Source organism: Cupriavidus sp. 96C5-1, assembly GCF_057798855.1.
This window is the reverse complement of the sequence record NZ_JBYOJU010000003.1, coordinates 223,277-279,264: the sequence shown is the minus strand read 5'-3', so window position 1 is coordinate 279,264 and position 55,988 is coordinate 223,277. Positions and strand designations below refer to the sequence as shown.

Here is a 55,988-nt window from a genome sequence, read left to right as displayed (position 1 = left end):
GCCATCGCCCGCGCCCTACCCGCAACCCGCTGCCGCGGGCGCACCGGAGCGCGAACGCTATGCCGCCATCGACGAAAACGGCGTGCAGCAGGTAGCGCAGGCTCCCGTTTCCACCTTCAGCATCGACGTGGACACCGGCAGCTACAGCAATGTGCGCCGCCTGCTCAACGCCGGCCGCTTGCCGCCCGCCGATGCGGTGCGGGTGGAGGAACTGGTCAACTATTTCCCCTACGACTATGCGCAGCCGCACGATGGCCGTCCCTTCGCCGTGCACGCCGACGCCGCGCCAGCGCCGTGGCATGCGCACAACGTGCTGCTGCGCATCGGCATCAAGGCGGCCGACGCAGCCCGCGACAGCCTGCCGCCGGCCAACCTGGTGTTCCTGGTCGATGTGTCGGGCTCGATGTATTCGGCCGACAAGCTGCCGCTGCTGAAGTCGTCGCTCAAGCTGCTGACCAATGCCCTGCGGCCGCAGGACCGCATCACCCTGGTGACCTACGCCAGCGGCACGCGGGTGGTCCTGCCGCCCACCCCCGGCAGCGACAAGGCCGCCGTCACCGCGGCCATCGATTCGCTGGTGGCGGGCGGCTCCACCGCCGGCGCAAGCGGCATCGCGCTGGCCTACCAGGCCGCGCAGCAAAGCTTTATCGCCGGCGGCATCAACCGCGTGCTGCTGGCGACCGATGGCGACTTCAACCTCGGCATCACCGACTTCCGCCAGCTCAAGGCGATGGTCGCGGAGAAGCGCAAATCGGGCGTTTCGCTCTCCACGCTGGGCTTCGGCACCGGCAACTACAACGACCATCTGATGGAACAGCTCGCCGACGCCGGCGACGGCGCCTACTCCTATATCGACAACCTGATGGAGGGCAACAAGGTGCTGGTGGAAGAGCTCAGCTCCACGCTGGCCACGGTTGCGCGCGACGTCAAGATCCAGGTGGAATTCAATCCCGCCACGGTCAAGGAATATCGCCTGATCGGCTACGAGAACCGGGCGCTGCGGCGCGAGGACTTCAACAACGACCAGGTCGATGCCGGCGACATCGGCGCCGGCCATACCGTGACCGCGCTCTATGAGCTGACGCTGGCGGACCAGCCCGGCCTGCTCGACCCCTTGCGCTACCAGCCGGCCAGCGCTGGCAGGCCGCAAGGCAAGCGCGGCGCCGGCGGCGAGCTGGCGCACATCAGGCTGCGCTACAAGCTGCCGCAGGCCCAGGCCAGCGAGTTGCTCGATCTGCCGGTGCGGGCTGCCGCGGTGCGGCCGCTGGCGCAGACCGACGACGCCTTCCGCTTTGCCACGGCGGTGGCCGGCTTCGGCCAGGTGCTGCGCGGCGGTACCCATGTCGGCACCTGGGGCTACGCCGACGCGCGGGCCCTGGCGCTGGATGCGCGCGGCACCGACCGCTACGGCTATCGCGGCGAATTCATCAAGCTGGTCGACCTGGCCCAGGCCCTGGCCACGCGCGCGCCGCTGGCGCAAGGCGACGGCGCCGCCAGGGAACCCGCGCACTGAAGAGAGCCGGATGCCGGGATGTCAGCACGCGCCAGCGCGCACCGGCATGCCGGTGCGCACGGCATCGGCCGGCGCTGTCATATACTGCCGCGCATGAATGCCTTCGTGCCCGGCGCCTCGTCCGCCGACCCAGCCGCAAGCCGTCCCGCCGGACTGGCCGCGCTGCCCGATACCGACCTGATGCTGCTGGTCGCCAATGGCCTGATCGAGCAGCCGGTGGCGGAGCTGTTTCGCCGCCACAATGCCGCGCTGTACAACTACGTCGCCTGGCTATGCCAGGGCGATGCCGGCGAGGCCGAGGATGTGGCCCAGAAGACCTGGGTCAAGCTGATGACCCGCTGCGGCGACTACCAGCCCAGCGCGGCCCTGCGCACCTTCCTGTTCCAGATCGCGCGCAACACCTGGCTGGACCAGTTGCGCGGCGCCTACCAGCGCCAGCGCGACACGCTTGAAGAGACCCATCTCGCCCTGCCGTCCGACGACCTCAGCCCCGAGGCCGAGGCGCAGCTGCGGCAGAATCTGCAAGGCGTGCGGCAAGCCCTGCTGGCGCTCCCGCCGGCGCAGCGCGAGGTGATCGTGCTGCGTTTCTTCAGCGAGATGAGCGTGGAGGACATCGCCCTCACGCTGGGCGAAAAGTTCGAGACCATCAAGAGCCGGCTACGCTATGCTTTCGCGCGGCTGCGCGACAGCCTGGCAACGGCGGCCTCGCAGGAGCGGCTGCCATGAGCGCGGACGAGCGCTTTATCGCTGGCGAGGACCGGCTCGCGGCACTGCTGCGAGCGCTGCCCGCCATGGTGCCGCCCCCCTCGCTGGAAGCCTTGGTGATGGCCGCGGCGCGTGCCGAGCAGGCCGCGCGGCAAGGGCGGCCCACGCTCGCGCCACCCCCCCCCGCCGCCATGCCCTCCAGGCTCCGGGCCTACGCCCGGCAAGCCGGGAGCCCTGCCGACGAAGACATCGGGGACGCCAGCCTGGACTTCACCGCGCCGCCCGGATTGCAGGCCTCGGTCATGGCAGAAGCGGCGCGGCTGCAGGCAGCGCAGGCAGCGCGCCGCACCGCCACGCTGGACGAAATCCGGCGCGGCGACCCCGCCCGGAGCGTGCTCGGGGCGCAGGTCGGCAAGGAAACCCAGGCCTGGCTGCGGGAGCACGCGCAAGCCGGGCCGCAGGCCGCAGGCAAGCCGGCCGCCGCCAGGGCGGCCCGGCGCTGGTGGCCCGCGCTGGGCGCGCTCGCGGGCGCCGCGGGCGTGGCCGTGCTATCGCTGCAGATCGTCATGCGCCAGCTCGACCTGCGCGACGGCGCCATCGTGCTGCCCGCCGAAGCGCCGGTGAAGGACAAGAAGAACGGCCCGCCCTCCACCCCGGCAATGCAGGCCGATGCTGCCAGCCCGGCCGCGCAGGCGCGGCAGCAGCCGCCTCAGGCAACCCCACCGCAGCCCGCGCAAGCCGGCTCCGCCACGCGGCAGCCATCGCAGGCAGCGCGCGCCGAGGCGCCGCCACCCGCGGCATCCGCACAGGCAAGGAGCACGCCGGCTGCCGAAACGAGGAGCGAAGCCGCGCCGCAGGCGCTGGCGGCGCGGGCGGGGCCGGCGCCAGGCAGCCCAACGCCGGCCCCGGCTGCCTCCGGCTATGCGGACGCACCGCCAGCAGCGGCGCCGGCGGCACCAGCCATGCCCGCGCCGCCAGCGATGGCACAGATGGCGCCGATGCCTCCCCGCGCGCCCATCGCTGCGCCAGTGCCGCCGGCACCGATCGCACCGCCAGCGGCGGCACCCGCCTTCCAGGCGCCGCCGCTGGCCCTGCGAGCCAGTCCGGCGCCTGTATCCGAAGCGGCGCGTGCAAGCGTGCCGGCGGCGCGCGGCCAGCCGGCAGTGTCGTGGACGATGAGTTTGCGGGAAGAGCCTCAGCTGGCGCTGGAACGCCTGTTGCCCGAGACGGCGGACACCGCGCAGGCCGCCGGCAAGCCGCTGGCGCTGCGCATCGCCGCGGCATCGCCGGCGAGCCCCGAGGTCAGGGCCTGGGTCGAACGGCTATGGCAGGCCGTGCCTGCGCCACGCCGGCCACCGCTGCCTTATGCCGTGCAGGCCGACAGCTCGCTGCCGCCCGCCACCCTGCGCATCGAACGCCAGGCCGACGGCGCGCCCTGAGGGCACTCGCAGTGCGCTGCCCTGCGGTTGGCGACCGGCGTGCGGCGCGCGACGCCGCGGCAAGCCGGCATGCTCAGCCCGGCGGCACTTCGCCCTGTCCGCCGCCCAGCGCGGCGATCACCGCCAGCAACTGGTCACGCAGCCAGCGATTGGCCCCATCGTTCTCGCCCCCCGCATGCCAGTAGAGATGCAGTTCGAGCGAGGGCACCCTGAACGGCAGCGCAAGCAGGCGGTTGGCATAGGGTTCGTTGGCGATGCGCGCGTAGCGTAGCGGCAGCGTGGCCAGCAGGTCGGTGCAGCTGACCACGCGGCAGGCTGCCGCGTAGTGCTGGCAGCGCAGCCGCACCCGGCGCGTCAGCCCCATGCGGTGCAAGGCCTGATCCTCCAGCCCGGCACCGCGCCGGCGCGACGACACGTGGACGTGCTCGGCGGCAAGGTAGCGATCCAGCGTCAGTTCCTTTTTCACCAGCGGATGATCGCGGCGGGCCAGCACCACCATTGGATCGGCCATGAACGGCGCATGGTGGATGGCCGGCGATACCGGCAGCAGGATATCGATGGCGGCGTCCAGCGTGCCCGCCAGCAACTCGGACTCCATCTCGCGCCGGTCGAAGCGGATCGCGGCGATCTCCACCTGCGGCGCCACCGAGGTCACGCGCGTCATCAGCGGTGGCAGCAGCGTCGACTCCAGCGCATCGCGCATGCCGATGGTAAACCGGCGCACCGTGGCCGCCGGATCGAAATGCGGCGTATCTTGCAGGGTCCGCGCGAAGGATTGCAGCGCGGTGCGCACCTCGGCAGCCAGCGAACGCGCCAGCGGCGTGGGCGCCATGCCCTGCCCGCGCCGCTCGAACAGCGCATCGTCGAACAAGGTGCGCAGGCGCCCGAGCGCATGGCTGACCGCCGGCTGGGTCAGGTTGAGCTGGCGTGCGGCGGCCGTGATGCTGCCTTCGCTGTAGATAGCGTCGAACACCACGAAGAGATTCAGGTCGATGCGGGAGAGCTGCATGGCTGGCATTCTGGCACGGAATGCATCGCATTGATACTGGCAAATCCAGAAAATTCATTTTTGTAATTACATGGATTGCGGTACAGTCCTTCTCAGTCGGCGCAAACCGCGTCCGCCGGTGCCGGAAACGGCCCACCGCAACCCGCGGCGGCCCAACCGGAAACCGGCCTCACTCAGAGGTGGAGGAGACCACATGCAATTCGAGTACACCCCCAAGGTCAAGGAAATGCAGGCGCGCCTGCTGGCCTTCTTCGACAAGCACATCTATCCGAACGAGAAACGCTTCTACGCCGAGATCCAGGCCAACCGCCAGGCCGGCAACGCCTGGGTGCCGACCAAGGTCATCGAGGAACTCAAGCCGCTGGCGCGCGAAGCCGGCCTGTGGAACCTGTTCCTGCCCCACTCCAAGCGTGCCCCGGAAGGCCTGTCCAACCTGGAATACGCGCCGCTGTGCGAGATCATGGGCCGGGTGCCCTGGTCGGCCGAAGTCTTCAACTGTGCCGCGCCCGACACCGGCAACATGGAAACGCTGGAGCGCTACGCCTCGGAAGAACTCAAGGACAAGTGGCTGGAGCCGCTGCTGCGCGGCGAGATCCGCTCGGCCTTCCTGATGACCGAGCCGGCCGTGGCGTCGTCGGACGCCACCAACATCTGCTGCAGCATCCAGCGCGATGGCGACGAATACGTGATCAACGGCACCAAGTGGTGGTCGTCGGGCGCGGGCGACCCCCGCTGCCAGGTCTATATCGTGATGGGCAAGACCAGCCCGGATGCCGGGCGCCATGAGCAGCAATCGATGATCGTGGTGCCGGCCGATACCCCGGGCATCACCATCAAGCGCTTCCTGCCGGTGTTCGGCTACGACGACGCGCCGCACGGCCACATGGAGATCGAGCTGAAGGACGTTCGCGTGCCGGCAGCCAACATCCTGCTGGGCGAAGGCCGCGGCTTCGAGATCGCCCAGGGCCGCCTCGGACCGGGCCGCATCCACCACTGCATGCGCAGCATCGGCGTGGCCGAGCGCGCGCTGGAACTGCTGTGCAAGCGCGCGCTGTCGCGCGTCGCCTTCGGCAAGCCGGTGGCCAGCCAGGGCGTGACGCGCGAGCGCATCGCCGAAGCGCGCTGCGAGATCGAAATGGCCCGCCTGCTGACGCTCAAGGCCGCCTATATGATGGACACCGCGGGCAACAAGGTGGCCAAGGCCGAGATCGCCATGATCAAGGTAGTGGCGCCGAACATGGCCCTGAAGGTGATCGACTGGGCCATCCAGGTACACGGCGCCGCCGGGGTCAGCGACGACTTCCCGCTGGCTTCGTGGTGGGCGCACCAGCGCACCCTGCGCCTGGCCGACGGTCCGGACGAGGTGCACCGCAACGCCATCGCCAAGCTGGAACTGGCCAAGCACATGAGCCTGAATCCCGACGACATCAGCATGCCGGTGACGCGCGGCTTCTAAGCCGCAAACCCCGCCTTGCCGCCGGCCCTGCCGGCAACATGGAAACGCGCAGCCTGTCTGCGCGTTTTTTTCTTCTGTGATTAAATCGCGCGGTTCGCCACCTCAGTGGTTGGTGTGGCGGTTACATGTTCGCAGCGTTCTCAGCCAGGAGCCCCATCCGATGATCGACGTCTACAGCTGGCCCACCCCCAACGGCCACAAGGTTCACATCATGCTCGAGGAGTGCGGCCTCGAGTACAAGGTCCACCCCATCAACATCGGCGCCGGCGACCAGTTCGAGCCCGACTTCCTCAAGATCAGCCCGAACAACAAGATCCCGGCCATCGTCGACGCCGACGGCCCGGACGGCCAGCCCATCTCGCTGTTCGAATCCGGGGCGATCCTGCTGTACCTTGCCGGCAAGACCGGCAGGTTCCTGCCCGAGGACGTGCGCGGCAAGTACGAGGCGCTGCAGTGGCTGATGTTCCAGATGGGCGGCGTGGGCCCGATGCTGGGCCAGGCGCACCATTTCCGCATGTATGCGCCGGAGAAGATCGAATACGCCATCAACCGCTATACCAACGAGGCCCACCGGCTCTACGGCGTGATCGACAAGCAGCTGTCGGCGCATGCCTGGCTGGCCGGCGACAGCTATTCCGTGGCCGACATCGCCACCTTCCCCTGGCTGCGCAGCTGGCAGAACCAGGGCGTGGAACTGGACGACTACCCGCACCTCAAGCGCTGGTTCAACGAGATCGCCGAGCGCCCCGCGGTCAAGCGCGGGGTCGAGGTCCTGGCCGCGGAACGCAAGCCCATCCGCGACGACAAGGAACGGGAAATCCTGTTCGGCGCCACGCAGTACCAGCGCCGTTGAGCCTGCCGCGCCAAGGCCGGAAAGCGGCGCAGGAAGCCGGCGGTGAAACCAGGGCGCGAGCGCTCAGTGCAGGGAGACCCCCCGCGCCTCGCCCGCTGCCTGCATGGGCACTGGCGCCTGCAGGCAGCACAGCAGGCTGGCCACGGGATGGAAAGCGTCGATCCGGTAGCCTTCGTCGGGGTCCGGCGCGAAGACCATGCCGGGCTGCAGATAGGCCACCTGGCGCTCGGCCTGCGGCCAGGGCGAATGCCACTGCAGGCACAGCGTCCCCTCGTGGCACGCCGCCCAGTGGAGCCCACCCGCGCGCAGGCGCGCCGCCCACTCCGGCTCCCCCTCTCCCAGCGCGACAAAGGCCGCGTTGAGGCGCGGCAAGGCAGGCGCCGCGCGCGCATGATCTTCCGGCAGCCCGGGTGCGAACCGCTCTCCCCGCAACAGGACATCGATCGCCCCGGCGCCGGCCGTGCCCAGCCAGCGTTGCGCCTGGCCACTGGCAAACGCGTCGAAGCAGCTCGTCACTCCCGCCCCGACCAGCCCGACGGTTTCCGGATCCAGGATCACACGGATCAGCACGCTGTCCTGCAACGCCGCCAGATGCAGGCGCTCGCCCTGGCGCAGCGCATGGATGCCGCCGGGGGACAGCAGCGCCGCGTCGCCGCCGCGCGGCGTCAGCTTGATGGTGCCGCGCAGGCACGCCCACCACTCGGCGCGGGCCGTGACGATGCCGGACTGCATCGCGCCCTGCGGCAGGAAGATGTAATCCCCGCTGCTGCCCAGCCCGGCGGCTTCGGGCACCACCCTCACCTGCAGGCCAAGGCGCAGATCCGAAGCATCACCGCCGGCCAGTATTTCTCCGCGCATCTGCGCATCGAACAAGGAAAAAATACGCATTCGCTCCCTCCTCCGCGTGGTGGAAAAATGCAAGCGCGCTTCCTGGGAGGTGGAATGCCCGTGATTGGATTTTTCCGTGACTGGATCCCTGCCACCTTCCGCGTGTTGCCCGCCCCGTCCTGTCCTGGCGTCGGAGCCCGGGCCTGCCCCGTATCGTTTTGACACGTTTTGGCGAGCAATCCGATGGCATGATTCGCAGGTTGTCGCAGAGAGACTTCCACCAATAAGTTACATTCTTCCGTCACGATGACTCGCGGTGACAATTGTGACAATTGCCGGAATCTCGGCGTAATCCCCCAAAAACCGCCATATTCCAAGGGTCTTTGGCACGTAACCTATAGTGCGACATACTATAAGGCGTCGCCACAAAGAGGTCAAATCCTTAGCCTCGCTCCAATCTCATTCAGGAATCGGGCCATGGTCGGTGATCCTCTCAAGTCATTCGGGCTGCACTTGGCGGAGTTGCGCAAACAGCGCGGCTGGTCGCAGGAAAAGCTTGCCCTGGAAAGCGGCATGGCGCGCTCCTACCTCAGCGGGATCGAACGTGGCGTGCGCAACGTGTCCCTGGTCAATATCTGCGCGCTGGCCGGCACACTCGGCGTGAACACCAGCGAGATGTTGAACTTCGACGACGGCAATGGCAGGGGCAACGGCGGAAGCGGCGCCCTGGTGCTGGAGCAGAAGTGCGCCGAGTTCAATATCACGCCAGCCCAGCGCCTGACCGTGCGGCATATGGCGCTGATGAACGACACCGAACAGGACGCCGTCGCCGGCATAGCGCGCGTGATTGCCGCCAGGGCCGCCAAGGATCTGTAGCGGCGCCAGGGCAACGCACTGCAAGCGTCAGGCGGCGCCGGCAACCGCATCCGGCGCCAGCAGTTCGCCAAAACGCGCCGCGTCGAGGTTGGCCCCGCACAGGATCAGCGCCACCTTCTTTCCGGCCAGTGTCTTGCGCAGCGGCCCCAGCAACGCCGCCGTCGAAACCGCGGTGGCCGGCTCGGTCGCCAGCTTCATGTCTCGATAGAGGATGCGCATGGCAGCGCGCGTCGCCGCATCGGACACCCGCACCATGCCGTCGACGAACTGCCGGCATACGCCGTAGCTGTAATCGAGCGCATAGGGCGCCCCCAGGCTGTCGGCGATGGTCTCCACACGCTCCAGCGCCTGCGGCCGTCCGGCCTCGAAACTCCGGTTCATGGCGTCGGCACCCTCCGGCTCCGCGCCGTAGACCTTGCAGGCCGGGTTGAGCTGCTTGACCGCCGCGGCAATGCCGGCGCACAAGCCGCCGCCGCCCACCGGCACCACCACCGCATCCAGCCCTGCCACCTGGCGCATCAGCTCCAGCCCCACGGTCGCCGTGCCCTGGGCGATCAGGGGTCCGTCGTAGGGGTGCACCATGGTCCGGCCCTCCTGCGCCTCCAGTTGCTGCGCATGGGCAAAGGCGGCATGCACGTCCGGCAGCAACAGCACCTCGGCGCCGGCCTCGCGGCAGGCTTGCACGCGTGCCGGACTGGCGCTGGCCGGCATCGCCAGCTTGGCGCCGACACCGGATACCCTGGCCGCGTAGGCGACCGCCATCGCATGGTTGCCGGCACTGGCCGCCACCACGCCACGCGCGCGCGCCGCGGCGCTCAGCTGGCCGATGCTATTGAGCGCGCCGCGCACCTTGAAGGTGCCGGTGAGCTGGAACAGTTCCAGCTTGAACCACACCTCCGTGCCAGCATCGAGTTCCAGCGCGGCGCCGGTCTGCCAGCGCCATACGGGTGTTTCCAGCACCTTGCCCTGCAGCCGCCGCGCGGTCTCCTGGATTTCGGGCAGGGTGGGATAGCGGGCTTGGGCACGCAGGTCGGAAAGGTCGGACATCGGGTGTTCTCCATTGCATCGGAATCGGTTGGTCGCGCGCAGGCCCGCATGGCCATGCGCGTCAAGGGCAGACCACGGGCCACCGAGCACCAGCCAAAGCCGCAGCTCAGCGACCCCGGATAATTCGAATAATGGAGAACGGGAAGGAGAAGGCGGACAGGGACGCGCGGGCGCATTCCTGCAGCAGCTCGGCGCCCACGCATGCAGCGGCGTCACCGGTATCGGTGCCGCGGCGGAGCGAAGAAGGGGCGAGCGAAGTCAACTTCATGGAGCGGCCAGTATGCCACAGCCGCCGCCGTTGGCAAATAGCACGCCGGGCGCAGCGCCAGCGTCCATGACTTCGACGTGACGCAGCAGACGGTGGCACCGGCGGAAAGACGCACCGCCTGCGCCAGCCTTACACGCCCAGCATGCCCTGGCGCTCGATAAAGGCAATCACCTGGTCCAGCCCCTGTCCCGACTTGACGCTGCCCATCACGAACGGGCGCGTGCCGCGCATCTTGCGCGCATCGCTTTCCATCACCTCCAGGCTGGCGCCCACATACGGTGCCAGGTCGGTCTTGTTGATCACCAGCAGGTCCGACTTGGTGATGCCCGGCCCACCCTTGCGCGGGATCTTCTCGCCGCCGGCCACGTCGATCACGTAGATGGTCAGGTCCGACAGCTCCGGGCTGAAGGTGGCGGCAAGGTTGTCGCCGCCGGACTCGATAAAGACGATATCGGCATCGGGAAACTTCGCCAGCATGCGGTCCACTGCCTCCAGGTTGATCGAGGCATCCTCGCGGATCGCGGTATGCGGGCAGCCGCCTGTTTCCACGCCCATGATGCGCTCGGCCGGCAAGGCGCCGGAAACCGTCAGCAGGCGCTGGTCTTCCTTGGTATAGATATCGTTGGTGATGGCCACCAGGTCATAGCGCTCGCGCATGGCCTTGCACAGCATCTCCAGCAGGGTGGTCTTGCCGGAACCGACGGGGCCGCCCACGCCGACGCGCAACGGGGGATTCTTCTTGGTACGGGCCTGGGTCATGATGGAAATATTGCCTTGGTGATCGTTGGATGATCGTTGGGGGATTCGCGCCATGTCGGCGCTGGCCGCCTGCCGCGCAGCCCGCGCTCAGGAACGGAACAGCCTGGAATACTGTGTCTCGTGCCGCGCCGACAGCAGGCCAAGCATCGGGGAGAAGGTCGACAGCATCGGCGGCTCTGCGTCAGCGCGGCGCACGGCTTCCTCCACGGTCTGCAGCACCGCCGGATGCAGCCGGCGCAGGATGTGCTGCCCCGCCACCTGGCCCAGCGGCACCGCCTTGAGCGCGGCGGCCACCTGGTTTTCCGCCCAGGTGAAGCAATAGGCCGCCAGCCCGTCGCGCTCGTCCACATCGAGCGCCACGCAAGCCGCGGCGAAGGCAGTCGGCAGGCACGCCGGCGACAATGCCGCCAGCTGCGCGCGCAGCGCCGCATCGCCCCACTCCATCTGCGCCACCAGGCGGGCCAGCGACCAGCCCATCTGTTCAGTCTCCAGCCGCAGCTCGGCGCTCTCGCGCGTCGCATGGAACCAGCCGTTCCATTCGGCTAGGCCCTGCGCATCAAGCACGCGCCAACGGCGATGCAGCAGCAGCCAGAGCGGCGCCTCGCACTGCGACTGCACCTCCAGCAGGTTGCTTCGCACCCACTGCTCCGCGCTGTCCGCGTCGTGCACCATGCCGCAATCGATGGCCGCCTCCAGGCCCTGCGAATAGCTGAAGCCGCCGATCGGCAACGCCGGGGAAGCCAGGTGCAGCAGGGAGACGAGTTGGGAGAGCTGGGTCATGGGTGCCTGCTTCCAGGCCGGCGCCCGCCGGCGCCCAGGCCACCGGAGGTCGCCGGCGCCGGTGCGCGCCCGCCTTCTCTCCCTCTCCCGCCTGCGGGAGAGGGGAATTCCGGCGTCGGGACTTGGGGGCGCGGTGGCTTGCTCATGCGTCGGAGGCGGTGAATTCAGTGCTTGTGCCCGCAATGCTCATCATGCACATGCGGCGAATGGTCGTGATCGTGACCGTGCGAGTGGCCATGATCGTGATCGTGATCGTGCCCATGGTGCTCATGGAACACGGCCTGCGCGGTGGCGTAGTCCTCGGCAAAGGTGGCATCGTGGCCATGCTTGTGGCCGCCGCCGTAGGCGCCGGCCTCGGGCTCGAACGGCAGTTCGGCGCGCTCGGCCCGCACCCCGAGGCGCGCCAGCATGTCCGCCAGCACCGGGTCGTATTCCAGGCGCAAGTAATCGCGCCCGACTTCCACCGGCGTGTGCCGGTTGCCGAGGTGGTAGGCGGCGCGCATCAGCGCCTGCGGATCGCTGGCACCCACCTGCAGCACCGACTCCGGCGCGGCCAGCACCTCGACGAAGATGCCGCCTTCGGTAACCAGCAGGTCGCCGCCGCGCAGCACGGTGCCGCGCGGCAGGAACAGCGCCACCTCCTCGCCATTGTCCAGCGTGGCGCGCAGGCGGCTCTTGCTGCGTTCGGCGAAGGGCAGCACCAGCTTGGGCGCGCGGCGCACCAGCACGGCGGCGATGCCGTGCGGGGCGCTCAGGTGTTTGTCGATTTTTTGCAAGGCGGACTCTTCAGTCTTCAGAACAGGAAATAACGTTGCGCCATCGGCAGCACGGTGGCCGGCTCGCAGATCAGCAACTGGCCGTCGGCCACCACCTGGTAGGTCTCGGGATCCACCGTGACGTGGGGCTGCCAGTCATTGTGCACCATATCGCGCTTGCTCACGGTGCGCGTGCCGCGTACCGCCGACAGCACCTTGTTCAGGCCATAGCGCCCACCCACATCGGCGGCCAGCGCGGCCTGCGAGACGAAGGTCAGCGACGACTTGCGCAAGGCCCTGCCGGCCGCGGCGAACATCGGCCGGTAGTGCACCGGTTGCGGCGTCGGGATCGAGGCATTGGGGTCGCCCATCGCCGCGGCGGCGATCATCCCGCCCTTGAGGATCAGGCTCGGCTTGACGCCGAAGAAGGCCGGCTTCCACAACACCAGGTCGGCCCACTTCCCGACCTCGATCGAGCCGACTTCATGCGCGATGCCGTGCGTGAGCGCGGGGTTGATGGTGTACTTGGCGATATAGCGCTTGACACGGAAATTGTCGTGGCCGCCACGCGCGTCGTTGGGGTCTCCCGGCAGCTTGCCGCGCTGCGCGGCCATCTTGTGCGCGGTCTGCCAGGTGCGGATGATGACCTCGCCAACCCGGCCCATGGCCTGGGAATCGCTTGAGATCATGGAGAAGGCGCCGAGGTCGTGCAGGATGTCCTCGGCGGCGATGGTCTCGCGGCGGATGCGGCTTTCGGCAAAGGCGATGTCCTCGGCGATCGACGGATCCAGGTGATGGCACACCATCAGCATGTCGAGGTGTTCGTCGAGCGTGTTGACGGTGTACGGCCGGGTCGGGTTGGTCGACGAGGGCAGCACATTGGGCTCGCCGCACACCTTGATGATGTCCGGCGCGTGGCCGCCGCCGGCGCCTTCGGTGTGATACGTATGGATGGTGCGGCCCTTGAACGCGGCCACGGTGGCTTCGACGAAGCCGGCCTCGTTCAGCGTATCGGTGTGGATCGCCACCTGGGTGTCGGTGGCATCCGCCACGCCCAGGCAGGTGTCGATGGCCGCGGGCGTGGTGCCCCAGTCTTCATGCAGCTTGAGCCCGATGGCGCCGGCCTCGACCTGCTCCGTGAGCGGTCCCGGCTGGCTGGCGTTGCCCTTGCCGAGCAGGCCGATATTCATCGGGTAGGCCTCGGCCGCCTGCAGCATGCGCTCCATGAACCAGGGGCCCGGCGTGACGGTGGTCGCGAAGGTGCCGGTGGCCGGCCCGGTGCCGCCGCCGATCATGGTGGTGACACCGCTCATCAACGCTTCTTCGATCTGCTGCGGGCAGATGAAATGGATGTGGCTGTCGATGCCGCCGGCGGTCACGATCATGCCCTCGCCCGCGATCACCTCGGTGCCCGGGCCGACCACGATGGTCACGCCGGGCTGGATGTCCGGATTGCCCGCCTTGCCGATGGACGCGATGCGGCCGTCCTTGAGGCCGATGTCGGCCTTGACGATGCCCCAGTGATCGACGATCAGCGCATTGGTGATGACGGTGTCGACGCAGTCCCTGGCCATGCGCTGGCTCTGCCCCATGCCATCGCGGATCACCTTGCCGCCGCCGAATTTCACTTCCTCGCCGTAGATGGTGAAGTCTTTCTCCACCTCGATGACGAGCCCGGTATCGGCCAGCCGCAGGCGGTCGCCGGTGGTCGGGCCAAACATCTCGGCATAGGCCTGCCTGGAGATTTTCACGCTCATCACAGCGCTCCCATGATCTTGCCGTTGAAGCCGTAGACGATGCGCGCGCCGGACAGCGCCACCAGCCCCACCGTGCGGCGCTGGCCCGGCTCGAAGCGCACGGCGGTGCCCGCGGCGATATTCAGCCGGAAGCCGCGCGCGGCCTCCCGGTCGAACTCCAGCGCGGCGTTGGTCTCGTAGAAATGGAAATGCGAGCCGACCTGGATCGGCCGGTCGCCGGTATTGGCCACCGTCACGCTCACCGTGGGGCGGCCGGCATTGAGTTCGATCTCGCCCTCTGCGGGCATCAGTTCACCGGGAATCATGCTGGGCTCCTCGTCGGGATCAGGCGACCATCAGGCCGACGCCATACAGTGCCACGCCGGCGCCCGCCACCCGCGCCAGCCAGCCCGCCTGCCGGCGCAGCGCGGCGCCCAGGCCGATGCCCGACAGGTGCAGCGCCATGGTGGCGACCGTGAAGCCGCCGACGTAGGCGAGCGCCGCCGGCAGCGCGCCGGCCGTGGCCGGCAGTTCGGCGCCGTGCGCGTAGCCATGGAAGACCGCGAAGCCGCCCGCGATGGCCATGCCCGCCCAGGCCGGCAACCTGGCGCGCAGCGCCACCAGCAGGCCGATCGCCACCAGCGAGGCGGCGATCATCGGCTCCACCAGCGGCAGCGCGAGGCCGCACAGGCCGAGCGCGGCGCCGGCCAGCATCAGGGCAACGAACGCAAAGGGCATGCGCAGCGTCTCGCGCGGCGAGTTTGCCCCGAGCGCGCTCCATACCCCCACGCCCGCCATGGCGAGCAGGTGATCCATGCCGGTGAATGGATGCAGCAAGCCTGCCCACAGGCTGGCGCCGACAGTCGCGGCGTCGTGCCCGGGATGGGCCATGACTGCGGTGCTGGCCAGCGCCAGCGAGACACCCGCCATGGCGGCGCGGGAGCGGTTGGAACGGTTCATGTCTTGACCTCGTATTCTGGTTCAGCGGATTGCGCAAGCCCTGGCGGACAGGCGGAGAAAAACCACAAAGGCACCATCGGCGGACGCACGCAGGACGCCCACCCGGTACCCGCCTCAGACGATCGGATGATGCACGGTGACCAGCTTGGTGCCGTCCGGGAAGGTGGCTTCCACCTGGATCTCGGGGATCAGTTCGGCCACCCCGTCCATCACGTCCTCGCGCGCCAGCACCGTGGTGCCTTCGTGCATCAGCTCGGCCACGGTGCGGCCGTCGCGCGCGCCTTCCATGATGGCGGCGGTGATCAGCGCCACCGCCTCGGGATAGTTGAGCTTGAGCCCGCGCGCGCGGCGGCGTTCGGCCAGCAGTGCGGCGGTGAAGATCAACAGCTTGTCTTTTTCTCGCGGAGTCAGTTCCATGCCGGTATTCCCGAAGTTGCTTGTTTTATGTCTGCGCTGGCTGGCTTGCCGCGCAATCCTGCGCGCCTACGCCAGCGCACTCACGTCGCCCACAATCTCAACGGCTTCGCCGCGACGCCGTGGATGGGCTCGCGCAACACGCTCCAAGCCATTGCCATCACGTGGCGGACGGCTTCCATCTCCGCGCCCAGCACGCGCAGCAGCAGCATCGGCTGGCCGGCCTGCTCGAGCCGCGTCACGCCCGCGCGCAGTGCCGGCCGATACGGCAGTTGGCCCGCCAGCATCTCGGCCAGCGCCTGCGTGGCGCCCTCTCCCACCGCCCACAGCGTGCCCATGACATTGAGTCCGTCAAGGCCGGCCACCGCATGGCGCAGCGCCGAACCGGCATCCAGCCGCGCACTCTCGATCCACAGCGCACGGTTGCCATCCTGCCCCTGCCCCTGTACCGGAACCTGCACCCGCGTTTCCAGCCACAGCGTACCGCGCGCCCAGGTTTCGCCGCTCGCCTGGCGCCCCAGCACCACGGCATCCCAGCCGATCGCGCTGGCGCCGGGCGCCACCGTCACCGTGGTGGCGAGGCGGGCATGCGCGTCGTCGAAGACGATGTTCTCCTGCGGCAGCCAGTCCACCCGCGCGCCGGCTTCCAGCGTCAGCGTGACGCGCTGCGCGGCCTCGCGGCCGAGCGACTTGTACCACTTGGTTGCGCCGGGCGTGGCCAGCACCGCATGGGCGCCGGCGCCCACCGCAATATCGATCTGCAGGCTGTCGCCGCCGGCAACCCCGGCGGGTGGATGCAGGATCACGGCGTGGCAGATGGCGCCCTCGGGATAGAGCGGCTTTTGCACCAGCAAAGGCCCACGGTGGCGGCGCTCGACCAGCGCGCTGCGCTCGCCCCGCTGGGCAAACCGCAGGCGCAGGCTGGCCTCCCATGCGGGTGGCACGGCGAGGGTCGAAGGAAAGTCCGGATGACGCATGAATGATGGAATGGCGACGCGGCGGTCGTGCATCGTGCGCTCGATGCGGGCATCATAGCGCGGGGCTCGGGAGGCTGGAAGTGGCATTGGCGAAGCGCTGCAGATGGCGGATTGCGTGTCTTCCGCCGCTGCCGGCACCGGCCTTCTCCCCCGGCGCCCCTGCTGGACCAACCCCCGACCACGCTCACACCGCGATCAGCTCCCGCACCCCCTCCTCTTCCATCTTCGCCCCCTCCCCTCTTGCCACCACTTCGCCGCGGCTCATCACGACATAGTGATCCGCCAGATGCCTGGCAAACTCGTAATACTGCTCCACCAGCAGCACCGTCATGCCGAACTCGTCCACCAGCAGCCGCAGCGCGCGGCCGATGTCCTGGATGATCGACGGCTGGATGCCTTCCGTCGGCTCGTCCAGGATCAGCAGTTCCGGCTCGCTCATCAGCGCGCGGCCGATCGCCAGCTGCTGCTGCTGGCCGCCGGACAGGTCTCCGCCGCGGCGCTGGCGCATGGTGCGCAACACCGGGAACAACTGGTAGATCCGGTCCGGCACGCCGGCCGGGCGCTTCAGGCTGGCGGCGCCGATCAGCAGGTTCTCCTCCACCGTCAGGCGCGGGAAGATCTCGCGGCCCTGCGGCACATACGCGAGACCGGATGCCACGCGTTCGTACGGCGGCTTCTTCTCCAGCGCCCGGCCCGCCCAGCTGATGCTGCCGCTCCTGGTCGGCACCACCCCCATCAGGCATTTGAGCAAGGTGCTCTTGCCCACGCCATTGCGGCCGAGCAAGGTCGTCAGCTTGCCCTGCGGCACCTCGAAGCTGACATTGCGCAGGATATGGCTACCGCCGTAGTACTGATTCAGTGCATTGACCTGCAACATGGCCTTGTCCCTTTTATCCTTTATCTGCCGAGGTAGGATTCGATCACGCGCTCTTCGCGCTTGACGGCGTCGAGCGTGCCTTCGGCCAGCACGCTGCCCTCGGCCAGCACGGTGACGGTGCCGGTGGCGCCGGCCAGCGCGGCGACGAACTCCATGTCGTGCTCCACCACCATCATCGAGCAGGTGCCGCGCAGGCTGTTCAGCAGCGTGGCCAGCTGCATGGTTTCCTCGTCGGTCATGCCCGCCACCGGCTCGTCGAGCAGCAGCAGCTGCGGCTGCTGCATCAGCAGCATGCCGATCTCCAGCCGCTGCTTCTGACCGTGCGACAGCAGCCCGGCCGGGCGATAGGCCTCATCCTCGAGGCCGGTCAACGCCAGCGTTTCCTCGATACGGCGGTGCCCTTGCGGCCCCAGCCGCGCCCGCAAGGAGGAGAACCAGCGCTTGTCCGCCTTCATCGCCAGTTCCAGGTTCTCCCACACCTCGTGCTGCTCGAACACGGTGGGCTTCTGGAACTTGCGGCCGATGCCCGTCTGCGCGATCTTCGGCTCGGTCAGGCGCATCAGATCGATGGTCTGGCCGAGGAACACGCGGCCGCTGACATTGGCGTTGCGCGGCCCGGTCTTGCCGGTGATGACATCCATCATGGTGGTCTTGCCGGCCCCGTTGGGCCCGATCACGCAGCGCAGCTCGCCGTGATCGATCGACAGCGTGAGCCGGTTGAGCGCGCGAAAGCCATCGAACTGCACGGTCACATCTTCGAGATAGAGGATGGGGCCATGCGAGACATCGATGACGCCCGGCTCCATCACGCGGCCGAGGCCGGTGGTGCCTCCGCTTTCCGCCAGTTGCGCTCCCGGTGCGGCATTCATGCTTCACCTCCGCTGCGGGTAGCGTTGGCCGGCGCGCCGGACGAGGCACCGCCCGCCAGGGCGCGGGCGCGCATGCCGCGCACGCGCTTGATCAGGCCGATCACGCCGTCCGGCAGGTAGAGCGTGACCAGCACGAACATCGCGCCCAGCAGGAATAGCCAGTACTCGGCGAAGTAGGCCGTGAACATGGTCTTGGCGCCGTTGACGAGGAAGGCGCCGATGATCGGGCCGATCAGCGTGCCGCGTCCGCCCACGGCCACCCATACCGCCATCTCGATGGAGTTGGCCGGCGACATCTCGCCCGGGTTGATGATGCCTACCTGCGGCACATACAGCGCGCCGGCAATGCCGCACAGCACGGCCGAGAAGGTCCACACGAACAGCTTGTAGCCGAGCGGGTTGTAGCCGGAGAACATCACGCGCATCTCGGCATCGCGCACCGCCGTGACCACGCGCCCGAGCTTGGAAGTGACGATGTAGCGGCAGGCGATGAAGCCGGCCAGCAAGGCAAGGAAGGTCAGCACGAACAGCGCGGTGCGGGTCTCGGGCGCCGCCACGGGGAAGCCGGCGATGCGCTTGAAATCGGTGAAGCCGTTGTTGCCGCCGAAACCTGTCTCGTTGCGGAAGAACAGCAGCATGGCGGCATAGGTCATGGCCTGCGTGATGATCGACAGGTACACACCCTTGATGCGCGAGCGGAAGGCAAAGAAGCCGAACAGCCACGCCAGCACGCCCGGCACCAGCACCACCAGCAGCATGGCATAGCCCAGATGCCCGGTGCCATGCCAGAACCATGGCAGCTCCTTCCAGTCGAGGAAGACCATGAAGTCCGGCAGGTCGCTCTTGTAGACGCCTTCGCGGCCAATCGCGCGCATCAGGTACATACCCATGGCATAGCCGCCCAGCGCGAAAAACAGGCCATGGCCGAGGCTGAGGATGCCGCAATAGCCCCATACCAGGTCCAGTGCGATGGCGGCCAGCGCGAAGCACATGATCTTGCCGATCAGCGTGAGCGCGTAGGCCGACAGGTGCATGGGATGGCCTTCGGGCAGCAGCAGCGCGCACACCGGCACGCCAACGCCGACGACCAGCGCCAACAGCGCCAGCGCAGTCCAGCTGCGTCCCGAGAACAGCGGCTGGCGCTCCGGCACGGCCAGCCGGAATCCCGCCGCGGGGGTTTTCGATCGATTCGATGTTGAAGTCTGCATCATGCCTCCGCGCTGCGCCCCTTGAGCGCGAACAGTCCCTGCGGGCGCTTCTGGATGAAGAGCACGATCAGCACCAGGACAAGGATCTTGGCCAGCACCGCGCCATAGAACGGCTCGATGAACTTGTTGATGAGGCCCAGCCCGAAGGCGCCGATGATGGTGCCCGCCAGTTGCCCCACGCCGCCCAGCACCACCACCATGAAGGAGTCGATGATGTAGGCTTGGCCGAGGTCGGGGCCGACATTGCCGATCTGCGACAGCGCGCAGCCGCCCAGGCCCGCGATGCCGGCGCCGAAGGCGAAGGCGTAGCTGTCCACCTTCCATGTCCGTACGCCCACGCAGGCCGCCATGGTGCGGTTCTGCGTGGTGGCGCGCACGAACAGGCCAAGGCGGGTGCGGTTGAGAACACCCCAGGCCACCGCCACCACCGCCAGCGCGAACACGATGATGACCATGCGGTTGTAAGGCAGCACCATGCCCGGCAGCCATTCGATGCCGCCGCTCATCCACGACGGATTGGCCACTTCCACGTTCTGCGCGCCGAACAGCGTGCGCACCGCCTGCATCAGCAGCAGGCTGACGCCAAAGGTGGCCAGCAGGGTTTCCAGCGGGCGGCCATAGAGATGGCGCAGCACCAGCCGCTCCAGCACGAAGCCGACCACAGCGGACGCCAGGAACGACGCCGGCAGCGCGAACAGCAGGTACCAGTCGAAGGCACCGGCGAAATGCGCGCGGAAGACGCCCTGGACCATATAGGTCGCATAGGCGCCGATCATCAGGAATTCGCCGTGCGCCATATTGATAACGCCGATCAGGCCGTAGGTGATGGCCAGTCCCAGCGCGGCCAGCAGCAGCACGCTGCCCAGGCTCAGCCCGGCGAACAGGTTGCCGATCAGTTGGGCGCGCTGTTGGTCGCCGCGCAGCGCGTCGAGCGCTTGCTGGGCGGCGCCGCGCAACTCGGCATCGGGCTCGCGGTATTTCCCGGCGGCATCGCGCTCCAGCAGCGGCTGCAGTTTCTGGCGGCTCTGCGGATTGCTGTCGCGGCCCAGGATCCTGATGGCTTCCAGCCGGTCGTCGCGGTTGCCGTCCGCCAGCACGATATTGGCCCAGATGACATCGAGCTTGGCGCGCAGGCCGGCATCGGCCTCCGCCTTGCGCGCGGACTCCACCACCTCGCGCGATGCGCTGCCTGGCTGGTCCAGCAAGGTATTCACCGCCTGCGTGCGCACCGCGGCATCGGCCGACTGCAGCAGCATGCTGCTGGCGGCGCTATCCACCAGCGCGCGCAGGCTGTTGTTCAGGGTGAGCGCTTCGAGCGCGTCGGCCTGCACGGTAACCGGCTGGCCGCTGATGGCATCCACCAGCTTGTCGCCGTCCTGGCGCACCATGCCCACGGCTGGCGCGTACTGCAGCGTATCGTCCTGCAGCGCCTTGAGGATGGGGCCGGCCTGCGCCGGCGGCGCCTTGGCGAGCGTGCTCAGCGCGGCGGTCTTGGCGTCGAAGTCGTCTTCGGCCAGCGGCTTCAGGTCGGCCTGCGTCAGCGGCGCGGCCCAGAGCGGGCACGCGGCGAGCAGCAGCCATGCCACCAGCATGGCGCGCAGCCCTGAAGCGAGAGAGAACGATAAGGATCGGTGCATAAGGTCCGCGATCGCACGCAAGAGGCGCGCGACCACTTTGGTCAACGTGACTGGGTTTTGCCGCCGCCGCGGCGCGCAAGCGCCGGACGGCGGACAAGGACGCGGTGGCCTGTACCCCGCCCCACGCGCGGAACAGGGAAAAACGCCTTACATCACCTTGTCCGGCTTGCCTTCGTTACCCGCGATATATGGGCTCCACGGCTGCGCGCGCACCGCCTTCGGGGTCTTCCACACCACCGTGAACTGGCCGTCGCCCTTTACTTCGCCGATCATCACCGGCTTGTACAGGTGGTGGTTCTCGCCCATGGTCAGGGTGAAGCCGTCCGGGGCCTTGAAGGTCTGGCCGTACATGGCGGCGCGCACCTTGTCGGGATCGGTGGTGCCGGCCTTCTTCACAGCCTGCGCCCACATGTGGATGCCCACGTAGGTGGCTTCCATCGGGTCGTTGGTGACGCGCTTGTCGCCGCCCGGCAGGTTGTTGGCCTTGACCCACGCCGCCCACTGCTTCCTGAAGGCTTCGTTTTCCGGGTTCTTGACCGACATGAAATAGTTCCATGCGGCCAGGTGGCCCACCAGCGGCTTGGTGTCGATGCCGCGCAGTTCTTCCTCGCCCACCGAGAACGCCACTACCGGCACGTCCTTCGCCTTCAGCCCGGCGTTACCCAGTTCCTTGTAGAAGGGCACGTTAGAGTCGCCGTTGATGGTGGAGATCACCGCGGTCTTGCCCCCCTGCGAGAAGGTCTTGATATTGGCGACGATGGTCTGGTAATCGCTATGGCCGAACGGCGTGTAGACCTCTTCGATATCCTTGTCCGCCACGCCCTTGCTCTTGAGGAAGGCGCGCAGGATCTTGTTGGTGGTCCGCGGGTAAACGTAATCGGTGCCCAGCAGGAAGAAGCGCTTGGCGCCGCCGCCTTCCTTGCTCATCAGGTATTCCACCGCGGGAATGGCCTGCTGGTTGGGCGCCGCGCCGGTGTAGAAGACGTTCTTGGACATCTCCTCGCCCTCATACTGCACCGGGTAGAACAGCAGCGAGTTCAGCTCTTCGTAGACGGGCAGTACCGACTTGCGCGACACCGAGGTCCAGCAGCCGAAGGTGACGGCAACCTTGTCCTTGGTGACCAGTTGGCGCGCCTTCTCGGCGAACAGCGGCCAGTTGGAAGCCGGATCGACCACCACCGGCTCGAGCTTGCGGCCCAGCACGCCGCCGCTCTTGTTGATTTCGTCGATGGTCATCAAGGCCACGTCCTTGAGCGAAGTCTCGGAAATCGCCATGGTGCCGGACAGCGAATGCAGGATACCGATCTTGATCGGCTCCTTGGACTGCGCCAATGCCAGCGGGCTCACGCCTGCCGTTGCGAAGAGTGCCGCGGCGGCTACCGCCGACAGCTTCAGCATGTCACGTCGTTTCATTGCAGCTCCCAGATTGTCGTGTTTGATAAGGAACAACGCACCCCGGGTGATGCTTCTGCAACTAGCGTGCCATGGCATACAAGCTTGCATACAAGACGGTCTACACGCGCTGGCGAGCCTCCGGTGGCGCCTGGACGCGCAGGCGCACCATGGCGGTGCGCCTGTGTCGCGCACCAAGCCTGTGCGCCTGCGCGGCCGGTCTCACATTGGGGCATGGGCGCGGCGGTACGGCGCCGGGGCAGGAACGCTGTATCGCCGGCGGCACTCGAGGCGCCTGCGCCCCCTTTCGCCGCCATGCTGCGCCGTGACTTGCCCGAATCCCGAATCGGAACTATGGTGGCCACTCGCTCGCGCGCCATGTCATCGCCGCAGGCACCGCAGTCATAAGAACAGAAGCAGCACAGAAGCAGCACAACGGAGACAGCCCATTGACAGCCGCGCGACTGAAGCGGATCGGCGCCCTGCCCGCGATCCCGCATGCCATCTTCATGCAGGCTGTTCCTGGCGCAGCCGCCAGGGCCGCGGGTGAGTGCGAAGACAAGGGGCGGGCATGAATCCGGCGCCGCTGGCATCCGGCCCGAACCCTGTCGTCATCATCGGCGCGGGCGTGGCCGGCATGTGCATGGGCATCCGGCTCAAGCAGGCCGGCATCGATACCTTCGTCATCCTCGAGAAAGCCGACACGGTGGGCGGCACCTGGCGCGACAACACCTATCCGGGCTGCGGCTGCGACATCCCCTCCCACCTGTACAGCTTCTCCTTCGCGCCCAAGCCGGACTGGTCCAGTGCGTATTCGCCCCAGGCGGAAATCCATCGCTACCTGCAGCACTGCGCCGAACGCTTCGGCCTGCTGGGACATATCCGCTTCGGCACCGAGGTCACCGAGGCGCGCTACGATGAAGCGGCCTGCCTGTGGCAGGTCGGCACGAGCGACGGCGACACGATCGGCGCGCGCATCCTGGTCAGCGGCACGGGGCAGCTCAATCGCCCGCTGGCGCCGCGCATCGAAGGGCTCGCCGGCTTTGCCGGCGCGGCCTTCCATTCGGCGCGCTGGCGACACGATGTCGATCTCGGCGGCAAGGCGGTGGCGGTCATCGGCAATGGCGCCAGCGCGCTGCAGTTCATCCCGCGCATCGCCCCGCAGGCGGCACGGCTGACCGTCTTCCAGCGCAGCGCCAACTGGGTGCTGCCGCGCAATGGCGAGGCCTATACGCCAGCGCAGCAGGCACGCTTCGAACGCCATCCGTGGACCGCCCGCCTGCACCGCTGGCACCTCTACCTGCAGCGCGAGCTGCGCTTTGGCCGCATGCAGCGAGGCAGCGGCCGCAACCGCGAGCTGGAAACCCTGGCGCGCCGCTACCTGGCGCACAGGATTCCCGATCCGGCGCTGCGCGCGAAGCTGACGCCCGACTACCCGATCGGCTGCAAGCGCATCCTGATCTCCGACGATTTCTATCAGGCGCTGAGCCGGCCGAACGTCCATGTCGAAACCGCCGCCATCGCCCGCGTCGAAACCGACGCGGTCGTGACCGCAGACGGCGCCCGGCATCCCGCCGAGGCCATCGTCTTCGCCACCGGCTTCGACGCCCGTTCCTTCCTTGCCCCGGTCCGCATCGTGGGCCGTCACGGACGGACGCTGGCAGAGCAGTGGCAGGACGATCCCGAAGCCTACCTCGGCATGACGGCGCCGGGCTTCCCCAACCTGTTCGTGCTGTACGGCCCCAACACCAACCTGGGCCACAACTCCATCATCTTCATGCTCGAGTGCCAGGCGCGCTACGTCCTGCAATGCATCGAGGCCTGCCGCTCGGCACGGTTCGCCTCGATGGAGGTCCGCCCGGACGTCGTGACGCGCTTCAACCACGCCTTGCAGGCGGCCATCGGCAAGACGGCCTGGGCGGGTTCGTGCAGCAGTTGGTACAAATCCGCGAGCGGCAAGGTGGTCAACAACTGGTCCGGCCATGCCACCGCCTATTGGTGGAAGACGCGCAAGCCGGACTGGCGGGACTTCGTGCTGCGCCACGCTGGCGAAGGCGAAGGAAACGGCGCGGCGCCCGCGTCATCGTAGCCAGTTCCCGGCGCACCGGCATACAACTCAGGAGATCGCGCAATGCTGCGTCTGCAAGACAAGGTTGTCATGATCACCGGCGCGGCGTCCGGCCTGGGCGCCGCCTTCAGCCGCGCGGCGGCGCTGGCCGGCGCCAGCGTGCTGCTGGCGGATATCGACGATGCCGCCGGGCAAGGCCTCGCTGAAGCCTTGCGCGCGGAGGGCGCGAGCGCAGGCTACCAGCGGCTCGACGTCACCAGCGAAGCCGGCTGGGAAACCGCCATGGCAGCGGTGCGCGAGCGCCACGGCAGGCTCGACGTGCTGGCGAACAACGCCGGCATCGCACTGCGCGGCTCGGTGGCGGATTGCAGCCTCGCCGACTGGCAGCGCACGCTCGATGTCAACCTGACCGGCGTCTTCCTGGGCTGCCGCGCGGCGCTGCCGCTGATGCGCGCGGGCGGCGCCATCGTCAATGTCTCGTCCGTCTATGGCCAGGTGGGCGGCGCGCAGGTCGCGGCGTATTGCGCCGCAAAAGGCGGCGTGACCCTGCTGACGCGTTCCGCGGCCCTGCACGGCGCCGCGCTGAAGCCGCCGGTACGGGTCAACTCCATCCATCCGGGCTTCGTCGACACACCGATGACCCAGGGCGCGCTCGACCTGCCCGATGCCAGCGGCACCACCGCGCGCAAGCGCATCGAGGGCATGACCCCGCTGGGCCGGCTGGCCACGCCGGATGAAATCGTTGGCGTCTTCCTGCTGCTGGCCAGCGACGAAGGCCGCTACATCACCGGCTCGCAGTTCACCGTCGATGGCGGCCTCACCGCCCAATAGGCCAGCCGGCACCGCGGGCAACCGGCGTCCATGAAGGAACGGAGCAACGAAGTGCCGAAGCCATGGAGTTCGATATGCAGCGCCTGACCATCGGGTCCGAGGGTATCCGCACCAGCCTCATCGAGGCGGGCACCGGCCGCCCCACCATCCTCGTGCACGGCACCAGTTCCAGCGCCGAGAGCAACTGGGCAGCGCTTCTGCCCGGGCTGGCGCAGCACAGACGCTGCCTGGCGCTCGATCTGCGCGGCTCGGGGGAGACGCATGACGACGGCGCGCCCCTGACGCTGGAAACGCTGGTGGAGCAGGTGCGCGCCTGCATGGACCTGGCGCCGGACCAGCAAGCGGACCTGGTCGGCTACTCGCTGGGCGGCGTGGTGGCCGCTGCGGCGGCGGCGCTGATGCCCGAGCGCGTGCGCCGCCTGGCGGTGTTCGGCGCCTGGGCGCAAACCGACCGGCGCATGCGCCTGCTGTTCTCGCTGTGGCAGTCCCTGGCGCTCTCGGACCACCATCAGCTGGCCCGCATGATCCTGCTCAACGGCGTCTCCGAGCCTTACCTGGCACGCCTCGACGACGCCACCGTCGATGCCATCCTGGCGCGCTTCGGCAGCGGCCTGGCACCCGGCAGCGATCGCCAGGCCGCGCTCGATGCCACCATCGACATCGCCCCGCTGCTGCCCCGCATCCGCGCCGCCACACTGGTGATCGGCCTGCGCCACGACCGCATGGTGCCGCCCGCGCATTGCCGCGCGCTCGCCGAGGCCATCGGCCAGGCGCGTTATGCCGAGATCGACAGCGGCCACCTGGTCATGCTGGAACAGCCGGAGCGTCTGCTCGAGCTGATCTCCCTGCATCTGGACTGACCCCGCCACCACCGCCACCACCGCTTACGCGACGCACCCAGGCAAGCCCATGAGCCCACTTCCGTCCTACCAGCCACGCAGCGCCTGGGCCATGGCCTCGATGCTGACCTGGCTCTCGCTGATCAACTTCCTCGACAAGATCGTGCTGGGCATGGTCGCGGTGCCGCTGATGGCGGACCTGAAGATACCGCCATCGGAGTTCGGCTTGATCGCCAGCAGCTTCTTCTGGCTGTTCTCGCTCTCCACCGTGCTGGTGGGTTTTCTTTCCAATCGCATCGCCACGCGCTGGCTGCTGCTGGCGATGGGCCTGTCATGGGCGCTGCTGCAGGTGCCGCTGGCGCTGGCCGGCTCGGCGCTGACCATCCTGCTGTGCCGCATGTTGCTTGGCGCGGCCGAGGGGCCGGCCTTCCCGATCTCCGTGCATGCGCTTTACAAATGGTTTCCCGACCACAAGCGCAACCTGCCGGTGGCGGTGGTCAACCAGGGCGCTACCGCGGGCCTGCTGCTGGCGGGACTGACCATTCCGCTGGTGACGATGCACTGGGGCTGGCGCGCGAGCTTCGCGATCCTCGCCGCGATCGGCGCCGCCTGGAGCATCATGTGGCTGTGCGTCGGCCGCGAGGGCCCGCTGACGGGAACGCCCGGCCAGCGCCCCGGTACCGCCACGGCCATATCCGCGCGCCTCCCTTACCGCCGGATCTTCCGCGATCCGACCGTGCTGGCCTGCCTGACGCTGGGTTTCTGTGCCTACTGGGCGCTGGCGCTGGGCCTGACCTGGCTGCCCGCCTACCTGGAGCAGGGCCTGGGCTTCGACCCGATAACCACCGGGCGCTGGTATGCCGTCATCGTAGCCTCGTCCATGCCCGTCACGCTGGTCCTGAGCTGGCTGTCGCAACGCATGCTGCGCGCAGGGGCATCGTCGCGGCTGGCACGCGGCGTGATCATCTCGGTCGCGGCGCTGGCGGGCGGCGGGGTGTACCTGGTGATCGCATCGGTGGCGCTGCCGCCGGTACCAAGGACCTTGCTGATTGCCGTGGCGGCATGTTTGCCGCCAGTGGCGTTCGCGCTGACGCCGGCCATGCTGGCGCAGATCGTGCCGGAGGCCCAGCGCGGCAGCGTGCTGTCCATCCACACCGCGCTGGTCTCGCTGGCGGGCAGCCTGGCGCCTGCCGTGGTGGGACAGTTGATACAGCGCCACGGCATGAGCGGGGGCTTCGAGGTGGGCTTCGCGATCAATGCCTTGCTGCTGGTTGCGGCCGGCGTGATCGGCCTTTGCTGGCTGAATCCCGAGCGTTCGGCGACGGCACTGGCAGCGGCCACGCACGCAACGGCGGGCGCGCGCTCGCCCGCCTGAGCCCTCTGCCGCCGCCCTGGTCCCCGTTCAGCGGGACAACCACCAGCAGGCAGCGGCCGCCAGCGCGGCCTGGCCTGCGGCAACGATCAGGAAGGTTTGCCACGAGGCTTCGAAGCGGTCTTGCAGCGTAGTGACAGCCGCCGCCCGGATGGCCGCGGGCGCTTCCTGCGCGGCGAGCCCGGCAAACGGTATCGCCGCGATGATCTTGCCGGCGAAATGCAGCGCCACGCGGCGCGCCAGCCGGGGCATGCGTTCGCTACGCTCGAGAAAACCCTGGAAGCGGGCCGTCAGCGCCTTTGGCTGCGCCAGCAGGCTCGCCAGCGCGCCCGGCTGCTGGACCTGCAGCGTATCGACGAAGCGGCCGAACGTGGCATCGTAGAAACGCTCGCCATGCGCATCCGCCAGCGTGCCCAGCACGCGATCGAGCGCGCGCTGCTGGGCGACGACAAAATACGCCACCGGAAAAGCGATCAGGAACACCAGCGCCGCCGCCGCAAGCGGCCAGCCCGCACCGGCACCGCCCTTGGCCACGACGGCGAAGGCCAGCAGGCTCAGCGCCAGCCCGGCCACACAGCAGCGCACCATTTCCCAGAGATAAAGCGAGCCCGCCTTGAGCATGGACTTGCCGAGATCGATTGCACTGCCTGACATGTAGGTAACCCTTGGATGGCACCCGCATGGCCGGCGCCGATAAAGAAACGGCGCAGGCCGCCGCACGCCTTGTGCGGCGGCCCTGCCTGGCTTACGAGTAGCGCCGGCTGATCGATTCCGCCACGCAGACCGGACGGTCGCTGCCTTCGCGTTCCACCGTGACTTCCCAGTTGGACTGCGCGCCGACCAGGCCGGGCGCATTCGGCAGCGGCTCGAGGCGTTCCACCGACAACAGCTTCACGCGGGCGCGCAGGCGGCTGCCGACCGGCACCGGCGCGGTGAAACGCACACGGTTGAGACCGTAGTTGACGCCCATCTTCACACCCGGCATATCGATGGCGTTGTGCATGAAGGCCGGCAGCAGCGACAGGGTCAGGAAGCCATGCGCCACCGGACCGCCAAACGGCGACTCGCGGCGCGCGCGCTCCACGTCGACGTGGATCCATTGATGATCGCCGGTTGCCTCCGCGAACTGGTTGACCTGCTGCTGGGTGATCTCGATCCAGTCGCTGATGGCCACTTCCTGGCCCTGCAGGCTTTCCAGTTCTTCAAGCGAAGCGATGGTACGCATGGTGTCTCCTTGTTGTTGCCTGGCTGGCCGGAATCGGCCGGGATTCATTCAGGGTGATGCATTGACGCCGGAATCTACGATGATCCTTCGGACCTCAGAGCCGGCGTCCAAAGATAAGCTGCGCGATGCAAAGCGCTGTATTGCGCCCTCTCCCCCCGAGGGGAGAGGGCGTAACAACCGCCGGGCATTTCAAACCGCGCCGGCGCATCCCGCCAGCTTCGGTCGGCGCCCCGGCCTTACACCTCAGGCGGGCCGGCGGCCGTACATGCCCATGCCCTTGACCGTGCAGACCAGTTCGCCGCGCTGGTTGGTGGCCTCCCACTGGGTGTGCACCACGCCGCGGTCCGGCTTGGACGACGAGGCGCGCGCATCCAGCACCAGCAGCGACACGCTCAGCGTATCGCCCGCATAGACCGGCTTGAGCCAGCGGATCTCATCCACGCCGGGCGAGCCCATGCTGGCCGCCTTGGAGGTCATATTGTCCACCAGCAGGCGCATCATGATAGAACAGGTCATCCAGCCGCTGGAGATCAGGCCTTTGTAGATGCTGTTCTGCGCGGCTTCCTTGTCGATATGGAAGGGCTGGGGATCGTACTGGCGGGCGAAGGCCAGGATCTCTTCTTCGCTCACCAGGTGGGTGCCGAGATCGCGCTTGCTGCCGACGATGAAGTCTTCGAAATACAGGGTGGACATGGTTCGCTCCGTCAATAAAAAAACCGCGCCTGGAACAACCGGCGCGGCTATCGTCTTCCAGCAGGATCAGACCGTTTCCAGGAAGCCGGGCTGTGCCGCAAAGCGTCCCAGGTGATGATCGACGTCACCGAAGGTGGTGTTGATCAGCGTCAGGCGCTTGAACATATGCGCCGCCGGCAACTCGTCGGTCACGCCCATGCCGCCGTGGATCTGTACCGCCTCCTGGCCGACCGAGCGGGCCGCCTGGCCCACGCGCGCCTTGGCGGCGGAGGCCAGGCGACGGCGCTCCTCCGGGCTGGCTTCGTCGAACTTGGCGGCGGCCAGCAGCGTGATGGAACGCGACTGCTCGGCATGGATGAACATCTCCACCATGCGGTGCTGCAGCGCCTGGAAGCGCGCGATCGGCACGCCGAACTGCTGGCGGGTCTTGGCGTATTCCAGCGTGGCGGCGTTGAGCGCGTCGATCACGCCCACGGCTTCCGCGCACAGCAGCACGGCGGCGTAGTCGGCCACCTGCTCGATCAGCGAGGACGCCGCGCCTTCGGTGCCCAGCAGCTCGCCCTGTGCGTCCTTGAAGGTGATGTCGGCCGCGCGCAGGTTGTCGATGGTGCGGTAGTCGGTGATGCTGACGCCCGCTGCCTTCGGGTCCACCAAGAACAGCGAAATGCCGCTGGTATCGGCATCGGCGCCGCTGGTGCGGGCCGAGACCACCAGCTTGCCGGCTTGCGCGCCGTGAATCGTCACGACCTTGCGGCCATTGAGCTTGCCGCCCCTGGCCGTCACGCGCACATCGTTGAGCGCATAGCGGGCATGCGGCTCGTTGAAGGCGGTGGCCAGCTTCACCTCGCCGGTGGCGACCTGCTCCAGCAGCGCATCCTGGCCGCCGGCCAGCTTGAGCGCGTAGGCGGCGACCACGGTGGCGAAGTACGGCTCCACCACCAGGCCGCGGCCCAGTTCCTGCATCACCACCATCATGTCGATGGGCGTGCCCGAGAAGCCGCCCTGCGCTTCCGGCACCGGCAGCGCGGTCAGGCCGAGTTCGACCAGCGCGCCCCAGGCGGCGTCGCTATGGCCCGCTTCGGCCTTGATGCCCTTCTTGCGGGTTTCGAAATCGTAGTCTTTGTCGATGAAGCGGTGGACGGCGTCAGCCAGTTGCTTCTGTTCGTCGCTGAGATTGAAGTTCATATCGCGTGTCTCCTCACAGCCCCAGGATCATCTGGCTGATGATGTTCTTCTGAATTTCGTTGGACCCGCCGTAGATGGAGGTCTTGCGATAGTTGAAGTAGTAAGCCGCCAGCGGCGCGGCATCGTCGTAGCCCGTCACCGCGTGCTCGTGCTCGCATTCCAGGTAGGCGGTGTCGAACGGCTGCGCGTAGGGGCCCACGGCCTCCACCATCAGCTCGGTCAGCATCTGCTGGATCTCGGTGCCCTTGATCTTGAGCATCGAGGCCTCGGGGCCGGGGCCCTTGCCGGCGCTCTCGCTCGACACCACGCGCAGCACGGTCAGTTCCAGCGCCATCAGCTCGATCTCCAGCGCGGCGACCTTGGCGCCGAACAGCGGATCTTCCAGCAGCGGGCGGCCGTTCTTCTGCTGCTGCCTGGCGACGCGCTTGAGGAAGCCCAGTTCGCGCTTGGAGTTGCCCACGCGGGCGATGCCGGTGCGCTCGTGGCCGAGCAGGTACTTGGCGTAGGTCCAGCCGCGGTTCTCCTCGCCCACGCGGTTTTCCACCGGCACCTGGACGTTGTCGAAGAAGACTTCGTTCACTTCATGCTCTTCGTCGAGCATGATGATCGGGCGCACGGTGATGCCCGGGGTCTTCATGTCGATCAGCAGGAAGGAAATGCCCTCCTGCTTCTTGGCTTCGGGATCGGTGCGGACCAGGCAGAAGATCATGTCGGCGTGCTGGCCGAGCGTGGTCCAGGTCTTCTGGCCGTTGACGATGTAGTGCTTGCCGTCGGAGGTCAGTTCGGCGCGGGTCTTCAGCGAGGCCAGGTCGGAACCCGAACCCGGTTCGGAGTATCCCTGGCACCACCAGTCGGTGCAATCCAGGATGCGCGGCAGGTAGTACTGCTTCTGCGCCTCGCTGCCGTACTTCATGATCACGGGGGCGACCATGGCCACGCCGAAGGGCAGCACGCCGGGCGCGCCGACACGGGCATTTTCCTCATCCCAGATATGGCGCTGGGTGGCGTTCCAGCCGGTGCCGCCATACTGCACGGGCCAGTGCGGCGCGGACCAGCCGCGGCCGGCCAGCAGCTTGTGCCAGCGCACCAGGTCGTCGCGATTGGGGCGGCGGTGATTGAGAATCTTGCTGCTGATTTCCGCCGGCAGATTGGCCTCCAGCCAGCCGCGCACTTCGGCGCGGAAAGCATCGTCGGACGCCGAATAGTTGAGATCCATGCCCGTCTCCAGTGATGCCGGTGTGAGACCGGCATATTGTTCTTGCTAGCGCGTCATGCGCCGGCAACAAACTCTGCCTCGGGCACAGGACGCTATTCAGTGAGCCGTCTGCTTGAGCGCATCCGGCACCACGAGCTGGAAAGTTTCGATGCCTTCTTCGGCAAGCGCCTGCACCTCATCCGGCGAAGCCTTGCCGCGGATACCGCGCTCCGGCGCTTCGTCGTAGTGCATGCGCCTGGCCTCTTCGGCAAAGCGTTCGCCCACATCCTCGGTCTGCGCCAGCACCTGCTTTACCGCCTTCAGGTAAAGCGACTGCAGTGCCACCTGGGCCGCCGGGGCCTTCGCCTCGGGCGGCTTGCCCGACGGTGCTGCGGTCGCGCCCGACAGGTTCAGGCGCGGCGCGCTGGGCAGCCGGGTGATGGCATGGTCCGAGCAGACCGGACATTGGACGAGTTTTTGCGAAATCTGCGACTGCGCATCGTCCTCCGAAGCAAACCAGCCTTCGAAACGATGGTCTTGCGCGCAGCGCAGGTCGAGCACCTTCATGATGTTTCCAGCCCGTCGAAAGCTATATTATCCGTGAATCGGAATTTTGTGAACGGTCGTGCTAATTTTTTTGCGGCCTCGGCGGCCCCGGCTGGCGCGGTTGCGCCGGCCCGGGGAAACAGGGAGTAAGGCCACGATCACACGGCTAAGAAGGAGAATTCTACGCGCTTGCCGGACGGCATGCCGGATGGGATGCCGGGCGCGCTCCGGCGGCAGCGCCCGCCAGGCACCGCGATGCCTGTGGGCAACCCTGCGAAACCCGGCGAAGGACTCAGGCCTGTCCCGGCAGCGCCTGTTCCCCGGCTTCCCAGGCGCCCGATATGACCTTTTCCAGCCAGAAGGCGCCGATGATGGTCTTGACGTCGGTGATACGGCCCGAGCGGACCCAGTCGATCACCTGCCCCGCCGGCACGATGAAGGTTTCGAGGAATTCGCCTTCATCGAGCTGCGCCGGCCCGGCGGTGAGGTCGCGCGCCAGGAAGAGGTCGATGAACTCGGTGGAATAGGAAATGACCGGATGGATGCGGGTGAGGTAGTCCCAGCGCCGCGCGCTGTAGCCGGTTTCCTCGCGCAGCTCGCGTTCGCCGCAGCGTTGCGCGCCCTCCTGGGGATCCAGCTTGCCGGCGGGGAACTCGAGCATCACCTCGCCCACCGGGTAGCGAAACTGCCGCTCCAGCAATACGGTGCCGTCGTCGAACAGCGGGATCATCATCACCGCGCCGGGGTGCAGCACGTACTCGCGCCCGGCATGCTTGCCGTCGGGCAGCTTGACGATGTCCTGCTTGAGGGTGAGGAACTTGCCTGTGTGCAGCGTGGCGGACGCCACGCAGACTTCCTTCAGGCCTGGATCGGCAGCGGCGGTGATTTCGGCCGCGTCCAGCGTGTCAGTCTTGTCGCTCATGAAAGCTCCGGATCCGGATGCGGCCGGTCCGGGCGCCTTCGCAACCCGGCCTTCAGGCCGCGCGATGTTTGACCAGGTATTGCCAGGTGAAGCCCGGGAAGGCGAACACCAGCATCATGCAGGCGGTGATGGCGTAGAACTGCCAGCCCTGCGGGAAAGCATTGCCGAGCCCCGCCTCCACCGCGAAGCCGGCCAGGCCGGCTCCCACGTACCACAGGATCAACTCGCCCAGCCTGATCCACAGCGGCTTCCTGGCGAAGCGCAGTGGGATCAACGCGAACAGGCGCTGGTTGACAAACGGCAGGTTGGCACAAACCAATGCCAGCAAGATGACAAACCAACCCGCCGAGGAAGAGCTCATATCGGTGCGCCCTCGCGCCTCAGGACGCCAGCGTCGCGCGGATGGCCTGGTAGCACAGGTTCATCAGCGCCGAGGGGAACAGGCCCAGGGCAATGATGACCGCGCCATTCAGGGTCAGCATCGAACGCAGGCCCATGCCGGACTCCAGCTTGTTCTCGTCGGCCGGTGCATCGAAATACATCAGCTTGACCACGCGCAGGTAGTAGAACGCGCCGATCAGCGAGAACAGCACCGCCACCACGGCCAGCCAGGTCATGCCGCTACGCACCACCGCCTCGAGCACGGCCAGCTTGGCGTAGAAGCCCATGGTCGGCGGAATGCCGGCCAGCGAAAACATCATCACCAGCATCAGCAGCGCATACCAGGGATTCTTGCGCGACAGGCCCTTGAGGTCGTCCAGGGTCTCGGCCTCGAAATCCTTGCCGGCGCGCAGCAGGATGATGCCGAAAGTGCCCAGCGTGGTGATCACATAGGTTACGGCGTAGAACATCGACGAACCGTAAGCGCTGGCGGCGCCGTCGGTCTTGCCGTCAGCCACGCCGGACAGCATGCCCAGCAGCAGGAAACCCATGTGCGAGATGGTGGAATACGCCAGCATCCGCTTCAGGTTGGTCTGCACGATGGCGGTCAGGTTGCCGATGGCCAGCGAGGCCACGGCCAGCACGACCAGCATGACCTGCCAGTCCACCGCCAGCGGCAGCAGGCCTTCCACCAGCAGGCGCAGCGCCATGGCGAAGGCCGCCAGCTTCGGGGCACCGGCGATCAGCAGCGTCACCGCGGTCGGCGAACCCTGGTAGATGTCCGGAATCCACATATGGAACGGCGCGGCGCCCATCTTGAACGCAATGCCGGCCACCAGGAAGACCACACCGAAGGCCAGCATGGTGGTGTTGACGCGGCCCGACTCCACGACGCGGAAGACTTCGCCGAGGTTCAGCGAGCCCGTCGCGCCGTACAGCATGGACATGCCGTAGAGCAGGAAGCCCGAGGCCAGCGCGCCCAGCACGAAGTACTTGATGGCCGACTCCGAGGTCACACGGTTGTCGCGGCGCAGGGCGACCAGCGCGTAGGACGCCAGCGACAGCAGTTCCAGGCCCAGGTACAGGGTCAGGAAGTTGTTGCCGGTGATCATGACGATCTGGCCGCCGAGCGTGAACAGCGCGAGCATGTAGAACTCGCCGCTGTACATGTCGCGGTCAGCCACGTACTGGCGGGTATAGACCAGCGTGACGAACAGCGCCGCCGCAGCGGTGGCCGCCAGCACATTGGCCATCGGGTCCACCACCACCAGGTTGGCGAAGGCGTAGTGCGTCTCGCCGGCGGCCGCGTTCAGGCCGAACCAGACGGTCAGCACGAGCGTGGTGAGCAGCGACAGCGGATAGGCCACGCTGAAGCGGGTCTTGCCGCGGGCAAGGTCGATCCAGTTGACCGCGGCGACCGCGATCGCCAGGAAAATGATTGGCGCCACAGGTGCCAATGTCGAGGACGGTTGCATGTTTGTTTCTCTCCCCGATTACAGCTTCGACTGCGCCACGTGCGACAGCAGGTTCACCACGGAAGCGTGCATCACATCGGTGAAGGGTTTCGGATACAGGCCCATATAGAGCGTCATGATCGCCAGCAGGCCGAGCATGACGAACTCGCGCTTGTTCAGGTCGACCAGTTCGGCCACGTGCTTGTGCACCACGTCGCCGAAGATCACGCGCTTGACCATCCACAGCGAATAGGCTGCGCCCAGGATCAGCGCGGTGGCTGCCAGCAGGCCGATCCAGAAGTTGAACTTGACCGCGCCCAGGATCACCATGAACTCGCCGACGAAACCCGAGGTGGCCGGCAGGCCGCAGTTGGCCATGGCGAAGAACACCGACAGCGCCGCGAACTTCGGCATGGTGTTCACCACGCCGCCGTAATCGGCGATCTGGCGCGAGTGCACGCGGTCGTACAGTACGCCGATGCAAAGGAACATGGCGCCCGAGATAAAGCCGTGCGAGATCATCTGGATGATGCCGCCCTCGATGCCGATCTCGTTGAAGATGAAGAAACCGAGCGTGACAAAGCCCATGTGTGCAATCGACGAGTACGCCACCAGCTTCTTCATGTCGGCCTGCACCAGTGCAACCAGGCCGATGTAAATCACCGCGATCAGCGAGATCGTGATGATGAATGCCGCCATGCTATGGCTGGCATCCGGCGCGATCGGCAGCGAGAACCGCAGGAAACCGTAGGCGCCCAGCTTCAGCATGATGGCTGCCAGCACCACCGAGCCGCCGGTCGGCGCCTCCACGTGGGCGTCGGGCAGCCAGGTGTGGACCGGCCACATCGGCACCTTGACCGCAAAAGCCAGGAAGAAAGCGATGAACAGCGCGAGCTGCTCGTTCATCGACAGCTTGGCCTGGTGCCATTCGAGGATGTCGAAGGTACCGGTCTTGCTGTACAGGTACAGCAGCGCAACCAGCGTCAGCAGCGAGCCGAGCAGCGTGTAGAGGAAGAACTTGAAGGCTGCGTACACGCGGTTCGGGCCGCCCCAGACGCCGATGATGATGTACATCGGGATCAGCGTGGCCTCGAAGAACACGTAGAACAGCATGCCGTTGAGCGCGCAGAACACGCCGACCATCAGGCCCGACAGGATCAGGAACGAGGCCATGTACTCGGCCACGCGCTCGGTGATCACTTCCCAGGCCGAGATCACCACGATCACCGTGATGAAGGCGGTCAGCACCACGAACCACATCGAGATGCCGTCGACGCCCAGGTGGTAGTTGATGTTGAAGCGCTCGATCCAGTTCGACTTCTCGACGAACTGCATCGCCGCCGTGGAGCGGTCGAAGTGGAATACCAGCGGCAGCGTCACGATGAAGCTGGCGACCGAGCCGAACAGCGACATCCAGCGGACATAGCCGGGACTGCGGTCGGAACCCGAGGCAAGGACCAGCAAGCCGAAAAAGATCGGCAGCCAGATAGCGAAAGACAGAACCATTTTCTTGTTTTCCTTACTTGACGCTCACCGTGGCGAACGAGGTGCCGAACACCGTCATCGTCAGCAGGATCAGCATGCCCAGGATCATGGCGAATGCGTAGTGATAGATGTAGCCGGATTGCAGGTAACGGCTCACCGACGCGAACCAGGCCACCACGCGCGCAGCACCGTTGACCACCAGGCCGTCGATCAGGCCCTGGTCACCGCCCTTCCACAGGCCGGCACCGAGCAGCCGGGCACCGCGGGCGAACACGGCCTGGTTGATCGCGTCCATGTAGTACTTGTTGTCGAGCAGCGTGTACAGGCCGGAAAAGCGCTGCTTGATGGCAGCCGGGATATCCGGGCGCTTCATGTAGAAGAACCAGGACAGCACCACGCCGGAGATCGCCAGCCACAGCACGGGCGTGGTCAGCGAATGCAGGCCCATCGCCACCCAGCCGTGGAAGGCTTGCGACAGCTCTTCCATCGCATGGTGGTTCTCGCCGACGTAGATCACTTCCTTGAAGGCCACGCCATGCTTGAAGAAGTCGCCGAACAGCATCGGGCCGATCGCGATGGCGCCGATCACCACCGACGGGATGGCCAGCAGCACCAGCGGCAGCGTCACCACCCACGGCGATTCGTGCGGCTTTTCGCCCGGAGCCAGGCCATGATGGTGGTCGGCCGTGACTTCCTCGTCGTCATGGTTGCCCGCGTGATGCGCGTGGTGGTCTTCCTTGCCGAAGCGCTCTTCGCCGTGGAACACCAGGAAATACATGCGGAAGGAGTAGAACGCCGTGACGAACACGCCGGCCAGCACCGCGAAGTAGGCAAAGCCCGAACCAGCGATGTGCGACTCGGCCACGGCCTCGATGATCGAGTCCTTGGAGTAGAAGCCCGCGAAGAACGGCGTGCCGATCAGCGCCAGCGAACCGACCAGCGAGGTGATCCAGGTGATCGGCATGTACTTGCGCAGGCCGCCCATATTGCGGATGTCCTGATCATGGTGCATGCCGATGATGACCGAGCCGGCCGCGAGGAACAGCAGCGCCTTGAAGAAGGCGTGGGTCATCAGGTGGAACACCGCCACCGAGTAGGCGGAGGCGCCCAGCGCAACCGTCATGTAGCCGAGCTGCGACAGCGTGGAGTAAGCCACCACGCGCTTGATGTCGTTCTGGATGATGCCCAGGAAACCCATGAACAGCGCGGTGATGGCGCCGATCACCAGCACGAAGGACAGCGCGGTGTCCGACAGTTCGAACAGCGGCGACATGCGCGCGACCATGAAGATGCCGGCCGTCACCATGGTGGCGGCGTGGATCAGCGCGGAGATCGGGGTCGGGCCTTCCATCGAATCGGGCAGCCACACATGCAGCGGGAACTGGGCCGACTTGCCCATGGCGCCGATGAACAGGCAGATGCAGGCGACCGTGATCATCATCCAGTCGGTGCCCGGGAAGATCACCGTGGCGAGCTGGTCGCGCGCGGCGAAGACGTCGGTGTAGTTCATGCTGCCGCTGTAGGCCAGCAGCAGGCCGATGCCGAGGATGAAGCCGAAGTCACCCACGCGGTTGACCAGGAATGCCTTCAGGTTGGCGAAGATGGCGGTCGGGCGGGTGTACCAGAAGCCGATCAGCAGGTACGACACCAGGCCCACAGCTTCCCAGCCGAAGAACAGCTGCAGGAAGTTGTTGCTCATCACCAGCATCAGCATCGAGAAGGTGAACAGCGAGATGTAGGCGAAGAAGCGGTTGTAGCCGGGGTCTTCGCTCATGTAGCCGACGGTGTAGATGTGCACCATCAGCGAGACGAAGCTCACCACCACCATCATCATCGCGGTCAGCGAGTCGACCAGGAAACCCACTTCCATCTTGAGGTCGCCGATCTTCATCCACTCGTACACGGTGGCGTTGAAGCTCGCGCCGTTCATGACGTCCATCAGCACGATGATCGACAGCAGGCAGGAGATCGCCACACCGAGAATCGTCACGGTGTGGGCCAGCGTGCGGCCGGCGCGCGTCTCCGAGGAGATCAGGCCGAAGAACTTGGTGCCGAACAGGCCGGCGATGGCTGCACCGGCTAGCGGTGCGAGCGGGATCGCCAGTAGCAGGTTGGGGTCGAGCGTGGTTGCCATAGGACGCTTAGTGGTGTGCGGTCGGAGAACGGTACTGGTTCATAACGTAGGCGACGGGGATCAGCCCTTGAGGGTGTCCATGTCGTCGACGTTGATCGTGTCCAGGTTGCGGAACAGCACAACCAGGATTGCCAGACCGATTGCCGACTCGGCCGCGGCCACCGTGAGGATGAAGAAAACGAAAACCTGACCAGCCAGGTCGCCCAGATAGTGCGAGAAGGCGACGAAGTTCATATTGACCGCAAGCAGCATCAGCTCGATCGCCATCAGCAGCACGATGACGTTCTTGCGGTTCAGGAAGATACCAACGATGCTGATGGCGAACAGGATCGCACCGAGCACGAGGAAATGGGCGAGAGAGAGCACAGCGTTTCTCCGGGCTTCAGTTCTTGTTAGCGGTAGCCGCGGCTTCCGGGCTGGCTTGTACGCCGGCACGGGCTTCGCTGGGCATCGTGACCAGGCGCACGCGGTCCTGGCGGCGGGTGCGCAGCTGCTCGCCCACGTCTTGCGACTTGTTGTCCTTGCGGCGGCGCAGCGTCAGCGCGACGGCGGCGATGATGGCCACCAGCAGGATGATGCCCGCCACTTCGAAGGCGTAGTTGTAGTCGGTGTAGATCAGCTTGCCGAGTTCAGCGGTGTTGGAGTAGTCCGGGCCGTGCACCACGTTGTTCAGCGGCGTGGTCGTGCCGATGAAGTTACGCACCAGCACGGTGGCCATCTCGGCGATGATCAGCGCACCGACCACCGAGGCCAGCGGCACATAGGTCCAGAAGTCCCGCCGCAGGTGCTCGATGTCGATATCGATCATCATCACCACGAACAGGAACAGCACCATCACGGCGCCCACATACACCAGCACCAGCAGGATGGCCAGGAATTCGGCCTTCAGCAGCATCCAGATCGCGGCTGCCGTAAAAAACGACAGCACGAGGAACAGTGCTGAGTGCACCGGGTTCTTCGCGGTGATGACTTTCAGTGCGGAGAGCACCAGCACCAGCGCAAAGACATAGAAGATGGTGGTCGTGAGTTCCATGGTCCTCGTCGAGCCTTCCGGCACAAGCCACTCCTGTGGCCTGCCCTTGCGGCATCCTTTTCGTTAGCCCCACGTGGGGCCCGATTCAGTATTCATTGGCAACGTCCGCCAGACTCGGCGGACGCGCCCTGCAATGCGCCTTATCAGCGGTACTTGGCGTCCGCTGCCTTGGCCGCGGCGATCTGCGGCTCGTAGCGGTCGCCCACTGCCAGCAGCATGTCCTTGGTGAAGTACAGGTCGCCGCGCTTCTCGCCGTGGTATTCGAGGATATGCGTCTCGACGATAGCGTCGACCGGGCAGGCTTCCTCGCAGAAGCCGCAGAAAATGCACTTGGTCAGGTCGATGTCATAGCGCGTGGTGCGGCGGGTGCCGTCGACGCGGGCATCGGACTCGATGGTGATGGCCAGCGCCGGGCAAACCGCTTCGCACAGTTTGCAGGCGATGCAGCGCTCTTCGCCGTTGGGATACCGGCGCAGCGCATGCAGGCCGCGAAAACGCGGCGACATCGGCGTTTTCTCTTCGGGAAACTGGACTGTGATCTTGCGCGCGAAGAGATAGCGCCCGGTCAGAGCCATGCCCTTGAAGAGTTCCTTCAGGAGCAGGCTGTTGAAGAAGTCCTTGATGGCGAGCAGCATGACGATTGCTTCCTAATGATTCCACAGGGCGCCGCCGGATGCGGCTGCGCCCCTGCTTTGGCCGTTCAGTGCCAGATATTCCAGGGCGACCGGATCCAGATCGCCACGATGATCAGCCAGCCGACCGTGAGCGGAATGAAGATCTTCCAGCCCAGGCGCATGATCTGGTCATAGCGGTAGCGCGGGAACGACGCGCGGATCCAGATAAACACCGACAGCAGCAAAAATACCTTGGCGAGCAGCCAGAAGAAGCCCGGGATCGCGTTCGTGATGAAGCTCTCGAACGGCGGTGCCCAGCCTCCCAGGAACATCAGCGCGGTCATCGTCGAGATGACGATCATGTTGATGTACTCGGCCAGGAAGAACAGCGCGAAGCCCATGCCCGAGTATTCGATCATGTGGCCGGCCACGATTTCCGATTCGCCTTCCACCACGTCGAACGGGTGGCGGTTGGTCTCGGCCACGCCGGAGATGAAGTACACGCCGAACATGGGCAGCAGCGGCAGCCAGTTCCACGACAGTACGTTGATCCCCATATGGGCGAAGTAGCCGGTGTTCTGCGAGTTGACGATGGCCGACAGGTTCAGGCTGCCCGACACCATCAGCACGGTCACCAGGGCGAAGCCCATGGCGATTTCATACGACACCATCTGCGCCGCGGCGCGCATGGCGCCGATGAAGGCGTACTTGGAGTTGGAGGCCCAGCCAGCCAGGATCACGCCGTAGACGCCCACCGAGCTGATCGCCATCACGTACAGCAGGCCGGCGTTGACGTTGGCCATCACCACTTCGGCCTGGAACGGGATCACCGCCCAGATCGCCACGGCGGGCATCAGCACCATCAGCGGGGCAACCAGGTACATGCCCCGGCTGACCTGCGTGGGCATCATCACTTCCTTGAGCAGCAGCTTGAGCACGTCGGCGATCGGCTGCAGCAGGCCCAGCGGGCCGACCCGGTTCGGGCCGATACGCACGTGCATCCAGCCAATCAGCTTGCGCTCCCACAGGATCAGGTAGGCCACGCACAACAGCAGCGGCACCACAATGACCACGGCGCGAATCAGGATCCACAGCGGCGTCCAGGCGCCGCCGAAGAGATTCTGTCCTTGCGAGGTAATCCAGTCGATCATGTTTCTTTCTCGCTCTTCTTATGCCGTGGCCGCCGGCTCGGCCGCGCCCTTCGCGGTGGCGGCCAGGTCGATGGCTTTCTCTACGGTGACGGTACCGAACGTGGCGCCCAGGCTGGCCGCGGCGATGGTGCCGGCGGACACACGCACGGTGCCGGCAGGCAACGCGGCCTCGAGGGCGGCCGGCAGCACCACGCTGCCCTGCCCCTGCGTCACGCGCACCGGGTCTCCCGCCTGCACGCCCAGCGAGGCGAACAGGTCGGCCGACAGGCCGGCTTGCATGGCGCGGCGCGCGGCTGCGGTCAGCTGCAGCGAATCGGCACGGCGCACGATCGGGTCGGCGTGGTAGATCGGCACATCGGCGACGCGTTCGATGCCACTGGCAGCTGCGGCGGTAACGCGGATGGCCGCATCGGTGCCGTTGTCCAGTTGCGCGGCGACCGGCTTGGCCAGCACTTCGTCACGCACGTTTTCGGCGGTTTCGAAATCAAAGCCAGGCACGTCGAGCAGGTTACCCAGCACGCGCAGCACCTTCCAGGCCGGGCGGGCATCGCCCAGGGCGCGCACCACGCCGTTGAAGCTTTGCGGCAGGCCTTCGCAATTCACGAAGGTACCGGCGGTTTCCGTGAACGGCGTGACCGGCAGGATGACGTCCGCATACTGCAGGGCGGCTTCCGAGCGGAACGGCGACAGCACCACCACGGTACCGGCCTGGCCCAGCGCGGCCAGGGCCTGGCGCGGGTTGGCGGCATCGAACTCGGGTTCCGTGTTCAGCAGCACATAGGCGCGGCGCGGCGCGTCGAACATGGCCTGCGCGTTGGCCCCGCCCTTCTGCGGCAGCGCGCCGCCGATATGGCCGCCAACGGTGTTCGCGGCTTCGGTCAGGAAGCCCAGCGTGGCGCCGGTTTCGGCGGCGATCCACTGTGCCAGCGCATGCAACGTGGCGAATTGCGGGTGACGCACGGCCTCGTTGCCGAGGAACACGGCGCGGCGCTCGCCCGACAGCAGCGCATCGGCCACTGCCTTGGACTTGTCGTCGCCGTCGAAACCATCGGTACCCGCCGGAGCGGCCACGCCCTTGGCCGCAGCCACGGCGCGGGCGATGCCGGCCAGCGCTGCGGTCCAGCCGGACGGCGCGACGTCGATGCGTGCGGCCAGCGGCATCAGCAGGTCGTCGGCGCTGGCGCCGAGCACAGCGACGCGGGCGCCCTTCTTGCCGGCCTGGCGCAGACGCGCGGCCAGCAGCGGGTGATCCTTGCGCAGGGCCGAGCCGATCACCAGCACGCGTTGCAGCATGGAGACGTCGGCGATCGGCAGGCCCAGCCACGGCGCACCCTTGGCGGCGGCCGAGAAATCGGTCTGGCGCTGGCGGAAGTCGACGTTGTCGCTACCCAGGCCACGTACCAGCTTGCCCAGCAGGTAGAGTTCTTCCAGCGTGCTGTGCGGGCTGGCCAGCGCGGCGATCTGGTCGGCGCCATGGTCGCGCTTGATGCTGGCGAGGCCATTGGCGACGTATTCGAGCGCGGTCTGCCAGTCGGTTTCCATCCACTCGCCACCCTGCTTGAGCAGCGGCTTGGTCAGGCGGTCGGCGCTGTTCAGGCCTTCGTACGAGAAGCGGTCCTTGTCGGACAGCCAGCATTCGTTGACGGCTTCGTTGTCCAGCGGCAGCACGCGCATCACGCGCTGATTCTTGGTCTGCACCACCAGGTTCGCGCCCAGGCCATCGTGCGGCGACACCGATTTGCGGCGGGCCAGTTCCCAGGTACGGGCCGAGTAGCGGAACGGCTTGCTGGTCAGCGCGCCGACCGGGCACAGGTCGATCATGTTGCCGGACAGTTCCGAATCCACGGTCTGGCCGACGAAGGTGGTGATCTCGGAGTGCTCGCCGCGGCCCAGCATGCCCAGCTCCATCACGCCGGCCACTTCCTGGCCAAAGCGCACGCAGCGGGTGCAGTGGATGCAGCGGCTCATCTCCTCCATGGAGATCAGCGGTCCCACGTTCTTGTGGAACACGACGCGCTTTTCTTCCTTGTAGCGCGATTCCGATGCGCCGTAGCCCACGGCCAGATCCTGCAGCTGGCACTCGCCGCCCTGATCGCAGATCGGGCAATCCAGCGGGTGGTTGATCAGCAGGAATTCCATCACCGACTTCTGGGCCTTGACTGCCTTCTCCGAATTGGTGAAGACCTTCATGCCAGGGGTGACCGGCGTGGCGCAGGCGGGCAGCGCCTTGGGCGCTTTCTCCACCTCGACCAGGCACATGCGGCAGTTCGCCGCGATGGACAATTTACGGTGGTAGCAGAAGTGCGGGATGTAGGTGCCCAATTGGCGGGCTGCTTCCATCACCAGGCTGCCTTCAGCAACCTCAACCTTCTTGCCGTCGATCTCGAGTTCAACCATGTTCTGCCACGCTTAAGAGTAGGCCGGAACCATGCACTGCTTGTGTTCGACGTGATACTCGAACTCTTTCCAGTAGTGCTTGAGCATGCCGCGGACCGGCATCGCTGCCGCATCGCCGAGCGCGCAGATGGTGCGGCCCATGATGTTTTCAGCGACGTTATTGAGCAGGTCCAGGTCTTCCTGGCGCCCTTCTCCGTGTTCGATACGATTCACCATGCGATAGAGCCAGCCGGTGCCTTCGCGGCACGGCGTGCACTGCCCGCACGATTCTTCAAAGTAGAAATACGACAGGCGCAGCAGCGAGCGAACCATGCAGCGCGTTTCGTCCATCACGATCACCGCGCCCGAACCCAGCATCGAGCCGGCCTTGGCGATCGAGTCGTAGTCCATGTCGGACGCCATCATCAGGTCGCCCGGCACCACCGGCGCGGACGAGCCGCCCGGGATCACTGCCTTGATGCGCTTGCCGCCGCGCATGCCGCCGGCGAGCTCCAGCAGGGTCGCGAACGGCGTGCCCAGCGGGATCTCGTAATTGCCGGGACGCTCGATGTCGCCGGAAATCGAGAAGATCTTGGAGCCGCCGTTGTTCGGCTTGCCCATCTTCAGGTAGTTTTCCGGACCGATCGCCAGCAGGAACGGCACCGCGGCAAACGTCTCGGTGTTGTTGATGGTGGTCGGCTTGCCGTACAGGCCGAAGCTGGCCGGGAACGGCGGCTTGAAGCGCGGCTGGCCTTTCTTGCCTTCCAGCGATTCGAGCAGCGCGGTTTCCTCGCCACAGATGTAGGCGCCGTAGCCGTGGTGCGCGTGCAGCTGGAAGTTGAAGCCCGAATCCAGGATGTTGTCGCCCAGGAAGCCGGCTGCGCGCGCCTCTTCGAGCGCCTGCTCGAAGATCTTGTATTCGTTCCAGATCTCGCCGTGGATATAGTTGTAGCCCACGGTGATGCCCATCGCGTAAGCGCCGATGGCCATGCCTTCGATCAGCGCATGCGGGTTGTAGCGGATGATGTCGCGGTCCTTGAAGGTACCGGGCTCGCCCTCGTCGGTATTGCAGACCAGGTATTTCTGGCCGGGGAACTGACGCGGCATGAAGCTCCACTTCAGGCCGGTCGGGAAGCCTGCGCCCCCGCGGCCGCGCAGGCCGGAGGCCTTGACGTCCGCGATCACCTGCTCGGGCGTGATCTTCTCGGTCAGGATGCGCTTGAGCTGCTGATAGCCACCGCGCTTGACGTAGTCTTCGAGGTGCCAGTTGCTGCCATCGAGGCCCGCCAGGATCAGCGGCTTGATGTGGCGGTCGTGCAGAGAGGTCATGTTACTTGTCCCCCTTGGCGGTGGCCTTGAGTTCGTCGACCAGCGCGTCCAGCTTGGCGTTGCTCATGTGGCTGCACATGCGGGTATTGTTGACGATCATCACCGGTGCGTCGCCGCAGGCGCCCATGCACTCGCCTTCCTTGAGGGTGAAGGTGCCGCACGGGGTGGTTTCGTTGTAGCCGATGCCAAGCTTTTGCTTGAGGTAGTCGCCGGCCCGTTCGCCGCCGGACAGCGCGCACGGCAGGTTGGTGCAGACGGTCAGCTTGTACTTGCCGACCGGCTTGGTGTCGTACATGTTGTAGAAGGTTGCGACCTCCTCGACCCATACCGGCGGCATGTCGAGGTAGCTGGCAACGAACTGCATGACTTCCGGGGAGACCCAGCCCACTTCGCCCTGCGCCACGGCCAGCGCCGCCATCACGGCCGACTGCTTCTGGTCAGCCGGATACTTGGCGATCGCGCGATCGATTTCCTTGAGAGCTTCTGCTGATAGCATGGTCGTTGCTGTAATACGCCGAGTCATTTGCGGAACTGCACCGCCACATGGCGCGCATCCGCAGGTTTGCAGCCGTCGCTGCCGTTGCGGCCCGCATGTCGAAGCATGCTGGGCCCACCGCGGGTTTCCCGTGGCCGGACACCGTTGCTCCGGGTCCTTGCCAGGGGCGCCCGGATCGTCGTCCGGGGCCGGCGGTACTTGTTAGCGGTCGATCTCGCCGAAGACGATGTCCTGGGTACCGATGATCGTTACCGCGTCCGCAATCATGTGGCCCTTGGCCATTTCATCCAGGGCGGCCAGATGGGCAAAGCCCGGGGCCCGGATCTTCAGGCGATACGGCTTGTTCGCGCCGTCGGAGATCGCATAGATGCCGAACTCGCCCTTCGGGTGCTCCACCGCCGCGTAGCTCTCGCCTTCCGGCACGTGAATGCCTTCGGTGAAGAGCTTGAAGTGGTGGATCAGCTCTTCCATGTTCGACTTCATGTCCACGCGCGACGGCGGCGCCACCTTGTGGTTGTCGCTCATCACCGGGCCCGGGTTGCGGCGCAGCCAGTCGACGCATTGCCTGATGATGCTGTTGGACTGCCGCATTTCCTCGACACGTACCAGGTAGCGGGCATAGCAATCGCCGCCCACGCCAACCGGCACCTGGAAGTCCATGCGCTCATAGACTTCGTAGGGCTGCTTCTTGCGCAGATCCCACTCGATGCCCGAGCCGCGCAGCATCGGGCCGGTAAAGCCCATCTGCAGCGCGCGTTCCGGGCTTACCACGCCGATGCCCACCAGACGCTGTTTCCAGATCCGGTTGTCCGTCAGCAGCGTCTCGTATTCGTCGACGTACTTCGGGAAGCGATTGGTGAAGTCCTCGATGAAATCGAGCAGCGAACCCGAACGCGCCTCGTTCATGGCCTTGATGGCGCGCTCGTTGTGGATCTTGGACGCCTTGTATTGCGGCATCGTGTCCGGCAGGTCGCGATACACGCCACCCGGACGGTAGTAGGCCGCGTGCATGCGCGCGCCCGACACCGCCTCGTACATGTCGAACATGTCCTCGCGTTCGCGAAAGGCGTAGAGGAACACCGCCATGGCGCCAACGTCCAGCGCGTGCGAGCCGATCCACATCAGGTGGTTCAGCAGGCGCGTGATTTCGTCGAACATCACACGGATGTATTGCGCGCGGATCGGCACTTCGAGACCGAGCATCTTCTCGATGGCCATCACATAGGCATGCTCGTTGACCATCATCGACACGTAGTCGAGGCGGTCCATATACGGCACGCTCTGGATCCAGGTCTTCTGCTCGGCCAGCTTTTCGGTGGCACGGTGCAGCAGGCCGATATGCGGGTCGGCGCGCTGGATGACTTCGCCGTCAAGCTCCAGCACCAGGCGCAGCACGCCGTGTGCCGCCGGGTGCTGCGGGCCGAAGTTAAGGGTGTAGTTCTTGATGTCTGCCATTGCGCGTTCTCAGTGCTGCAAGCCGCCGTAATTCTCTTCGCGGATGACGCGCGGCGTTACCTCGCGCGGCTCGATCGTGACGGGCTGGTAGATCACCCGCTTTTGTTCGGGGTCGTAGCGCATCTCGACGTAGCCCGATACCGGGAAATCCTTGCGGAACGGATGGCCGACGAAACCATAGTCGGTCAGCAGGCGGCGCAGGTCGTTATGGCCTTCGAATACGATGCCGTAGAAATCGAAGGCTTCACGCTCGAACCAGTTGGCCGAGTTCCAGACCTCGTTCAGCGAGGGCACCACGGGCACATCGTCGTCCGGCGCGAACACGCGCAAGCGCACGCGCCAGTTATGCGTCACCGACAGCAGGTGCGTCACGGCAGCAAAACGGGGACCTTGCCAGGCGCCATCGCCATAGGAGGAATAGTCGACGCCGCACACATCGATCAGCTGCTCGAAACGCAGCGTGGGATCGTCGCGCAGCATCAGCGCGGTTTCCAGCGAGTCCTCGGCCTTGACGATAAGGGTAATCTCGCCTAGCGCCTCCACCAGTTTCTGGATACGCTTGCCCAGTACCTTTTCGAGCGCGGCCTTCAGAGTATCGAGATTCGACATGTCAGCCCTTGCGCGCGATGGTGTTGGTGCGACGGATCTTGTTCTGCAGCTGGATGATGCCGTAGATCAGCGCTTCCGCCGTCGGGGGGCAGCCAGGCACATAGATATCCACCGGCACGATACGATCGCAGCCACGCACCACTGAATACGAGTAGTGATAGTAGCCACCGCCATTCGCGCAGGAACCCATCGAGATCACCCAGCGCGGCTCCGCCATCTGGTCATAGACCTTGCGCAGCGCGGGGGCCATCTTGTTGCACAGCGTGCCGGCCACGATCATCACGTCCGACTGGCGCGGCGACGGGCGGAAAATCACGCCGAAGCGGTCCATGTCGTAGCGCGCGGCGCCGGCATGCATCATTTCCACAGCACAGCACGCCAGGCCAAAGGTCATCGGCCAGAGCGACCCGGTGCGGGTCCAGTTGATCAGCTTGTCAGCGGTAGTCGTGACGAAGCCTTCATTGAGAACGCCTTCGATTGCCATATCACATCACTCCCAATCGAGCGCGCCCTTTTTCCAGATGTAGACGAAGCCCACGATGAATTCCAGCAGAAACACGCCCATGGCGAAGAAACCCTGCCAGCCGATATCCCGCAGAGCTACACCCCAGGGAAACAGGAAGGCGGTTTCGAGATCGAACAGGATAAACAGGATAGCGATGAGGTAGTAGCGCACGTCGAACTTCATGCGCGCGTCCTCGAACGCTTCGAAGCCGCACTCGTACGGAGAGAGCTTCGCGGAATCAGGTTTGTTGGGACCGAGAATTCGGCCGATCGACATCAGTGCAATGCCGAGCACGACACCGAAGATGATGAAGATGAGGACGGGGAAGTAGGCTTCGAGATTCAAGGTACGGCCAGCCTTATCTGGAATGTTGTCAACAGCACCAGCGGAAAGCGGCGTCCTGTTGCCCACCCCAAGCGCCATTCCGTAGAAATTACGACGCCGCCTTGCGGACTGGCCGGGCTACCGATCCGGGATGGACTCCGGACAGGTAACCCGATCAAGTTGTTTGGTGCCGACGGCGAGACTCGAACTCGCACAGCTTTCGCCACTACCCCCTCAAGATAGCGTGTCTACCAATTTCACCACGTCGGCTGGGGGAGAAACAATATTGCCTGGCGCTGGGCTTTAAGGGCCCAGGGTTTTTACACCCTTCGGAACTCTTGCGGGGAGGTCTTTTTCCCTGCTGGAGCCCCGTCGCTGGGGGATCGTTTCAAGCCTTGTATTCTAACTGAAAATTCTTGTTTTGTTCAATGCACAACAACAAAAAACTTCAAGAATCCGTCACAAGGCTGCTTGATTATTTCGGTACGGCAGGCGCCGACGGGGCCGAAGCCGCGACGGCCGAAGCTGCAGGCGCCGAAGCCCCTGCCACCACCGGTGCAACCTGGGGCGCCGCGCCCATCACGCCCAGCGAAGCCGTCGGGCGATAATTGCCCAGCATCGTCAGGCTCAGCGTGCAGATGAAGAACAGCGTCGCCAGCACAGCCGTGGTACGCGACAGGAAGTTGGCCGAGCCGGTGGCGCCGAACAGGCTGCCCGAAGCACCTGAGCCAAACGCCGCACCGACATCGGCGCCCTTGCCATGCTGCAGCAGCACCAGGCCGATCACGCCGAGCGCGGACAGTACCTGCGCCACTACCAACAAAGTTTTGAAAATTGCCATTTGGTTCGATTCGCTTGCCTGATCAGACCCGATGAGCGGCCGGCATTCAGGCGTTGCCGATCGCGAGGAAATCGTCCGACTTCAGTGAGGCGCCTCCGATGAGACCCCCGTCGATGTCGGGCATGGAAAACAGTTCTGCCGCATTGTCCGGCTTGACGCTGCCGCCGTACAACATGGCCATGCGCCCGGCGACGCCGGCATCGCGCGCCGCCACCTGGCCGCGCAGGAAGGCGTGCACGGCCTGCGCCTGCTCGCTGCTGGCGGTCTTGCCGGTGCCGATCGCCCACACCGGCTCATAGGCCAGCACGATTTGCCCGAGCTGCTCGAGCGAGAGGGCCTCGAGCACGGCGCCGAGCTGGCGGCCGACCACAGCCTCGGTTTGGCCAGCCTCGCGCTGCGCCAGGGTCTCCCCCACGCACACCACAGGCACGATGCCGAACTCGAGCGCACGCAGCGCCTTGGCCGCCACCGTGGCGTCGGTTTCGCCGTGGTAGCTGCGGCGCTCGGAATGACCAACCAGGACGTACGATACGCCGAACTCGGCCAGCATGGACGCGGCCACCTCGCCGGTGAAAGCGCCACGCGCCTCTGCGGACACATCCTGCGCACCCCAGGCCACATTGGAAGCAGCCAGCAACGACTGGCACTGCGCCAGGTAAGGGAACGGCGCGCACACCGCAAGGCGGGCACGTGCCGGTACAGCCTTGATACCTTCCAGCAAGGCCGTATTGGCGGCCAGGCTGCCGTGCATCTTCCAGTTGCCGATGACGAGCTTTTGTCTCACAGGACGCCCCTCTCAATCAAACCGGCTATTGTAGCGCGGGCCAAGGCCCTACGCCACCGAAGCGCCCTGAAATCGGCCCGGGAGCGCCAGCGCCAGACCGCGCCCCGCCCTCCCGCGCATCGGGACAAGGCGTGCCCGCCCTCGCCATCCACCCTCCCGGCTTACCAGGTCAGGACAATCTTGCCGATATGCTCGCTCGACTCCATCAGGCGATGGGCATCGGCGGCCTGCGCGGCGGGAAAGGTCTGGTGGATCACCGGCTTGATCTTGCCCGCGGCCAGCAGCGGCCACACATGCTGATGCAGCGCCTGCGCGATCTGGCCCTTGAACGACACCGGGCGCGGGCGCAGCGTCGAGCCGGTCACGCTGATGCGCCGGCGCAGGATATCGCCCAGCGGGATTTCGGCCTTGGCGCCGCCCAGCAGCGCGATGATCACAATGCGGCCGTCGTCGGCCACGCAGCCAAGTTCGCGTGCCAGGTACGGGCCAGCCACCATGTCGAGGATGACGTCGGCGCCGCGGCCGCCGGTCAGGGCCTTGACCTCGGCCACGAAGTCCTCGGTCTTGTAGTTGATGGCGCGGTCGGCACCCAGTGCTTCGCAGGCACGGCATTTGTCGGCGCTGCCGGCAGTCACGAAGACCTTGTGGCCCAGCGCCTTGGCGATCTGGATGGCGGTCGTGCCGATGCCGCTGGAGCCGCCCTGGATCAGCAGGGTTTCATCCTTGCCCAACGGGCCGCGGCCCAGGTAGCCGCGGTCGAACACATTGCTCCACACGGTAAAGAAGGTTTCCGGCAAGGCCGCGGCTTCGATATCGGACAAGCCGTCGGGCACCGGCAGGCATTGCGCCACCGGCGCCACGCACAGCTCGGCGTATCCGCCGCCCTGCACCAGCGCGCAAACGCGATCGCCGGGCTTGAGGCCGAAGCGATTGTCGGCATGCGCCAGATCGCCCCCGACCACCACGCCGGCCACTTCCAGGCCCGGCAGGTCGGAGGCACCAGGCGGCACCGGATAGTTGCCGGTGCGCTGGAACACGTCGGGACGGTTCACGCCGGAGGCGGCGACGCGAATCAGGATTTCGCCGGCCTTGGCGACGGGATCGGGACGCTGCGCCGGTTGCAGGACTTCAGGGGCGCCGTATTCGCGGATTTCGATGGCTTGCATTGCTGCTCCTTGCTTTGCGCATGCGGCGGGCTCGCGCACGCATGGCGGGGGATCAATCTGCGCATCCGCCGCGCTGGGGGCCGGTCGGCCGTGCTGCGCGGGGCGGGACTGGCGGCAGTGTAAACAAAAAAACGGCTGGACATCGCCAGCCGCTTTCCTTGCCACGGATACTGCGAAACGCTTACTGCTGTTGCTGGTCCGCCGAAGGCGCCGCCGGGGCAGCAGGCGCTGCCGGCGCTGCCGGTGCTTCGCTGGTGTTGGCGATCTGGCTGATGCTACCGCCCTCTTCGGCCAGCGCGGCCTTCAGGGACAGGCGCAGGCGGCCCTTCTCGTCAGCCTGGATCAGCTTCACGCGAACCTGCTGGCCTTCCTTGAGCCAGTCCTTGATGTCCTTGACGCGCTCGTTGACGATCTCGGAGATGTGCAGCAGGCCGTCCTTGCCCGGCAGGATGTTGACGATGGCGCCAAAATCCAGCAGCTTCAGCACGGTGCCGGCGTAGATCTTGCCCACTTCGGCTTCCGCGGTGATGCCTTCGATGCGGCGCTTGGCTTCGGCCATGCCTTCGGTCGAGGTCGATGCGATGGTGATGGTGCCGTCTTCCTGGATGTCGATGGTGGTGCCGGTTTCCTTGGTCAGCGCCTGGATGGTCGAGCCGCCCTTGCCGATCACTTCGCGGATCTTGTCCGGATGGATCTTCATGGTGATCATGCGCGGTGCGTGCTCCGACAGCTCGGTGCGCGCGTGTCCCATCGCGTCCTGCATCTTGCCCAGGATATGCAGGCGGCCTTCCTTGGCTTGCGCCAGCGCGACCTGCATGATTTCCTTGGTGATGCCCTGGACCTTGATGTCCATCTGCAGCGCGGTGATGCCGGCGTCGGTGCCGGCCACCTTGAAGTCCATGTCGCCGAGGTGGTCCTCATCGCCCAGGATGTCGGTCAGCACGGCGAACTTGTTGCCTTCCAGGATCAGGCCCATGGCCACGCCGGCCACATGCGCCTTGATCGGAACGCCGGCGTCCATCAGTGCCAGGCAGCCGCCGCACACCGATGCCATCGACGACGAGCCGTTGGATTCGGTGATCTCGGACACCAGGCGGATGGTGTAGGCAAATTCGTCATCCTTCGGCAGGACCGGGATCAGCGCGCGCTTGGCCAGGCGGCCGTGGCCGATTTCGCGGCGCTTGGGGCTGCCCACGCGGCCGGTTTCGCCGGTGGCGAACGGAGGCATGTTGTAGTGGAGCATGAAGCGGTCGCGGTATTCGCCGGCGAGCGCGTCGATGATCTGCTCGTCGCCCTTGGTGCCCAGCGTGGCAACCACCAGCGCCTGGGTCTCGCCACGGGTGAAGATGGCCGAGCCGTGGGCGCGCGGCAGCACCGACGAGCGGATCTCGATCGGGCGCACGGTGCGGGTGTCGCGGCCATCGATGCGCGGCTCGCCCGACAGCACCTGGCTGCGCACGATCTTGGCTTCGATGTCGAACAGCACGTTGCCCACTTCGACCTTGTCGGCTTCCACGCCGGCCTCGGCCAGCTGCGCCGTCACGGCTGCGTAGACTTCCTTCAGCTTCTGGCTGCGGGCCGACTTCTGGCGCAGCTGGTAGGCGTCCTGCAGCAGCGGCTCGGCGATCTCGCCGATCTTGGCGATCAGCGCTTCATTCTTCGGTGCCGCGGTCCAGTCCCACTCCGGCTTGCCGCCGTCGCGCACCAGGTCATGGATGGCGTTGATGGCGGTCTGCATCTGCTCGTGGCCATAGACCACGGCGCCCAGCATCACGTCTTCCGACAGCTGGCGGGCTTCCGATTCCACCATCAGCACGGCGCGCTCGGTACCGGCAACCACCAGGTCCAGTTCAGACGTGGCGATCTGCGAGCGGGTTGGGTTCAGCAGGTACTGGCCGTCCTTGTAGCCGACGCGGGCAGCGCCCACCGGGCCGCTGAACGGGATGCCCGACACTGCCAGGGCAGCCGAGGCGCCAATCAGGGCGGGGATGTCGGCCGGCACTTCCGGGTTCAGCGACAGCACGTGGATCACCACCTGCACGTCGTTGTAGAAGCCTTCCGGGAACAGAGGGCGCAGCGGGCGGTCGATCAGACGCGAGGTCAGCGTCTCGTTTTCCGACGGGCGGCCTTCACGCTTGAAGAAGCCACCGGGGATCTTGCCGGCAGCGTAGGTCTTCTCGATATAGTCGACGGTCAGCGGGAAGAAGTCCTGGCCGGCCTTGGGCGACTTGGCGGCCACCACGGTGGCCAGCACCACGGTGTCTTCCACGTCGACGATCACGGCACCGCCAGCCTGGCGGGCGATTTCGCCGGTTTCCAGGCGCACCTTGTGCTGACCCCACTGGAATTCCTTGACGATCTTGTTGAACATGGTCATGAGCGTTCCTTTTGTTCGTGCTTGCACGCTTGTGCAACGCCCGCGTTAGCAGCCGCGGGCGAACTGCCGGATGCGCGCCGGTCGCAGTTACAGGGAAGTGCTATGCCATTCCAGCGCGGTACCTGACAGCTGATACCTGGCACCCGCCTGGGCGGATACCGCGCTGGAATGACACAAAGCCCCGTTTCCTTGTCCGACTCCGGTATGGATTAACGGTAAACAGCTAAAAAAAGCTAAAGAACAAACTAACTTACTCCGTTGCACGTCTTGGCGCAACGTGTGCCCGACCCGGGGTCATGACACCATCAAGTGAAACAAAAATCACTTGCAACAACGCCGGACTTCAAACGGACGGCGGCCGGACCTGCGGCATTCCAGCCGCGAAATTCATCCGCAAAAACAAAATGCCTGCATCAGCGGGGCTGACGCAGGCATTAGTGGCTCACGCGAAGGCGTGCAGTGCATCCATTCGTGCTGCCATCCGGACGATCCTGGCTGCTTACTTACGCAGGCCGAGCTTCTCGATCAGCGAACGATAACGGTCGGCGTCGTTGGCCTTGAGGTAGTCCAGCAGGCGGCGACGACGGCTCACCATGCGCAGCAGACCGCGGCGGCTGTGGTGATCCTTCATGTTGGCCTTGAAGTGGGGGGTCAGTTCGTTGATGCGCGTGGTCAGCAGGGCGACCTGGACTTCGGGGCTGCCCGTGTCGTTGGCGGCGCGTGCGAACTGCTTGATGACTTCGGTTTTGCTGCTGGTTTGGGCTTCTGCCATGGTGATTTCCTTTTCACTTGCGAACGCTACAGCGCGGAATGTGCCGTATGCGTCGTGCCTTTGCGTTTTTCAGGCATTTGCCGCGACCGCACCGGATGCTTGGGCAGGCGGCTGGCTACGACAAGCGGGCGATTATAGCGGAAAACCGAAGCGGGATGGGATTGCGGCGAGCGACAATACGCTATCCGGCTCGAACCCCGATACGCGGCTCGCCGGATATGCCGCTTGGCCGACACCCGGGTTTCATTGCTATGGCTTAGCCCCCTCCCGGCGCGCGCGATACGCCCCGGGCCGCGTCAGGGCCCCGGGGCCAAGGGAATCTGGTCAGGCCGAGGCCGCCTGCGTGCCGTCCCACAGCATGGGCAGCACCACGCCCGCCGGCCCGCGCAGCACGATGTCGGCGGTCTGGTCCAGCGCCGAAGGCTCGGGATTGACCACAATGACGTGCGCGCCGTGGTCCTTGGCTATGCCGGGCAGCCCGGCTGCCGGGTAGACCAGGCCAGAGGTGCCCACCACCAGGCAGAGGTCGGCCGTCTCGGCCGCATGCTCGGCACGATAGCGCGCCACGCGCGGCAGCGCTTCGCCGAACCACACCACGCCCGGGCGCATCATGGCGCCGCAAGCGGAACAGCGCGGCGGCACGCCGGGCACGGCCACGGCCGGATCGCAACGGCCACAGCCATCCAGCCATTTATCGGCGAACAGGTTGCCGTGCAGTTCGATCACGTCGCGGCTGCCTGCGCGCTGGTGCAGGCCATCGACGTTTTGCGTGACCAGGGTAAGGGGCTTCTGCGCAGACAGCGACGCAAGGGCCACGTGCGCGGGATTCGGATGGGTCGCCGCCACCAGTGCGCGCCGGTGCTGGTACCACTCCCATACCAGCGCGGGCTGGCGCCGGTAGGCATCTTCCTGCGCCAGTTCCTCGGGGTTGAAGCGCGACCACAGGCCGGTCATGGCATCGCGGAAGGTCGGCACGCCGGATTCGGCGGAGACGCCCGCCCCGGTCAGCACCATGATATTCCCGGCCGCGGCGATCAGCCGGCGCGAGGCCGACAGCGCCTGCGCGTCGATTTCCGCCTTCATGGGACCATTCCCGGGATCAGCGCGGCAGGCGGCGCTGGCGTACCGCTTCGTACAGGCACACGCCGCTGGCAACGGAGACATTGAGGCTTTCCACGCCGCCAGCCATCGGGATGCCGACCAGCTCGTCGCAGGTTTCGCGGGTGAGACGGCGCATGCCCTCGCCTTCGGCGCCCATGACCAGGGCCATCGGGCCCTTGAGGTCGACGTCGTACAGCGTTTTCTCGGTGCCGTCGGCGGTGCCGATCACCCAGATGCCGCGCTCCTGCAACTCGCGCAGGGTGCGCGCCAGGTTGGTGACGGTGATGTAGGGGACGGTTTCCGCGGCGCCGCTGGCGACCTTGGCCACCGTGGTGTTGAGACCGACGCTGCGGTCCTTGGGAGCGAT

At 66.3% G+C, this 55,988-nt stretch carries 55 protein-coding genes and 1 tRNA gene (2 of these 56 running past the window's edge); 10 read left to right on the top strand and 46 right to left on the bottom strand.

The annotated features are described in order from the left end of the window. The 3 genes in view from AC3FOF_RS06045 to AC3FOF_RS06035 are tightly spaced (at most 18 nt apart) and all read left to right on the top strand, a layout consistent with a single transcriptional unit that may run on beyond the window. A protein-coding gene (locus AC3FOF_RS06045; RefSeq protein ID WP_488726048.1) for a vWA domain-containing protein crosses the window boundary here: on the top strand, positions 1-1,513 show its 3' portion. 125 nt of this gene lie to the left of the window's left edge; the window shows 1,513 of its 1,638 coding nt (coding positions 126-1,638); the start codon falls outside the window, past its left edge; it ends in the stop codon at positions 1,511-1,513. 18 nt (positions 1,514-1,531) lie between these two features. After that, positions 1,532-2,239 carry an RNA polymerase sigma factor gene (locus AC3FOF_RS06040; protein ID WP_488726047.1) on the top strand — a complete coding sequence of 236 codons (708 nt, stop codon included), beginning with the start codon at positions 1,532-1,534 and terminating at the stop codon, positions 2,237-2,239. After that, complete coding sequence (locus AC3FOF_RS06035) at positions 2,236-3,657, top strand: hypothetical protein (protein ID WP_488726046.1); 1,422 nt, start codon at positions 2,236-2,238, stop codon at positions 3,655-3,657. Before AC3FOF_RS06040 ends, AC3FOF_RS06035 begins: the two co-directional genes overlap by 4 nt. Before the next feature lie 73 nt (positions 3,658-3,730). Here AC3FOF_RS06035 and AC3FOF_RS06030 read toward each other — a convergent pair whose 3' ends face one another. Beyond that, positions 3,731-4,666: a LysR family transcriptional regulator gene (locus AC3FOF_RS06030; protein ID WP_035810573.1), complete on the bottom strand. Its 936-nt coding sequence runs from the start codon at positions 4,664-4,666 to the stop codon at positions 3,731-3,733. 193 nt (positions 4,667-4,859) lie between these two features. Here AC3FOF_RS06030 and AC3FOF_RS06025 point away from each other — a divergent pair, with 193 nt between their 5' ends. Both AC3FOF_RS06025 and AC3FOF_RS06020 read left to right on the top strand, forming a co-directional pair. Then, complete coding sequence (locus AC3FOF_RS06025; RefSeq protein ID WP_017226310.1) at positions 4,860-6,122, top strand: acyl-CoA dehydrogenase family protein; 1,263 nt, start codon at positions 4,860-4,862, stop codon at positions 6,120-6,122. Between the two features lie 160 nt (positions 6,123-6,282). Beyond that, positions 6,283-6,975, top strand: coding sequence for a glutathione binding-like protein (locus AC3FOF_RS06020; RefSeq protein WP_276265603.1), 693 nt, complete (start codon positions 6,283-6,285; stop codon positions 6,973-6,975). 63 nt (positions 6,976-7,038) lie between these two features. Here the strand turns inward: AC3FOF_RS06020 and AC3FOF_RS06015 are convergent, their stop codons facing one another. Then, complete coding sequence (locus AC3FOF_RS06015; protein WP_488726045.1) at positions 7,039-7,863, bottom strand: hypothetical protein; 825 nt, start codon at positions 7,861-7,863, stop codon at positions 7,039-7,041. Positions 7,864-8,280: 417 nt separating this feature from the next. Here AC3FOF_RS06015 and AC3FOF_RS06010 point away from each other — a divergent pair, with 417 nt between their 5' ends. Further along, positions 8,281-8,679 (top strand): helix-turn-helix domain-containing protein, encoded by a 399-nt coding sequence (locus tag AC3FOF_RS06010; RefSeq protein ID WP_276264294.1) that lies wholly within the window; start codon positions 8,281-8,283, stop codon positions 8,677-8,679. A 27-nt stretch (positions 8,680-8,706) separates the two neighbouring features. On the opposite strand, the gene AC3FOF_RS06005 is transcribed toward AC3FOF_RS06010, so the two are convergent. The 14 genes from AC3FOF_RS06005 to urtA all read right to left on the bottom strand — a co-directional run bounded on the left by AC3FOF_RS06005 (position 8,707) and on the right by urtA (position 22,379). Continuing rightward, positions 8,707-9,726 (bottom strand): threonine ammonia-lyase, encoded by a 1,020-nt coding sequence (locus AC3FOF_RS06005; RefSeq protein WP_488726044.1) that lies wholly within the window; start codon positions 9,724-9,726, stop codon positions 8,707-8,709. A gap of 397 nt (positions 9,727-10,123) precedes the next feature. Then, positions 10,124-10,753 (bottom strand): urease accessory protein UreG, encoded by a 630-nt coding sequence (gene ureG / locus AC3FOF_RS06000; RefSeq protein ID WP_017225926.1) that lies wholly within the window; start codon positions 10,751-10,753, stop codon positions 10,124-10,126. A gap of 87 nt (positions 10,754-10,840) precedes the next feature. Further along, positions 10,841-11,533 carry an urease accessory protein UreF gene (locus tag AC3FOF_RS05995; protein WP_017225925.1) on the bottom strand — a complete coding sequence of 231 codons (693 nt, stop codon included), beginning with the start codon at positions 11,531-11,533 and terminating at the stop codon, positions 10,841-10,843. Positions 11,534-11,697: 164 nt separating this feature from the next. Beyond that, a complete protein-coding gene (gene ureE / locus AC3FOF_RS05990) occupies positions 11,698-12,309 on the bottom strand; it encodes an urease accessory protein UreE (RefSeq protein ID WP_488726043.1) in 612 nt (203 codons plus the stop codon). Between the two features lie 17 nt (positions 12,310-12,326). Beyond that, positions 12,327-14,045, bottom strand: a complete 1,719-nt coding sequence (gene ureC / locus AC3FOF_RS05985) for an urease subunit alpha (RefSeq protein WP_488726042.1) — start codon at positions 14,043-14,045, stop codon at positions 12,327-12,329. Next, positions 14,045-14,350, bottom strand: a complete 306-nt coding sequence (locus tag AC3FOF_RS05980; RefSeq protein ID WP_488726041.1) for an urease subunit beta — start codon at positions 14,348-14,350, stop codon at positions 14,045-14,047. The genes ureC and AC3FOF_RS05980 overlap by 1 nt, the downstream gene beginning before the upstream one ends. 19 nt (positions 14,351-14,369) lie before the next feature. Then, the gene (locus AC3FOF_RS05975; protein WP_276264298.1) at positions 14,370-14,984 is read right to left on the bottom strand and encodes a HupE/UreJ family protein; all 615 of its coding nucleotides are present in this window, start codon (positions 14,982-14,984) and stop codon (positions 14,370-14,372) included. A 114-nt stretch (positions 14,985-15,098) separates the two neighbouring features. Then, on the bottom strand, positions 15,099-15,401 hold the full coding sequence (locus tag AC3FOF_RS05970; protein ID WP_017229757.1) for an urease subunit gamma: 303 nt from the start codon (positions 15,399-15,401) through the stop codon (positions 15,099-15,101). An 80-nt stretch (positions 15,402-15,481) separates the two neighbouring features. Then, positions 15,482-16,375, bottom strand: a complete 894-nt coding sequence (locus AC3FOF_RS05965; RefSeq protein ID WP_276264299.1) for an urease accessory protein UreD — start codon at positions 16,373-16,375, stop codon at positions 15,482-15,484. Positions 16,376-16,559: 184 nt separating this feature from the next. Continuing rightward, positions 16,560-17,252: an urea ABC transporter ATP-binding subunit UrtE gene (urtE, locus tag AC3FOF_RS05960; RefSeq protein WP_488726040.1), complete on the bottom strand. Its 693-nt coding sequence runs from the start codon at positions 17,250-17,252 to the stop codon at positions 16,560-16,562. Positions 17,253-17,272: 20 nt separating this feature from the next. Next, the gene (gene urtD / locus AC3FOF_RS05955) at positions 17,273-18,121 is read right to left on the bottom strand and encodes an urea ABC transporter ATP-binding protein UrtD (RefSeq protein WP_017226696.1); all 849 of its coding nucleotides are present in this window, start codon (positions 18,119-18,121) and stop codon (positions 17,273-17,275) included. Continuing rightward, positions 18,118-19,329, bottom strand: a complete 1,212-nt coding sequence (gene urtC, locus AC3FOF_RS05950; protein WP_017226697.1) for an urea ABC transporter permease subunit UrtC — start codon at positions 19,327-19,329, stop codon at positions 18,118-18,120. The genes urtD and urtC overlap by 4 nt, the downstream gene beginning before the upstream one ends. Beyond that, positions 19,329-20,966 carry an urea ABC transporter permease subunit UrtB gene (gene urtB / locus AC3FOF_RS05945; RefSeq protein WP_035811476.1) on the bottom strand — a complete coding sequence of 546 codons (1,638 nt, stop codon included), beginning with the start codon at positions 20,964-20,966 and terminating at the stop codon, positions 19,329-19,331. The genes urtC and urtB overlap by 1 nt, the downstream gene beginning before the upstream one ends. 147 nt (positions 20,967-21,113) lie before the next feature. After that, positions 21,114-22,379 (bottom strand): urea ABC transporter substrate-binding protein, encoded by a 1,266-nt coding sequence (gene urtA / locus AC3FOF_RS05940; RefSeq protein WP_276266046.1) that lies wholly within the window; start codon positions 22,377-22,379, stop codon positions 21,114-21,116. Between the two features lie 550 nt (positions 22,380-22,929). Between urtA and AC3FOF_RS05935 the strand changes: the two genes are divergently transcribed. The 4 genes from AC3FOF_RS05935 to AC3FOF_RS05920 all read left to right on the top strand — a co-directional run bounded on the left by AC3FOF_RS05935 (position 22,930) and on the right by AC3FOF_RS05920 (position 27,471). After that, positions 22,930-24,447, top strand: a complete 1,518-nt coding sequence (locus tag AC3FOF_RS05935) for a flavin-containing monooxygenase (RefSeq protein WP_488726039.1) — start codon at positions 22,930-22,932, stop codon at positions 24,445-24,447. A 42-nt stretch (positions 24,448-24,489) separates the two neighbouring features. Next, positions 24,490-25,257 (top strand): SDR family oxidoreductase, encoded by a 768-nt coding sequence (locus tag AC3FOF_RS05930; RefSeq protein WP_488726038.1) that lies wholly within the window; start codon positions 24,490-24,492, stop codon positions 25,255-25,257. Positions 25,258-25,331: 74 nt separating this feature from the next. Then, on the top strand, positions 25,332-26,117 hold the full coding sequence (locus tag AC3FOF_RS05925; protein ID WP_488726037.1) for an alpha/beta fold hydrolase: 786 nt from the start codon (positions 25,332-25,334) through the stop codon (positions 26,115-26,117). A gap of 49 nt (positions 26,118-26,166) precedes the next feature. Continuing rightward, entirely contained in the window at positions 26,167-27,471 is a 1,305-nt protein-coding gene (locus AC3FOF_RS05920; protein WP_017224329.1) for an MFS transporter, read from the top strand. A 27-nt stretch (positions 27,472-27,498) separates the two neighbouring features. Here the strand turns inward: AC3FOF_RS05920 and AC3FOF_RS05915 are convergent, their stop codons facing one another. From AC3FOF_RS05915 to rlmB, 30 genes are all read right to left on the bottom strand, one after another. Continuing rightward, positions 27,499-28,122, bottom strand: a complete 624-nt coding sequence (locus tag AC3FOF_RS05915; protein ID WP_488726036.1) for a hypothetical protein — start codon at positions 28,120-28,122, stop codon at positions 27,499-27,501. Positions 28,123-28,213: 91 nt separating this feature from the next. Then, a complete protein-coding gene (locus AC3FOF_RS05910; protein WP_017224327.1) occupies positions 28,214-28,693 on the bottom strand; it encodes a MaoC family dehydratase in 480 nt (159 codons plus the stop codon). 243 nt (positions 28,694-28,936) lie between these two features. After that, on the bottom strand, positions 28,937-29,386 hold the full coding sequence (locus tag AC3FOF_RS05905; protein WP_017224326.1) for a MaoC family dehydratase: 450 nt from the start codon (positions 29,384-29,386) through the stop codon (positions 28,937-28,939). A gap of 66 nt (positions 29,387-29,452) precedes the next feature. Next, complete coding sequence (locus AC3FOF_RS05900; RefSeq protein WP_488726035.1) at positions 29,453-30,571, bottom strand: acyl-CoA dehydrogenase family protein; 1,119 nt, start codon at positions 30,569-30,571, stop codon at positions 29,453-29,455. A 13-nt stretch (positions 30,572-30,584) separates the two neighbouring features. Continuing rightward, positions 30,585-31,787, bottom strand: coding sequence for an acyl-CoA dehydrogenase family protein (locus tag AC3FOF_RS05895; protein ID WP_488726034.1), 1,203 nt, complete (start codon positions 31,785-31,787; stop codon positions 30,585-30,587). Between the two features lie 96 nt (positions 31,788-31,883). Beyond that, on the bottom strand, positions 31,884-32,333 hold the full coding sequence (locus tag AC3FOF_RS05890; protein WP_017224323.1) for a DUF1178 family protein: 450 nt from the start codon (positions 32,331-32,333) through the stop codon (positions 31,884-31,886). A 271-nt stretch (positions 32,334-32,604) separates the two neighbouring features. After that, positions 32,605-33,234 carry an NUDIX hydrolase gene (locus AC3FOF_RS05885; protein ID WP_017224322.1) on the bottom strand — a complete coding sequence of 210 codons (630 nt, stop codon included), beginning with the start codon at positions 33,232-33,234 and terminating at the stop codon, positions 32,605-32,607. Positions 33,235-33,286: 52 nt separating this feature from the next. Then, positions 33,287-33,595, bottom strand: a complete 309-nt coding sequence (locus tag AC3FOF_RS05880; RefSeq protein WP_017224321.1) for a DUF2818 family protein — start codon at positions 33,593-33,595, stop codon at positions 33,287-33,289. A 19-nt stretch (positions 33,596-33,614) separates the two neighbouring features. Beyond that, positions 33,615-35,090, bottom strand: a complete 1,476-nt coding sequence (gene nuoN, locus AC3FOF_RS05875) for an NADH-quinone oxidoreductase subunit NuoN (RefSeq protein WP_488726033.1) — start codon at positions 35,088-35,090, stop codon at positions 33,615-33,617. Between the two features lie 18 nt (positions 35,091-35,108). Next, complete coding sequence (locus AC3FOF_RS05870; RefSeq protein ID WP_017224319.1) at positions 35,109-36,575, bottom strand: NADH-quinone oxidoreductase subunit M; 1,467 nt, start codon at positions 36,573-36,575, stop codon at positions 35,109-35,111. Positions 36,576-36,588: 13 nt separating this feature from the next. After that, a complete protein-coding gene (nuoL, locus tag AC3FOF_RS05865) occupies positions 36,589-38,688 on the bottom strand; it encodes an NADH-quinone oxidoreductase subunit L (RefSeq protein WP_488726032.1) in 2,100 nt (699 codons plus the stop codon). A 60-nt stretch (positions 38,689-38,748) separates the two neighbouring features. Then, positions 38,749-39,054, bottom strand: a complete 306-nt coding sequence (gene nuoK / locus AC3FOF_RS05860) for an NADH-quinone oxidoreductase subunit NuoK (RefSeq protein WP_006156828.1) — start codon at positions 39,052-39,054, stop codon at positions 38,749-38,751. Positions 39,055-39,070: 16 nt separating this feature from the next. Further along, the gene (locus tag AC3FOF_RS05855; RefSeq protein WP_276263371.1) at positions 39,071-39,721 is read right to left on the bottom strand and encodes an NADH-quinone oxidoreductase subunit J; all 651 of its coding nucleotides are present in this window, start codon (positions 39,719-39,721) and stop codon (positions 39,071-39,073) included. 143 nt (positions 39,722-39,864) lie between these two features. Beyond that, positions 39,865-40,356, bottom strand: coding sequence for an NADH-quinone oxidoreductase subunit NuoI (gene nuoI, locus AC3FOF_RS05850; protein ID WP_017224316.1), 492 nt, complete (start codon positions 40,354-40,356; stop codon positions 39,865-39,867). 65 nt (positions 40,357-40,421) lie between these two features. Then, on the bottom strand, positions 40,422-41,486 hold the full coding sequence (gene nuoH / locus AC3FOF_RS05845) for an NADH-quinone oxidoreductase subunit NuoH (protein ID WP_276263372.1): 1,065 nt from the start codon (positions 41,484-41,486) through the stop codon (positions 40,422-40,424). Positions 41,487-41,504: 18 nt separating this feature from the next. Further along, complete coding sequence (gene nuoG, locus AC3FOF_RS05840; protein ID WP_488726031.1) at positions 41,505-43,883, bottom strand: NADH-quinone oxidoreductase subunit NuoG; 2,379 nt, start codon at positions 43,881-43,883, stop codon at positions 41,505-41,507. 12 nt (positions 43,884-43,895) lie between these two features. Continuing rightward, entirely contained in the window at positions 43,896-45,191 is a 1,296-nt protein-coding gene (gene nuoF, locus AC3FOF_RS05835; RefSeq protein WP_017228184.1) for an NADH-quinone oxidoreductase subunit NuoF, read from the bottom strand. A gap of 1 nt (position 45,192) precedes the next feature. After that, positions 45,193-45,687, bottom strand: a complete 495-nt coding sequence (gene nuoE, locus AC3FOF_RS05830) for an NADH-quinone oxidoreductase subunit NuoE (RefSeq protein WP_017228183.1) — start codon at positions 45,685-45,687, stop codon at positions 45,193-45,195. A 201-nt stretch (positions 45,688-45,888) separates the two neighbouring features. Then, on the bottom strand, positions 45,889-47,142 hold the full coding sequence (locus AC3FOF_RS05825) for an NADH-quinone oxidoreductase subunit D (protein ID WP_017228182.1): 1,254 nt from the start codon (positions 47,140-47,142) through the stop codon (positions 45,889-45,891). 9 nt (positions 47,143-47,151) lie between these two features. Beyond that, positions 47,152-47,751, bottom strand: coding sequence for an NADH-quinone oxidoreductase subunit C (locus tag AC3FOF_RS05820; protein WP_017228181.1), 600 nt, complete (start codon positions 47,749-47,751; stop codon positions 47,152-47,154). Position 47,752: 1 nt separating this feature from the next. After that, positions 47,753-48,235, bottom strand: coding sequence for a NuoB/complex I 20 kDa subunit family protein (locus AC3FOF_RS05815; RefSeq protein ID WP_006156837.1), 483 nt, complete (start codon positions 48,233-48,235; stop codon positions 47,753-47,755). Positions 48,236-48,241: 6 nt separating this feature from the next. Beyond that, entirely contained in the window at positions 48,242-48,601 is a 360-nt protein-coding gene (locus tag AC3FOF_RS05810; RefSeq protein ID WP_017228180.1) for an NADH-quinone oxidoreductase subunit A, read from the bottom strand. Between the two features lie 164 nt (positions 48,602-48,765). After that, positions 48,766-48,850, bottom strand: a tRNA-Leu gene (locus AC3FOF_RS05805). 205 nt (positions 48,851-49,055) lie between these two features. Then, positions 49,056-49,421, bottom strand: coding sequence for a preprotein translocase subunit SecG (gene secG / locus AC3FOF_RS05800; protein WP_017228179.1), 366 nt, complete (start codon positions 49,419-49,421; stop codon positions 49,056-49,058). A gap of 46 nt (positions 49,422-49,467) precedes the next feature. Continuing rightward, positions 49,468-50,205 carry a triose-phosphate isomerase gene (gene tpiA / locus AC3FOF_RS05795; protein ID WP_276263375.1) on the bottom strand — a complete coding sequence of 246 codons (738 nt, stop codon included), beginning with the start codon at positions 50,203-50,205 and terminating at the stop codon, positions 49,468-49,470. A gap of 161 nt (positions 50,206-50,366) precedes the next feature. Further along, positions 50,367-51,371: an NAD(P)H-quinone oxidoreductase gene (locus tag AC3FOF_RS05790; RefSeq protein WP_017228177.1), complete on the bottom strand. Its 1,005-nt coding sequence runs from the start codon at positions 51,369-51,371 to the stop codon at positions 50,367-50,369. A gap of 181 nt (positions 51,372-51,552) precedes the next feature. Next, positions 51,553-53,748, bottom strand: coding sequence for a polyribonucleotide nucleotidyltransferase (gene pnp / locus AC3FOF_RS05785; protein ID WP_276263376.1), 2,196 nt, complete (start codon positions 53,746-53,748; stop codon positions 51,553-51,555). Positions 53,749-54,247: 499 nt separating this feature from the next. After that, a complete protein-coding gene (rpsO, locus tag AC3FOF_RS05780) occupies positions 54,248-54,520 on the bottom strand; it encodes a 30S ribosomal protein S15 (protein ID WP_017228176.1) in 273 nt (90 codons plus the stop codon). A 324-nt stretch (positions 54,521-54,844) separates the two neighbouring features. Beyond that, positions 54,845-55,603 carry an SIR2 family NAD-dependent protein deacylase gene (locus tag AC3FOF_RS05775; protein ID WP_017228175.1) on the bottom strand — a complete coding sequence of 253 codons (759 nt, stop codon included), beginning with the start codon at positions 55,601-55,603 and terminating at the stop codon, positions 54,845-54,847. 16 nt (positions 55,604-55,619) lie between these two features. After that, a protein-coding gene (gene rlmB, locus AC3FOF_RS05770; protein ID WP_017228174.1) for a 23S rRNA (guanosine(2251)-2'-O)-methyltransferase RlmB crosses the window boundary here: on the bottom strand, positions 55,620-55,988 show its 3' portion. It continues 375 nt past the right edge of the window; only the last 369 of its 744 coding nucleotides appear in the window; its start codon lies off the right edge, out of view; it ends in the stop codon at positions 55,620-55,622.

Bases quoted from the DNA above. Each gene is read 5' to 3' on its own strand.
- nuoI (WP_017224316.1), bottom strand. From the start codon at position 40,356: ATGCTGCTCGCCATCAAGGACTTCTTCAACAGCCTGCTCCTGAAGGAA.
- AC3FOF_RS05935 (WP_488726039.1), top strand. From the start codon at position 22,930: ATGAATCCGGCGCCGCTGGCATCCGGCCCGAACCCTGTCGTCATCATC.
- rpsO (WP_017228176.1), bottom strand. From the start codon at position 54,520: ATGGCAGAAGCCCAAACCAGCAGCAAAACCGAAGTCATCAAGCAGTTC.
- AC3FOF_RS06025 (WP_017226310.1), top strand. From the start codon at position 4,860: ATGCAATTCGAGTACACCCCCAAGGTCAAGGAAATGCAGGCGCGCCTG.
- AC3FOF_RS05890 (WP_017224323.1), bottom strand. From the start codon at position 32,333: ATGAAGGTGCTCGACCTGCGCTGCGCGCAAGACCATCGTTTCGAAGGC.
- AC3FOF_RS05880 (WP_017224321.1), bottom strand. From the start codon at position 33,595: ATGAGCTCTTCCTCGGCGGGTTGGTTTGTCATCTTGCTGGCATTGGTT.
- nuoE (WP_017228183.1), bottom strand. From the start codon at position 45,687: ATGCTATCAGCAGAAGCTCTCAAGGAAATCGATCGCGCGATCGCCAAG.
- nuoL (WP_488726032.1), bottom strand. From the start codon at position 38,688: ATGGCAACCACGCTCGACCCCAACCTGCTACTGGCGATCCCGCTCGCA.
- AC3FOF_RS05970 (WP_017229757.1), bottom strand. From the start codon at position 15,401: ATGGAACTGACTCCGCGAGAAAAAGACAAGCTGTTGATCTTCACCGCC.
- AC3FOF_RS06005 (WP_488726044.1), bottom strand. From the start codon at position 9,726: ATGTCCGACCTTTCCGACCTGCGTGCCCAAGCCCGCTATCCCACCCTG.
- AC3FOF_RS05895 (WP_488726034.1), bottom strand. From the start codon at position 31,787: ATGGATCTCAACTATTCGGCGTCCGACGATGCTTTCCGCGCCGAAGTG.
- urtC (WP_017226697.1), bottom strand. From the start codon at position 19,329: ATGCAGACTTCAACATCGAATCGATCGAAAACCCCCGCGGCGGGATTC.
- ureC (WP_488726042.1), bottom strand. From the start codon at position 14,045: ATGAGCGTGAAAATCTCCAGGCAGGCCTATGCCGAGATGTTTGGCCCG.
- ureG (WP_017225926.1), bottom strand. From the start codon at position 10,753: ATGACCCAGGCCCGTACCAAGAAGAATCCCCCGTTGCGCGTCGGCGTG.
- AC3FOF_RS05815 (WP_006156837.1), bottom strand. From the start codon at position 48,235: ATGGCAATCGAAGGCGTTCTCAATGAAGGCTTCGTCACGACTACCGCT.
- urtB (WP_035811476.1), bottom strand. From the start codon at position 20,966: ATGCACCGATCCTTATCGTTCTCTCTCGCTTCAGGGCTGCGCGCCATG.
- AC3FOF_RS06015 (WP_488726045.1), bottom strand. From the start codon at position 7,863: ATGCGTATTTTTTCCTTGTTCGATGCGCAGATGCGCGGAGAAATACTG.
- AC3FOF_RS05885 (WP_017224322.1), bottom strand. From the start codon at position 33,234: ATGAGCGACAAGACTGACACGCTGGACGCGGCCGAAATCACCGCCGCT.
- AC3FOF_RS05855 (WP_276263371.1), bottom strand. From the start codon at position 39,721: ATGGAACTCACGACCACCATCTTCTATGTCTTTGCGCTGGTGCTGGTG.
- AC3FOF_RS05775 (WP_017228175.1), bottom strand. From the start codon at position 55,603: ATGAAGGCGGAAATCGACGCGCAGGCGCTGTCGGCCTCGCGCCGGCTG.
- AC3FOF_RS06020 (WP_276265603.1), top strand. From the start codon at position 6,283: ATGATCGACGTCTACAGCTGGCCCACCCCCAACGGCCACAAGGTTCAC.
- AC3FOF_RS05825 (WP_017228182.1), bottom strand. From the start codon at position 47,142: ATGGCAGACATCAAGAACTACACCCTTAACTTCGGCCCGCAGCACCCG.
- nuoH (WP_276263372.1), bottom strand. From the start codon at position 41,486: ATGATCGACTGGATTACCTCGCAAGGACAGAATCTCTTCGGCGGCGCC.
- nuoF (WP_017228184.1), bottom strand. From the start codon at position 45,191: ATGACCTCTCTGCACGACCGCCACATCAAGCCGCTGATCCTGGCGGGC.
- AC3FOF_RS05790 (WP_017228177.1), bottom strand. From the start codon at position 51,371: ATGCAAGCCATCGAAATCCGCGAATACGGCGCCCCTGAAGTCCTGCAA.
- AC3FOF_RS05920 (WP_017224329.1), top strand. From the start codon at position 26,167: ATGAGCCCACTTCCGTCCTACCAGCCACGCAGCGCCTGGGCCATGGCC.
- AC3FOF_RS05905 (WP_017224326.1), bottom strand. From the start codon at position 29,386: ATGTCCACCCTGTATTTCGAAGACTTCATCGTCGGCAGCAAGCGCGAT.
- secG (WP_017228179.1), bottom strand. From the start codon at position 49,421: ATGGCAATTTTCAAAACTTTGTTGGTAGTGGCGCAGGTACTGTCCGCG.
- AC3FOF_RS05900 (WP_488726035.1), bottom strand. From the start codon at position 30,571: ATGAACTTCAATCTCAGCGACGAACAGAAGCAACTGGCTGACGCCGTC.
- AC3FOF_RS05930 (WP_488726038.1), top strand. From the start codon at position 24,490: ATGCTGCGTCTGCAAGACAAGGTTGTCATGATCACCGGCGCGGCGTCC.
- AC3FOF_RS05995 (WP_017225925.1), bottom strand. From the start codon at position 11,533: ATGACCCAGCTCTCCCAACTCGTCTCCCTGCTGCACCTGGCTTCCCCG.
- nuoN (WP_488726033.1), bottom strand. From the start codon at position 35,090: ATGCAACCGTCCTCGACATTGGCACCTGTGGCGCCAATCATTTTCCTG.
- urtD (WP_017226696.1), bottom strand. From the start codon at position 18,121: ATGAATGCCGCACCGGGAGCGCAACTGGCGGAAAGCGGAGGCACCACC.
- AC3FOF_RS05975 (WP_276264298.1), bottom strand. From the start codon at position 14,984: ATGAACCGTTCCAACCGCTCCCGCGCCGCCATGGCGGGTGTCTCGCTG.
- urtE (WP_488726040.1), bottom strand. From the start codon at position 17,252: ATGTTGCAGGTCAATGCACTGAATCAGTACTACGGCGGTAGCCATATC.
- AC3FOF_RS05965 (WP_276264299.1), bottom strand. From the start codon at position 16,375: ATGCGTCATCCGGACTTTCCTTCGACCCTCGCCGTGCCACCCGCATGG.
- AC3FOF_RS05910 (WP_017224327.1), bottom strand. From the start codon at position 28,693: ATGCGTACCATCGCTTCGCTTGAAGAACTGGAAAGCCTGCAGGGCCAG.
- pnp (WP_276263376.1), bottom strand. From the start codon at position 53,748: ATGACCATGTTCAACAAGATCGTCAAGGAATTCCAGTGGGGTCAGCAC.
- AC3FOF_RS06030 (WP_035810573.1), bottom strand. From the start codon at position 4,666: ATGCAGCTCTCCCGCATCGACCTGAATCTCTTCGTGGTGTTCGACGCT.
- nuoG (WP_488726031.1), bottom strand. From the start codon at position 43,883: ATGGTTGAACTCGAGATCGACGGCAAGAAGGTTGAGGTTGCTGAAGGC.
- AC3FOF_RS05980 (WP_488726041.1), bottom strand. From the start codon at position 14,350: ATGATTCCCGGTGAACTGATGCCCGCAGAGGGCGAGATCGAACTCAAT.
- AC3FOF_RS05820 (WP_017228181.1), bottom strand. From the start codon at position 47,751: ATGTCGAATCTCGATACTCTGAAGGCCGCGCTCGAAAAGGTACTGGGC.
- AC3FOF_RS05870 (WP_017224319.1), bottom strand. From the start codon at position 36,575: ATGGTTCTGTCTTTCGCTATCTGGCTGCCGATCTTTTTCGGCTTGCTG.
- AC3FOF_RS06040 (WP_488726047.1), top strand. From the start codon at position 1,532: ATGTCAGCACGCGCCAGCGCGCACCGGCATGCCGGTGCGCACGGCATC.
- AC3FOF_RS05915 (WP_488726036.1), bottom strand. From the start codon at position 28,122: ATGTCAGGCAGTGCAATCGATCTCGGCAAGTCCATGCTCAAGGCGGGC.
- AC3FOF_RS05925 (WP_488726037.1), top strand. From the start codon at position 25,332: ATGCAGCGCCTGACCATCGGGTCCGAGGGTATCCGCACCAGCCTCATC.
- AC3FOF_RS06010 (WP_276264294.1), top strand. From the start codon at position 8,281: ATGGTCGGTGATCCTCTCAAGTCATTCGGGCTGCACTTGGCGGAGTTG.
- urtA (WP_276266046.1), bottom strand. From the start codon at position 22,379: ATGAAACGACGTGACATGCTGAAGCTGTCGGCGGTAGCCGCCGCGGCA.
- AC3FOF_RS06035 (WP_488726046.1), top strand. From the start codon at position 2,236: ATGAGCGCGGACGAGCGCTTTATCGCTGGCGAGGACCGGCTCGCGGCA.